This window comes from Mesorhizobium sp. Arg314 (assembly GCF_053714275.1).
Genome location: NZ_JBSKBP010000031.1, coordinates 1 through 56236, shown reverse-complemented (window position 1 = coordinate 56236; position 56236 = coordinate 1). Strand labels below are relative to the sequence as shown.

The 56236-nt window shown below is 64.5% G+C and carries 52 protein-coding genes and 1 tRNA gene (1 of these 53 cut by a window edge); 28 read left to right on the top strand and 25 right to left on the bottom strand.

The window, feature by feature from the left end; genetic code table 11:
* On the bottom strand, positions 1-69 hold the 5' end (the start) of the coding sequence (locus ACWGS9_RS25765) for a thioredoxin domain-containing protein (RefSeq protein ID WP_454507904.1). Its footprint begins 1944 nt before the window's first position; only the first 69 of its 2013 coding nucleotides appear in the window; its start codon is at positions 67-69; the stop codon falls past the left edge of the window.
* Between the two features lie 139 nt (positions 70-208).
* Between ACWGS9_RS25765 and mnmE the strand changes: the two genes are divergently transcribed.
* From mnmE to ACWGS9_RS25730, 7 genes are all read left to right on the top strand, one after another.
* Complete coding sequence (gene mnmE, locus ACWGS9_RS25760) at positions 209-1519, top strand: tRNA uridine-5-carboxymethylaminomethyl(34) synthesis GTPase MnmE (protein WP_454507903.1); 1311 nt, start codon at positions 209-211, stop codon at positions 1517-1519.
* 163 nt (positions 1520-1682) lie between these two features.
* A complete protein-coding gene (gene mnmG / locus ACWGS9_RS25755; RefSeq protein WP_454507902.1) occupies positions 1683-3557 on the top strand; it encodes a tRNA uridine-5-carboxymethylaminomethyl(34) synthesis enzyme MnmG in 1875 nt (624 codons plus the stop codon).
* Positions 3554-4189 carry a 16S rRNA (guanine(527)-N(7))-methyltransferase RsmG gene (rsmG, locus tag ACWGS9_RS25750; RefSeq protein WP_454507901.1) on the top strand — a complete coding sequence of 212 codons (636 nt, stop codon included), beginning with the start codon at positions 3554-3556 and terminating at the stop codon, positions 4187-4189. The genes mnmG and rsmG overlap by 4 nt, the downstream gene beginning before the upstream one ends.
* A gap of 17 nt (positions 4190-4206) precedes the next feature.
* On the top strand, positions 4207-5004 hold the full coding sequence (locus tag ACWGS9_RS25745; protein ID WP_454507900.1) for a ParA family protein: 798 nt from the start codon (positions 4207-4209) through the stop codon (positions 5002-5004).
* A gap of 65 nt (positions 5005-5069) precedes the next feature.
* Positions 5070-5963 carry a ParB/RepB/Spo0J family partition protein gene (locus ACWGS9_RS25740; protein WP_454507899.1) on the top strand — a complete coding sequence of 298 codons (894 nt, stop codon included), beginning with the start codon at positions 5070-5072 and terminating at the stop codon, positions 5961-5963.
* 684 nt (positions 5964-6647) lie between these two features.
* Entirely contained in the window at positions 6648-7274 is a 627-nt protein-coding gene (locus ACWGS9_RS25735) for a DUF1326 domain-containing protein (protein WP_454507898.1), read from the top strand.
* Between the two features lie 32 nt (positions 7275-7306).
* Positions 7307-8095: a DUF2182 domain-containing protein gene (locus tag ACWGS9_RS25730; RefSeq protein WP_454507897.1), complete on the top strand. Its 789-nt coding sequence runs from the start codon at positions 7307-7309 to the stop codon at positions 8093-8095.
* A 242-nt stretch (positions 8096-8337) separates the two neighbouring features.
* On the opposite strand, the gene holA is transcribed toward ACWGS9_RS25730, so the two are convergent.
* Positions 8338-9384, bottom strand: coding sequence for a DNA polymerase III subunit delta (holA, locus tag ACWGS9_RS25725; RefSeq protein ID WP_454507896.1), 1047 nt, complete (start codon positions 9382-9384; stop codon positions 8338-8340).
* A gap of 110 nt (positions 9385-9494) precedes the next feature.
* Here holA and ACWGS9_RS25720 point away from each other — a divergent pair, with 110 nt between their 5' ends.
* From ACWGS9_RS25720 to lpdA, 5 genes are all read left to right on the top strand, one after another.
* Positions 9495-9788, top strand: a complete 294-nt coding sequence (locus ACWGS9_RS25720) for a hypothetical protein (protein WP_454507895.1) — start codon at positions 9495-9497, stop codon at positions 9786-9788.
* A 55-nt stretch (positions 9789-9843) separates the two neighbouring features.
* Positions 9844-11076 (top strand): 3-methyl-2-oxobutanoate dehydrogenase (2-methylpropanoyl-transferring) subunit alpha, encoded by a 1233-nt coding sequence (locus ACWGS9_RS25715; RefSeq protein ID WP_454507894.1) that lies wholly within the window; start codon positions 9844-9846, stop codon positions 11074-11076.
* Between the two features lie 2 nt (positions 11077-11078).
* Positions 11079-12092, top strand: a complete 1014-nt coding sequence (locus ACWGS9_RS25710; protein WP_454507893.1) for an alpha-ketoacid dehydrogenase subunit beta — start codon at positions 11079-11081, stop codon at positions 12090-12092.
* Between the two features lie 16 nt (positions 12093-12108).
* The gene (locus ACWGS9_RS25705; RefSeq protein ID WP_454507892.1) at positions 12109-13419 is read left to right on the top strand and encodes a dihydrolipoamide acetyltransferase family protein; all 1311 of its coding nucleotides are present in this window, start codon (positions 12109-12111) and stop codon (positions 13417-13419) included.
* A gap of 256 nt (positions 13420-13675) precedes the next feature.
* Complete coding sequence (gene lpdA, locus ACWGS9_RS25700; protein ID WP_454507891.1) at positions 13676-15088, top strand: dihydrolipoyl dehydrogenase; 1413 nt, start codon at positions 13676-13678, stop codon at positions 15086-15088.
* 166 nt (positions 15089-15254) lie between these two features.
* On the opposite strand, the gene ACWGS9_RS25695 is transcribed toward lpdA, so the two are convergent.
* Complete coding sequence (locus ACWGS9_RS25695) at positions 15255-16364, bottom strand: saccharopine dehydrogenase family protein (RefSeq protein WP_454507890.1); 1110 nt, start codon at positions 16362-16364, stop codon at positions 15255-15257.
* 196 nt (positions 16365-16560) lie between these two features.
* Here ACWGS9_RS25695 and ACWGS9_RS25690 point away from each other — a divergent pair, with 196 nt between their 5' ends.
* Positions 16561-16989 (top strand): Lrp/AsnC family transcriptional regulator, encoded by a 429-nt coding sequence (locus ACWGS9_RS25690; RefSeq protein ID WP_454507889.1) that lies wholly within the window; start codon positions 16561-16563, stop codon positions 16987-16989.
* Between the two features lie 212 nt (positions 16990-17201).
* Here the strand turns inward: ACWGS9_RS25690 and ACWGS9_RS25685 are convergent, their stop codons facing one another.
* The 5 genes from ACWGS9_RS25685 to ACWGS9_RS25665 all read right to left on the bottom strand — a co-directional run bounded on the left by ACWGS9_RS25685 (position 17202) and on the right by ACWGS9_RS25665 (position 23570).
* On the bottom strand, positions 17202-19235 hold the full coding sequence (locus tag ACWGS9_RS25685; protein WP_454507888.1) for an aldo/keto reductase: 2034 nt from the start codon (positions 19233-19235) through the stop codon (positions 17202-17204).
* Positions 19236-19289: 54 nt separating this feature from the next.
* Positions 19290-20375 (bottom strand): ABC transporter ATP-binding protein, encoded by a 1086-nt coding sequence (locus ACWGS9_RS25680; RefSeq protein ID WP_454507887.1) that lies wholly within the window; start codon positions 20373-20375, stop codon positions 19290-19292.
* A gap of 10 nt (positions 20376-20385) precedes the next feature.
* Positions 20386-21222, bottom strand: a complete 837-nt coding sequence (locus ACWGS9_RS25675) for a carbohydrate ABC transporter permease (protein WP_454507886.1) — start codon at positions 21220-21222, stop codon at positions 20386-20388.
* Between the two features lie 28 nt (positions 21223-21250).
* The gene (locus ACWGS9_RS25670) at positions 21251-22111 is read right to left on the bottom strand and encodes a carbohydrate ABC transporter permease (protein ID WP_454507885.1); all 861 of its coding nucleotides are present in this window, start codon (positions 22109-22111) and stop codon (positions 21251-21253) included.
* A gap of 190 nt (positions 22112-22301) precedes the next feature.
* Complete coding sequence (locus ACWGS9_RS25665) at positions 22302-23570, bottom strand: ABC transporter substrate-binding protein (protein WP_454507884.1); 1269 nt, start codon at positions 23568-23570, stop codon at positions 22302-22304.
* A gap of 106 nt (positions 23571-23676) precedes the next feature.
* Between ACWGS9_RS25665 and ACWGS9_RS25660 the strand changes: the two genes are divergently transcribed.
* Positions 23677-24543: a helix-turn-helix domain-containing protein gene (locus tag ACWGS9_RS25660; protein WP_454507883.1), complete on the top strand. Its 867-nt coding sequence runs from the start codon at positions 23677-23679 to the stop codon at positions 24541-24543.
* A 139-nt stretch (positions 24544-24682) separates the two neighbouring features.
* On the opposite strand, the gene ACWGS9_RS25655 is transcribed toward ACWGS9_RS25660, so the two are convergent.
* From ACWGS9_RS25655 to ACWGS9_RS25615, 9 genes are all read right to left on the bottom strand, one after another.
* Positions 24683-24937: a DUF1344 domain-containing protein gene (locus ACWGS9_RS25655; protein ID WP_454507882.1), complete on the bottom strand. Its 255-nt coding sequence runs from the start codon at positions 24935-24937 to the stop codon at positions 24683-24685.
* A gap of 179 nt (positions 24938-25116) precedes the next feature.
* Positions 25117-27768: an ABC transporter permease gene (locus ACWGS9_RS25650; protein WP_454507881.1), complete on the bottom strand. Its 2652-nt coding sequence runs from the start codon at positions 27766-27768 to the stop codon at positions 25117-25119.
* Positions 27765-28433, bottom strand: a complete 669-nt coding sequence (locus ACWGS9_RS25645) for an ABC transporter ATP-binding protein (protein WP_454507880.1) — start codon at positions 28431-28433, stop codon at positions 27765-27767. The genes ACWGS9_RS25650 and ACWGS9_RS25645 overlap by 4 nt, the downstream gene beginning before the upstream one ends.
* On the bottom strand, positions 28426-29088 hold the full coding sequence (locus tag ACWGS9_RS25640) for an ABC transporter ATP-binding protein (RefSeq protein ID WP_454507879.1): 663 nt from the start codon (positions 29086-29088) through the stop codon (positions 28426-28428). The genes ACWGS9_RS25645 and ACWGS9_RS25640 overlap by 8 nt, the downstream gene beginning before the upstream one ends.
* Position 29089: 1 nt before the next feature.
* A complete protein-coding gene (locus ACWGS9_RS25635; protein ID WP_454507878.1) occupies positions 29090-29695 on the bottom strand; it encodes a hypothetical protein in 606 nt (201 codons plus the stop codon).
* Positions 29696-29796: 101 nt separating this feature from the next.
* The gene (locus tag ACWGS9_RS25630) at positions 29797-31176 is read right to left on the bottom strand and encodes a sensor histidine kinase (RefSeq protein WP_454507877.1); all 1380 of its coding nucleotides are present in this window, start codon (positions 31174-31176) and stop codon (positions 29797-29799) included.
* A 165-nt stretch (positions 31177-31341) separates the two neighbouring features.
* Positions 31342-32019, bottom strand: a complete 678-nt coding sequence (locus ACWGS9_RS25625) for a winged helix-turn-helix domain-containing protein (RefSeq protein ID WP_454507876.1) — start codon at positions 32017-32019, stop codon at positions 31342-31344.
* A gap of 336 nt (positions 32020-32355) precedes the next feature.
* Positions 32356-33111, bottom strand: a complete 756-nt coding sequence (locus ACWGS9_RS25620) for a COG4705 family protein (protein ID WP_454507875.1) — start codon at positions 33109-33111, stop codon at positions 32356-32358.
* 70 nt (positions 33112-33181) lie between these two features.
* A complete protein-coding gene (locus tag ACWGS9_RS25615) occupies positions 33182-33439 on the bottom strand; it encodes a hypothetical protein (RefSeq protein WP_454507874.1) in 258 nt (85 codons plus the stop codon).
* A gap of 223 nt (positions 33440-33662) precedes the next feature.
* Between ACWGS9_RS25615 and ACWGS9_RS25610 the strand changes: the two genes are divergently transcribed.
* Positions 33663-34295: a methyltransferase family protein gene (locus ACWGS9_RS25610; protein ID WP_454507873.1), complete on the top strand. Its 633-nt coding sequence runs from the start codon at positions 33663-33665 to the stop codon at positions 34293-34295.
* A 194-nt stretch (positions 34296-34489) separates the two neighbouring features.
* On the opposite strand, the gene ACWGS9_RS25605 is transcribed toward ACWGS9_RS25610, so the two are convergent.
* The gene (locus ACWGS9_RS25605; RefSeq protein WP_320217025.1) at positions 34490-34705 is read right to left on the bottom strand and encodes a hypothetical protein; all 216 of its coding nucleotides are present in this window, start codon (positions 34703-34705) and stop codon (positions 34490-34492) included.
* Entirely contained in the window at positions 34702-35457 is a 756-nt protein-coding gene (locus tag ACWGS9_RS25600; RefSeq protein WP_454507872.1) for a COG4280 domain-containing protein, read from the bottom strand. The genes ACWGS9_RS25605 and ACWGS9_RS25600 overlap by 4 nt, the downstream gene beginning before the upstream one ends.
* 254 nt (positions 35458-35711) lie before the next feature.
* Here ACWGS9_RS25600 and ACWGS9_RS25595 point away from each other — a divergent pair, with 254 nt between their 5' ends.
* The 5 genes from ACWGS9_RS25595 (at position 35712) to ACWGS9_RS25575 (ending at position 41824) form a co-directional block, all read left to right on the top strand.
* Positions 35712-36731 (top strand): LLM class flavin-dependent oxidoreductase, encoded by a 1020-nt coding sequence (locus ACWGS9_RS25595; protein ID WP_454507871.1) that lies wholly within the window; start codon positions 35712-35714, stop codon positions 36729-36731.
* A 409-nt stretch (positions 36732-37140) separates the two neighbouring features.
* Positions 37141-38112 carry a sugar ABC transporter substrate-binding protein gene (locus tag ACWGS9_RS25590; protein ID WP_454507870.1) on the top strand — a complete coding sequence of 324 codons (972 nt, stop codon included), beginning with the start codon at positions 37141-37143 and terminating at the stop codon, positions 38110-38112.
* Positions 38113-38247: 135 nt separating this feature from the next.
* Positions 38248-39750 (top strand): sugar ABC transporter ATP-binding protein, encoded by a 1503-nt coding sequence (locus ACWGS9_RS25585; RefSeq protein ID WP_454507869.1) that lies wholly within the window; start codon positions 38248-38250, stop codon positions 39748-39750.
* Positions 39747-40763, top strand: a complete 1017-nt coding sequence (locus ACWGS9_RS25580) for an ABC transporter permease (RefSeq protein ID WP_454507868.1) — start codon at positions 39747-39749, stop codon at positions 40761-40763. The genes ACWGS9_RS25585 and ACWGS9_RS25580 overlap by 4 nt, the downstream gene beginning before the upstream one ends.
* Positions 40764-40825: 62 nt before the next feature.
* Entirely contained in the window at positions 40826-41824 is a 999-nt protein-coding gene (locus ACWGS9_RS25575; protein ID WP_454507867.1) for a LacI family DNA-binding transcriptional regulator, read from the top strand.
* Positions 41825-41902: 78 nt separating this feature from the next.
* Here ACWGS9_RS25575 and ACWGS9_RS25570 read toward each other — a convergent pair whose 3' ends face one another.
* Complete coding sequence (locus tag ACWGS9_RS25570) at positions 41903-42961, bottom strand: ornithine cyclodeaminase (RefSeq protein ID WP_454507866.1); 1059 nt, start codon at positions 42959-42961, stop codon at positions 41903-41905.
* A gap of 2 nt (positions 42962-42963) precedes the next feature.
* Positions 42964-43896 (bottom strand): arginase, encoded by a 933-nt coding sequence (gene rocF, locus ACWGS9_RS25565; RefSeq protein ID WP_454507865.1) that lies wholly within the window; start codon positions 43894-43896, stop codon positions 42964-42966.
* Positions 43897-44026: 130 nt separating this feature from the next.
* On the opposite strand from rocF, the gene ACWGS9_RS25560 reads away from it, so the two are divergent.
* The 3 genes from ACWGS9_RS25560 to ACWGS9_RS25550 all read left to right on the top strand — a co-directional run bounded on the left by ACWGS9_RS25560 (position 44027) and on the right by ACWGS9_RS25550 (position 45562).
* A complete protein-coding gene (locus tag ACWGS9_RS25560; protein WP_095769871.1) occupies positions 44027-44467 on the top strand; it encodes an Lrp/AsnC family transcriptional regulator in 441 nt (146 codons plus the stop codon).
* A gap of 170 nt (positions 44468-44637) precedes the next feature.
* Positions 44638-44934, top strand: a complete 297-nt coding sequence (locus ACWGS9_RS25555) for an adenylate cyclase (RefSeq protein ID WP_454507864.1) — start codon at positions 44638-44640, stop codon at positions 44932-44934.
* Positions 44935-45319: 385 nt separating this feature from the next.
* On the top strand, positions 45320-45562 hold the full coding sequence (locus ACWGS9_RS25550; protein ID WP_454507863.1) for a hypothetical protein: 243 nt from the start codon (positions 45320-45322) through the stop codon (positions 45560-45562).
* 420 nt (positions 45563-45982) lie between these two features.
* Here ACWGS9_RS25550 and ACWGS9_RS25545 read toward each other — a convergent pair.
* A tRNA-Gly gene (locus tag ACWGS9_RS25545) sits at positions 45983-46057 on the bottom strand.
* 320 nt (positions 46058-46377) lie between these two features.
* Between ACWGS9_RS25545 and ACWGS9_RS25540 the strand changes: the two genes are divergently transcribed.
* The 4 genes from ACWGS9_RS25540 (at position 46378) to ACWGS9_RS25525 (ending at position 49240) form a co-directional block, all read left to right on the top strand.
* A complete protein-coding gene (locus ACWGS9_RS25540; protein WP_454507862.1) occupies positions 46378-46878 on the top strand; it encodes a prolyl-tRNA synthetase associated domain-containing protein in 501 nt (166 codons plus the stop codon).
* Positions 46879-46974: 96 nt separating this feature from the next.
* Positions 46975-47967: a thioredoxin gene (gene trxA / locus ACWGS9_RS25535; protein ID WP_454507861.1), complete on the top strand. Its 993-nt coding sequence runs from the start codon at positions 46975-46977 to the stop codon at positions 47965-47967.
* Positions 47968-48241: 274 nt separating this feature from the next.
* Positions 48242-48913 (top strand): LON peptidase substrate-binding domain-containing protein, encoded by a 672-nt coding sequence (locus tag ACWGS9_RS25530; RefSeq protein WP_454507860.1) that lies wholly within the window; start codon positions 48242-48244, stop codon positions 48911-48913.
* A 78-nt stretch (positions 48914-48991) separates the two neighbouring features.
* Positions 48992-49240 carry a Trm112 family protein gene (locus tag ACWGS9_RS25525; protein WP_454507859.1) on the top strand — a complete coding sequence of 83 codons (249 nt, stop codon included), beginning with the start codon at positions 48992-48994 and terminating at the stop codon, positions 49238-49240.
* A 247-nt stretch (positions 49241-49487) separates the two neighbouring features.
* On the opposite strand, the gene ACWGS9_RS25520 is transcribed toward ACWGS9_RS25525, so the two are convergent.
* From ACWGS9_RS25520 to ACWGS9_RS25510, 3 genes are read right to left on the bottom strand one after another with little or no spacing between them, the layout of a single operon-like run.
* A complete protein-coding gene (locus tag ACWGS9_RS25520; RefSeq protein WP_454507858.1) occupies positions 49488-52817 on the bottom strand; it encodes an error-prone DNA polymerase in 3330 nt (1109 codons plus the stop codon).
* Positions 52814-54304 (bottom strand): DUF6504 family protein, encoded by a 1491-nt coding sequence (locus ACWGS9_RS25515; protein ID WP_454507918.1) that lies wholly within the window; start codon positions 54302-54304, stop codon positions 52814-52816. Before ACWGS9_RS25515 ends, ACWGS9_RS25520 begins: the two co-directional genes overlap by 4 nt.
* The gene (locus tag ACWGS9_RS25510) at positions 54246-55316 is read right to left on the bottom strand and encodes an ImuA family protein (protein WP_454507857.1); all 1071 of its coding nucleotides are present in this window, start codon (positions 55314-55316) and stop codon (positions 54246-54248) included. Before ACWGS9_RS25510 ends, ACWGS9_RS25515 begins: the two co-directional genes overlap by 59 nt.
* A 183-nt stretch (positions 55317-55499) precedes the next feature.
* Here ACWGS9_RS25510 and ACWGS9_RS25505 point away from each other — a divergent pair, with 183 nt between their 5' ends.
* Positions 55500-55937 carry a metallopeptidase family protein gene (locus tag ACWGS9_RS25505; RefSeq protein WP_454507856.1) on the top strand — a complete coding sequence of 146 codons (438 nt, stop codon included), beginning with the start codon at positions 55500-55502 and terminating at the stop codon, positions 55935-55937.
* Positions 55938-56236: the final 299 nt, after the last annotated feature.

Genomic DNA, 56236 nt, shown 5'->3' with positions numbered 1-56236 from the left:
ATTGTCGCTGTGCTGCTGCAGATAGGGGCTGGCCTCTTCGGCAAGCAGGTTTTGTGCGGGCAAGGTCACGATGGGCGGCTCGGCATGTTGGGTTTGATGAGGTAAAGGCTAGAGCATGATGCCGAAAAGTGTGAAGCGGTTTTCGGGCGATATCATGCTCTGTTCTTTGAATTAGGCGGTTCGGCAGGTCCGGCAAATGGATTCCCCAATGGCGTCGAAGGATTCGATCGTTGCGCTATCGAGCGGCCGCCTACCCGCCGGCATTGCCGTCATCCGCATCTCCGGCCCCAGGACTCGATTCGTGGTCGAAACGATTACGGGCGCCGTTAAGGATCGGTTCACCAATTTGCGGAAGTTCAAGGCGGCCGACGGCTCGGTCATCGACCACGGCCTCGTCCTGTTCTTTCCGGGTCCTGGCAGCTTCACCGGCGAAGATGTTGCCGAATTCCAGGTCCATGGCAGCCGCGCGGTCGCGGCGAAAATGCTGGAAACCATCACTGGCTTCGAAGGCGTGAGGCATGCCGAGCCCGGCGAATTCACCCGGCGCGCCTTTCTCAACGGCAAGCTCGACCTTGTCGAGACCGAGGCGCTGGCGGATCTGGTCAATGCCGAGACGGAAGCGCAACGCCGCTTCGCCTTGCGCAATGCGGAAGGCGCGCAGAGCGCGCTTTATTCGAACTGGCGCCGCCGGCTGATCCATGCGCGGGCCATGATCGAAGCGGAGATCGACTTCGCCGACGAAGAAGATGTGCCGGGCTCCGTTTCGGAAGCGGTCTGGTCTGACGTGACGGCGATGATCAGGGAGATCGAGCTACATATCGAAGGGTTCAAGGCGGCGGAGATCATTCGCGATGGTTTTGAGGTCGTTATCCTCGGCGCTCCGAATGCCGGCAAGTCCAGCCTGTTCAACGCGTTGGCGCAGCGCGAGGCGGCGATCGTCACCGATGAACCGGGCACCACGCGCGATCTGCTCGAGGTTGTCATGGATATCAACGGACTGAGGGTGCGGATTGTCGACACCGCCGGCCTGCGTGAGGCTGCTGGCAAGGTCGAGGCGATCGGGATCGAGCGGGCGCGGGCCAAGGCGGGCGCGGCGGACCTGGTCTTGTTGCTGGAGGATATGGCCGACCCGGCCTCTGTCGGCGACGTCCCGAACGGGGCTCCGCTGCTCAAGATCGGGACGAAGGCGGATATCGCCAGCGCCGGTGTCGGTGATGGCTACGACCTCGTGATCTCTTCGAAGGCAGGCACCGGGCTGGAGCGCCTCATCAACGAGATCGGGGCCTGCGCGGCCGCGACAGTCGGTAACGCGGGCGACATCCTGCCGTCAAGGCTGCGCCACGTTGCGCTCCTCCGCGAGGCGGCGGATTTCCTGCGGGCTTCGCTGTCGGGGCGAAGCCAGGAACTACGTGCGGAAGAATTGCGGCTGGCGGCCGATCGCCTTGGCCGGATCATCGGGGCCGTCGATGTCGAGGATCTGCTCGACGTCATCTTTTCGCAGTTCTGCATTGGTAAGTGATTCACGTGAAACACGAGGCGGGGTGCCGCGCTGGCGATGACTCACGTGAAACACCGTGGGATGTGCCGCATCCATGTTTCACGTGAAACGTTGCTTCGTCCTTGACAGCACGAGGGCAGCGGGGACATGTGTCGGTCAATCTCTGAAACCGGATTCTTGGAAAATGACCAATCACTATGATGTGGTGGTGGTGGGCGGCGGCCATGCCGGCTGCGAGGCGGCGAGCGCTGCCGCGCGCGCCGGCGCCAGGACGGCACTGGTGACGCTGCGCTTCGACACGATCGGCGTCATGTCCTGCAATCCGGCGATCGGCGGTCTCGGCAAGGGGCATCTCGTGCGCGAGATCGACGCCATGGACGGGCTGATGGGCCGCATTGCGGATGCCGCCGGCATCCAGTTCCGGCTGCTGAATCGCCGCAAAGGTCCGGCTGTGCGCGGTCCGCGCACCCAGGCCGACCGCAAGCTCTATCGTCTCGCCATGCAGGCCGCGATCAGCGGGCAAGCCAATCTCGACGTGGTCGAGGGCGAGGTTCTCGATCTCGAAATCCAAGACGGCCGCGTGGCGGCGGTGCTGGTTTCGGGCGACCGGCGGCTGGCTTGCGGCGCGGTGGTGTTGACCACCGGCACCTTCCTGCGCGGCCTGATCCATATCGGCGAAAGGAAGATCGTTGCCGGGCGAATGAACGAGCAGGCAAGCCTGGGGCTGTCGGCGACCATGGGCCGCGCGGGCTTCAGGCTGGGGCGCTTGAAGACGGGTACGCCCCCTCGCCTCGACGGCCGCACCATCGACTGGGCGTCGCTGGAGAGCCAGGCGGCGGACGAGGATCCGGTGCCGTTCTCGCTGATGACGGACCGCATCGCAAACCCGCAAATCCATTGCGGCATCACCCGCACCTCGACGGCGACGCATGAGTTGATTCGCCTCAATTTGGATCGTTCGGCCATGTATTCCGGCTCGATCGAAGGTGTTGGTCCGCGCTACTGCCCTTCGATCGAAGATAAGATCGTCAAGTTCGGTGACCGCGAAGGCCACCAGATTTTCCTTGAGCCGGAAGGCCTCGACGACGACACCGTCTATCCGAACGGTATCTCGACCTCGCTGCCGGAGGATGTGCAGCTCGAGATCCTCAAGACGATTCCTGGACTGGAAAGGGCGAGAATGCTGCAGCCGGGCTATGCGATCGAGTACGATCATGTCGATCCGCGCGAGCTCAGGACAACGCTGGAGACCAAGCGCGTCGATGGGCTGTTCCTTGCCGGGCAGATCAATGGCACCACAGGCTATGAGGAGGCAGGCGCCCAAGGCCTGCTCGCAGGCATCAACGCGGCGCGCAAGGCTTCCGCCGGCGAGCCGGTCGTGCTCAGCCGCACCGAAGCCTATATCGGCGTGATGGTCGATGATCTGACCAGTCGAGGCATCGCCGAGCCCTATCGCATGTTTACGTCCCGCGCGGAGTTCCGGCTTTCGCTCCGGGCCGACAATGCCGATGAACGCCTGACGCCGCTGGCCCACAAGCTCGGCATCGTAACTTCGGAACGGATGCGGCGTTTCGGCGAGATGAGCGACAAGCTCGATCAGGCCCGCACCCTGGCAAAGTCGGTGACTTTGACGCCGAATGAGGCGGCGCGGCATGGGCTGGAGATCAACAAGGACGGCGTGCGCCGCTCGGCCTATGAGCTGTTGGCGCATCCTGCTGTCGACATGGCTTGGCTGAGCCGCGTCGAGCAACGCTTTGCCGAGCTCGACGCCAAGACTGCCGAGCGGCTTGAAACAGAAGCGAAATATTCCGTCTATCTCGACCGTCAGCAGGCTGACGTCGCGCAGATCAGGCATGAGGAATCGCGGCTCATACCCGAGACCGCCGACTTTTCGGATGTCCCCGGACTTTCGAACGAGTTGAAGCAGAAGATGAAAGCGCGTCAGCCGCGTTCGATCGCCGACGCGCAGCGCATGGAAGGTATGACGCCAGCGGCGCTTGCCATCATTGTCGCGCATGTCCGCAACGCCGAACTCGCCGCGCGAAGGGACGTGGCGTGAGCGCCTGGGAAGGTCTGCAGAAGGCGGCGGGTCCAGTTTCACGTGAAACATTCGAGCGGCTGCAAGCCTTCGAACAGCTGTTCCTGAAATGGAATCGCAGCATCAATCTGGCGGCGCCGTCGACGCTGGATGACGTCTGGCGCCGCCACATCCTGGACAGCGCCCAGCTCGCGCGAATCGCGCCCGCCGCAACACGCTGGGTCGACCTCGGTTCAGGCGGCGGTTTTCCCGGATTGGTGCTTGGCTTCCTGCTGACCGAGCGTCCCGGCGCGTCGATCGATCTGGTCGAAAGCAACCGCAAGAAAGCCTCGTTCCTGCAATCAGTCATCGGTCGGTTCAGCCTGCCGGCGCGAGTCGTGGCCAAGCGCATCGACGACAGCTATGCACTTGTTTCTGCACCGGAAATCGTCACCGCCAGGGCGCTTGCGGCGCTCCCGGATTTGCTCGCTCTATCGGCGCCCTGGCTGGCCAAAGGCGCGCGCGCGCTTTTCCACAAAGGCAGGGATTACCGCGCCGAACTGGAAGAAAGCACTCACCGCTGGACCTTCGATCTGGTAGAACATCCGAGCATGACCGACGCCTACGGCGTCATCCTGGAAATCAGCGACTTGCGCCCGGCGAAACCGCAATGAATCACTGGCATAAACCCATGAAAACTGGACCGCGTATCATCACAGTTGCCAACCAGAAGGGTGGCGTCGGCAAGACGACGACGGCCATCAACCTGGCCACGGCGCTGGCCGCCATCGGCGAGCGCGTGCTGATCGTCGATCTCGATCCGCAGGGCAATGCCAGCACCGGCCTCGGCATCGATCGCAAGGACCGCACCACCTCGTCATACGATGTTTTGACGGGCGAATTGGAGTTGGAGGCGGCTGCGGTGCCGACCGCGGTGCCGGGCCTATCGATCATTCCCTCGACGCTCGACCTGCTCGGCATCGAGATGGAGATCGCCTCCGCGCCCGACCGGGTGCTCAAGCTGCGCAATGCGCTGCGCGCCGCCGCCGAGCGATCGGCGCCGTTCGGCTATGTGCTGATCGACTGCCCGCCCTCGCTCAACCTTTTGACTTTGAATTCCATGGCGGCGGCCGATTCCGTTCTCGTGCCGCTGCAATGCGAATTCTTCGCGCTCGAAGGCCTCAGCCAGTTGCTCGAAACGGTCGAGCAGGTGCGCCGCACGATCAACCCGGACCTCACCATCCAGGGTATCGTGCTCACCATGTATGACGGCCGCAACAATCTCGCCAACCAGGTGGTGCAGGACGTGCGCACCCATATGGGCGACAAGGTCTATGAGACGATCATCCCGCGCAATGTGCGCGTCTCCGAAGCGCCGTCCTACGGCAAGCCGGCGATCCTTTACGATCTCAAATGCTCGGGCAGCCAGGCCTATCTGCAGCTCGCCTCCGAGGTGATCCGCCGCGAGCGCAAGCTGCGCGCCGCCTGAGCAGCAGGCGCTCCGACAGCTTGGTTAATTAGCCGATTCGATTCCGAAACGATCTGGACAAACCAATGAGCGAAGACCAATCAAGAAAAAGACTGGGCCGTGGCCTCGCGGCGCTGATCGGCGAAATCGACCGTCCGGCGGCGCCGGAAAAGCCGAGCGCCGTGGTGGCGGCCGACGGCAAGGTGCCGATCGAGTTCGTCAGCCCGAACCCGAAGAATCCGCGCCGGCATTTCGGCGAAGCCGAGCTCACCGACCTTGCCCAGTCGATCCGCGAGCATGGCGTGGTGCAGCCGGTGGTGGCGCGACCCTCGCCGGCGCAGCCCGGCCGCTACGAGATCATCGCCGGCGAGCGGCGCTGGCGGGCGGCGCAGCGCGCCGGCCTGACCGAGATCCCGCTGATCGTGCGCGACGTCAACGACCGCACGGCGCTCGAACTGGCGATCATCGAGAACGTGCAGCGCGCCGACCTCAATCCGGTCGAGGAGGCGCAAGGCTATCAGCAGCTGATCGACGAGCACGGTTACACGCAGGCCGATCTCGGCCAGGTCATCGGCAAGAGCCGCAGCCATGTCGCCAACACGCTCAGGCTGTTGAAGCTGCCCAATGTCATTCACGACATGCTGGTCGACGGCGACTTGTCGGCCGGCCACGCCCGCACGCTGGTCACCGCCGAAGATCCGGCCGGGCTCGCCAAGCGCATCGTCAAGGAAGGGCTTTCGGTGCGGCAGGCCGAAGCGCTGGCGCAGATGCCTGCCGGCCCGACACCGGCCAAGACGAAGTCGGCGGCGAGCGCGCCGGACAAGGACCCCGACACGCTGGCGCTGGAAAAGCTGATGACCGACACGATCGGCATGATTGTCAGCATCGAGCACAAGAGCAAGGGCGGCACGCTGCGGGTAAACTACAGCTCGCTGGAGCAGCTCGACGAGTTGTGCCGGCGGCTTAAGGATGAGCGGTAGGCGGTTGGGGCCTAGTGGTATTTGGCGGCATCTGAGGTTTTGGCTTAAGGTTGGATATGCCTGATATATCGGTGATAGACACAGCCCGTTACCCAGGTCGGTAACAGAAATATGCAGACATGGCACCGCTGTCAGCGGTGCGAACCATCAGGTTCTTAAGAGGGATCGTGCGCTTCTTTCCGCTTCGCCATGCGCCGGCGAATGGCGGGAACGACGAAGGTGCTATTTATAAGCAAGCCGAAAGCACCACCCCAAAAAATGCCCCACCAGTGCACTTTCGGATTTGGCGACGAGGTGTAGTAGACGACGGCCGTTGCGACGGCAGAGAAAAACAAACAACCCGCGCAAAATCCTACGCAGGTCGCTAGATTTCGAAGGGTAAGATACCCCATGGCAAGAGACTATCATCACCAAGGGTCGGCCACTATGCCAGCCTTTCTGTTGACGATTGACGAAAAGCAGCGAGGCAGGGGCGCGAAGAAGTGCCGGCCCGCGCAGCCGGTGCCGGGCGCTCGGCTTGACAGTGCCCGGCATCGGCGTAATTTGCATTAGACACAACTAAACTATATGCCCTGGCGTGCCGAGCAGTCGCGATGTCGGGCTATATGCCGTTTCTACGATCCAAGCGGCGCTACCTCGCCAAGCGATCCATGCCGACCCGCCTGACAGAGCCGGGAGGTTAAAATGGCAACGAGTTGGCAATTGTCTGGAAGCTATTTCGAAAATTGTAGCTGCGATGTCGTATGCCCTTGCCTGCTGTCCACCAACGCGCAGCTGACATCGAAACCGACGAGAGGCGCATGCGACGTCGCCTTCGTCTTTCATATCGACAAGGGCAGTTTCGGCGACGTTCGACTGGATGACCTCAGCGTCGCGATGGTTGCCCACACGCCAGGTCCGATGGCGGACGGCAATTGGACGGCTGCCGCCTATATCGACGAACGCGCCGATGACAGGCAAACAGGGGCGCTAGGCTCGATCTTCACCGGCGCGGCAGGTGGCCCGATGGCATTGCTGGCACCCATGATCGGCACGAACCTCGGAGCCAAGAAGGTTCCGATAAGCTATCGGATAGACGGCAAGAAACGGTCGGCGGAGATTGCGGGCATCATGAAGATGGCGGTCGAACCGCTGCCGACAATGCGCGAGGACGGGCAGATGTGGGCGGCCACCGGTCATCCCATCAATCCCGACTGGCTGGCTCTGGCGATGGGGGCGGAAGGCAGTACGTTCAGCGACCATGGCATGAGTTGGGACAATTCCCGCCGGAACGGACATTACGCTCCGATCAATTGGTCCGGCCAGCAATAGCACCTGGTCGCATGATCGGACCTCACTCGCCCATGGCGCCGACGTTGCAGCGAAACGTCATTCTCGCGCTGCTGATCGTTATCGCGGCGGCTGCGTGGGCCTTGCTCGTCTGGCAGCGGATCGGCAACGACGCGGACATGCGCATGGAAATGTACTCCCCCACCATGGGCATGAAGGCGCCGCTGTTTCTTGCCGTCTGGATGATCATGATGGTTGCGATGATGTTTCCGACGGCCGCGCCGATGATCCTGACGTTTCACCAAGTCCAGGCCGGCAAACAGGGCCGCGGCGAAACCTTTGTCTCGACCTGGGTGTTCGTCGCAGGGTACCTGCTGGTTTGGGGCGTGATGGGCATCCTCGCCTTTGCCGGCGCGGCCGGCTCGGAGATGCTTGCCGCGCAGCTGGGATTGGCCACGGCGACGGCCGCGCGCATCGGCGGCGCGCTGCTGATGATTGCGGGTGCCTACCAGCTCTCCCCGCTGAAAGATCTGTGCCTGGCCAAATGCCGTACGCCGGTCGGCTTCATCCTTACCTCATGGCGCGATGGGCAGTGGGGCGCGGTGCGCATGGGCCTGGAACATGGGCTGTTTTGCCTGGGCTGCTGCTGGCTTCTGTTTCTCGCTCTTTTTCCGCTGGGGATCATGAACGTCGCCGCAATGGCCGTGGTCACCTTGCTGGTCTTTGTGGAAAAGACGCGTCCCTCGGGAGCGAGGATAGCGAAAGTGTCGGGTGTCGCACTGCTCCTTTACGGCGCGGCGGTGCTGGTCTTTCCACCGGCGCTGCCAACCTTCCAGCCAACAGACGCCATGATAATGAACTGACCAACGGCAGGCAGCGTCTGGACGAAAGGATCGCCTTCCTACCGCTGCCCAAGCCTTGAAGGATGCGCGGGAGATAGGGAGTAACGGTATTTGGCCGGTATCTGAGGTTCTGGCTTAAGTTTGGATACGCCTGATATATCGGTGATGGACATAAGAAGGCCGGCGCCACACCGGCTCTTTTCGTTGGCGGTGGTGATTAGCGAACGGTTTGAAGCAGCTAATCTCCCTCATCGAGGGGGAGATTAGCTGCGCTGCCCCAATCTCGCGCTCTCGATGGCAATGCCGAGCAGCGCCTGTCTTGCCAGCGCCTCGGACAAGTCAGGCCGTTTGCGCGTCTGCAGCACCGCCGTCTGCAACCGGCCCAGCGCGCGGCCGAGCGCCTCGACATTCCAGCGTTCGAGCGTCTTTTCCACCAGCTTGCGGCGCGAGAAGAAGACCGGCGGCCGGGCGCCGGCGACGACCGAGGCAGCGTTGCGGCCTCCGGTTTCCATCTGGCCGCGCATCACCTGCATCGCCTGCAATTGGCGCATCGCCGAGGACAGCACCAGGAACGGGTGACCGCCGGACTGGCAATGCCGGTTGAAGGCTAAGTCGAAATCGCCGACCTTGCCATCCAGCACGGCGTCGACCGCGTCATCGAAGGAGGCGCCGGAGACATCGCCAGACAGCGCATTGACGTCGTCCACGTCGATTTCCTTGCGGCCGTGGGCGTAGAGCACCAGCTTCTCGATCTCGCCGCGCGAGGCGAGCCGGTCGCCGCCGAGATTGCGCCGCAGCGCCTGCCTGGCGTCCAGGGTCATCGACATACCGGCCTTGCGCAGTTCGTCGTCGATCACCGTGTCCAGGTCGCGGGCCTCGTCGGCATAGCAGGGCAAGGCGATGGCGTTGCCGGCGGCCTCGACGATGGCCCGCAAGCCGGTGCCTTTCTTCAGGTCGCCCGCCTCGATCAGAATGATGGCGTCCCGCGCCGGCTCGGCGGTGAGCGCCTTGATGTCGTCGGCCAGCGCCTTCTGGCCGCTGGCATTGCGCACCCAAAGCAGCCGGCGGTCGGAGAACATCGGCACGGTTCGCGCCTCGTCGAGCAGCCGGCCTTGGTCGCGGTCGACTTCGGCGCCGTCCAGCTTGACCACCGAGAACGGGTCGTCGAGCGGCAAGCCGGTCTTGATGGCGAAGGTTTTCGCCCGCTCGGCGACAAGGCCGCGGTCGGGGCCGTAAAGCAGGACGATCGCCATGGCCGGATCCGGCCTCGCGAGCCACGAATCGACCTCGTATCCCTTCTTCTGTGCCATGCGGGGTGAGTTAGCATGAGGCGGAGGTTGGGTGAACCGGAGATCGCGCGGCGGCGTCTTCTCCTTCTCCCCTTGTGGGAGAAGGTGTCGCCGAAGGCGACGGATGAGGGGTGTTCCAGGAAACACCGCCGCCTCACTCCGCTGGAACACCCCTCATCCGTCTCGGCGCTATCGCGCCGATCCACCTTCTCCCACAAGGGGAGAAGGAAGAACCGCGCCACGCCCTCGTGACCCCGCAATTGTCTTATCTGGCGACAACCGTCGCACAAACGTCCACCAAATTGCGCGGCGCCCAAGAACATCGACAAGAAATTTCGTCGCCATATCTGCATCTTGTCGGCAATGTGCCGCATCGACGCCACGAGGCCGATGACCGGGAGGACCGCCGCCATCTCGACCGATGAAATGGCGGCGCGGATGTGCAAATATCGCACCGGCAACATTGGAGGACGTGAGCTCATGGCCGATGCTGGAATCTTGCGCTTTCACGTGCCCGAGCCCGAGGTGCGCCCCGGCGGCACGCCCGACTTCTCGAATGTGACCATTCCCAAGGCGGGGTCGGTGCCGTGTCCGGAGATCGACGTCGATCCGCGCACGATCCGCGACATGGCCTTCTCCATCATCCGCGTGCTCAACCGCGCCGGCGAAGCCGTCGGGCCATGGGCTGGGCTGCTCACCGACGAGGAACTGCTCGAAGGCCTGCGCCACATGATGACGCTCAGGACCTTCGACGCGCGCATGCAGATGGCGCAGCGCCAGGGCAAGACCTCCTTCTACATGCAGCATCTCGGCGAAGAAGCGGTGAGCTGCGCCTTCCGCAAGGCGCTCACGCCCGGCGACATGAATTTTCCGACCTATCGGCAAGCCGGGCTGTTGATCGCCGACGGCTATCCGATGGTCACGATGATGAACCAGATCTATTCCAACGAGGCCGATCCACTAAAAGGCCGCCAACTGCCGATCATGTACTCCTCCAAGGAGCACGGCTTCTTCTCGATCTCCGGCAATCTGGCGACGCAGTACATCCAGGCGGTCGGCTGGGCGATGGCCTCGGCGATCTCCAACGACACGCGCATTGCCGCAGCCTGGATCGGCGACGGCTCGACGGCGGAGTCGGACTTTCACTCCGCACTGGTGTTTGCCTCGACCTACAAGGCTCCGGTCATCCTCAACGTCGTCAACAACCAATGGGCGATCTCGACCTTCCAGGGCATTGCGCGCGGCGGCTCCGGCACGTTTGCCGCGCGTGGGCTGGGCTTCGGCATTCCGGCGCTGCGTGTCGACGGCAATGACTATCTCGCCGTGCATGCCGTGGCGAAATGGGCTGCCGAGCGGGCGCGCGCCAATCTCGGGCCGACGCTGGTCGAATATGTCACCTACCGCGCCGGGGCGCATTCGAGCTCGGACGATCCATCGGCCTACAGGCCGAAGGCGGAATCGGACGCCTGGCCGCTCGGCGATCCGGTCATCCGCCTGAAGAACCATCTCATCCACAGGGGTGTCTGGTCGGAAGAGCGGCACACGCAGGCGGAAGCCGAGGTCCTGGAAACGGTGATCGCGGCGCAGAAGGAGGCCGAAAGCCACGGCACGCTGCATGCCGGCGGCAAGCCGTCGACCCGCGACATGTTCGAAGGGCTCTATGCCGAGATGCCGCCGCATCTGAGGCGTCAGCGCCAGCAGGCGGGAGTCTGACCATGCCCAGGAAGACCATGATCGAGGCGATCCGCGACGCGCTCGACGTCTCGATGGGGCGCGACGATCGCGTCATCGTCTATGGCGAGGATGTCGGTTTCTTCGGCGGCGTCTTTCGCGCCACGCAAGGCCTGCAGGCCAAGTATGGCAGGAGCCGCTGCTTCGACGCGCCGATCAACGAATCCGGCATCGTCGGCTCGGCCATCGGCATGGCCGCATACGGTTTGAAGCCCTGCGTCGAGATCCAGTTTGCCGACTACATGTACCCGGCCTACGACCAGCTGACGCAGGAAGCGGCGCGCCTGCGCTACCGTTCGAACGGCGACTTCACTTGCCCGATCGTGGTGCGCATGCCGACCGGTGGCGGCATCTTCGGCGGCCAGACGCACAGCCAGAGCCCGGAAGCCCTGTTCACCCACGTCTCCGGCCTGAAGACGGTGGTGCCGTCCAACCCGCATGATGCCAAGGGGCTGCTGATCGCGGCGATCGAGGATCCGGATCCGGTGATCTTCCTCGAGCCGAAGCGGCTCTACAACGGTCCCTTCGACGGCCACCACGACCGGCCGGTGACGCCATGGTCGAAGCACGAACTCGGCGAGGTCGCCGACGGCCATTACACGATCCCGCTCGGCAAGGCGGCGATCCGAAGGTCCGGCTCGGCGGTCACCGTGCTCGCCTATGGCACCATGGTCTATGTCGCGCAGGCCGCGGCCAAGGAGACCGGCATCGATGCCGAAATCATCGATCTGAGGACGCTTTTGCCGCTCGACCTCGACGCAATCGTCGCCTCGGTGAAGAAGACCGGGCGCTGCGTCGTCGTGCATGAGGCGACGCTCACCTCCGGCTTCGGCGCCGAGCTGGTCTCGCTGGTGCAGGAGAACTGCTTCTACCACCTGGAGGCGCCGGTGGCGCGGGTCGCCGGCTGGGACACGCCCTATCCGCATGCGCAGGAATGGGACTATTTCCCCGGACCGGCGCGGGTCGGCCGCGCGCTCGTCGAAACATTGGAAGCTTAGAGTGGGGGAGGCCTAGTTGGGCGAACACATCATCAAGCTGCCCGACGTCGGCGAAGGCGTCGCCGAGGCCGAGCTTGTCGAGTGGCATGTCAAGGTCGGCGACCTCGTGCGCGAGGACACCGTTCTCGCCGCCGTCATGACCGACAAGGCAACCGTCGAGATCCCGTCGCCGGTCGACGGCGAGATTCTTTGGCTCGGCGCCGAGATCGGCGACACGGTGGCGATCGGCTCGCCGATCGTGCGGCTGAAGGTGGCCGGCGAAGGCAATGTGAAGGCCGCCGAAGCCGCGCCAAAAGCTGAGACGCCGGCTAAGTCCGCCGAGGCCAAGCCCGAACCGGCGCCGAGTGCTCCGAGAGCCGTGCCCAAGCCGCCCGAAGCGCCGAAAGTCGCCGCCGCGTCGAAAGCTTCACGCCCGGCATCCGTTTCCGGCGCGCCACGGGCGGAGGGCGAAAAGCCGCTGGCGTCGCCCGCCGTTCGGCTGCGCGCCAGGGAGGCCGGCATCGATCTGCGCCAGGTTGCGGGCAGCGGTCCGGCCGGGCGCATCGGCCATGAGGATATCGACGCGTTTGTCGCGCGCGGTCCGCAGCTGGCCCGCGCCACCGGGCTTGCCCGAAAGGACGGCGTCGAGGACATCAAGGTGGTCGGTCTGCGGCGCAAGATCGCCGAAAAGATGTCGCTGGCCAAATCGCGCATCCCGCACATCACCTATGTCGAGGAGATCGACGTCACGGCGCTGGAGGAATTGCGCGCAACGCTGAACAAGGAGAAGCGCGGAGCCAAGGGGACGGAAAGGCCGAAGTTGACACTGCTGCCCTTCCTGATGCGCGCGATGGTCAAGGCGATCGCCGAGCAGCCCAACCTCAACGCCTTGTTCGACGACGATGCCGGCATCATCCACCAGCATGAAGGCATCCATATCGGCATCGCCGCCCAGACACCGAACGGGCTGGTGGTGCCGGTGGTCAAGCATGCCGAGGCACGCGACCTGTGGGATTGCGCGGCGGAAGTCAACCGGCTGGCCGACGCGGCGAAGACCGGCACGGCGACGCGCGAGGAGCTCTCCAGCTCGACCATCACCATCACTTCGCTGGGCGCCATGGGCGGTGTGGCGACGACGCCGGTCATCAACTATCCGGAAGTGGCGATCGTCGGCGTCAACAAGATGATGGTGCGGCCGGTCTGGGACGGCACGCAGTTCATCCCGCGCAAGATGATGAACCTGTCGTCCAGCTTCGACCACCGCGTCATCGACGGCTGGGATGCCGCGGTGTTCGTACAGCGGATCAAGGCGCTGCTGGAGACGCCGGCGCTGATTTTCGTGGATTGAGCGGGATGAGGGCGGTCTCGAGGCATGAGAAGGTTCGCCGGAAGTTGCCGGCGCTGGGATCTGGGCTCCCCCTTCTCCCCTTGTGGGAGAAGGTGTCGCCGCAGGCGACGGATGAGGGGTGCTCCAGGGAACGCCGACGTCTCACTTCGCTGGAACACCCCTCATCCGTCTCGGCGCTATCGCGCCGATCCACCTTCTCCCACAAGGGGAGAAGGGAAAGGCGCGCCGCGGCCTTCGCCAAAGGGAAGCAGTCGACATGAAAGAAATCTCCTGCAAGCTGCTTGTCATCGGCGCCGGTCCGGGCGGCTATGTCTGCGCCATCCGCGCCGGTCAGCTCGGCGTCGACACGGTGATCGTCGAGGCGGGGAAGCCGGGCGGCACCTGCCTCAATGTCGGCTGCATCCCCTCCAAGGCGCTGATCCATGCTGCGGAGGAGTTCGAGAGAATAGCGCATATGGCCGGCGGCAAGAGCCCGCTCGGCATCAAGGTCGCCGCGCCGACGCTCGATCTGGCGAGGACCGTCGGCTGGAAGGACGGGATCGTTAGCCGGCTTAACAGTGGCGTCGCCGGCCTGCTGAAGAAGGCCAAGGTCAAGACCGTGCAGGGCTGGGCGACGTTCCGCGACGGCAAGACGGTCGAGGTCGAGACCGAGACCGGCACGCAGGTGATCCGCGCCGAGACGGTCGTGATCGCCACCGGCTCGGCGCCGGTCGAGCTGCCGTTCCTGCCCTTTGGCGGTCCGGTCATCTCATCGACCGAGGCGCTGGCGCTGAGCGAGGTGCCGAAGAAACTCGCCGTCGTCGGCGGCGGCTATATCGGGCTCGAGCTCGGCATGGCCTTCGCCAAGATGGGTGCCAAGGTGACCGTGGTCGAAGCCTTGCCGCGCGTGCTGGCGCAATATGATGCCGAACTTACCCGACCTGTGCTCAAGCGGCTCGGCGAGCTTGGCGTCGAAGTGATGCTCGGTGCCAAAGCCAAGGGCCTGTCGACCCAGGGACAGGCGGGCAAGGGCGATGCGCTGCTGGTGGAGACGGCCGATGGCAAAAACGCCAAGCTCGCCGCCGACAGGATCCTGGTCACGGTCGGCCGCAAGCCGCTCACCGAAGGCTGGGGGCTGGAACAGATCGACCTCGACAGGGTGGGAAAGTTCATCCGCATCGACGACCAGTGCCGCACCTCGATGCGCGGCATCCATGCCATCGGCGACGTCACCGGCGAGCCGATGCTGGCGCATCGCGCGATGGCGCAGGGCGAGATGGTGGCCGAGATCGTCGCCGGTCACAAAAGAAGCTGGGACAAGCGCGCCATTCCCGCGATCTGCTTCACCGATCCGGAATTGGTCACCGCCGGCCTGTCACCGGAAGAGGCGAAGGCGCTCGCCGGCGAGATCAAGATCGGGCAGTTCCCGTTCGCCGCCAACGGCCGCGCGATGACGAAACAGGGCGAGGACGGCTTTGTGCGTGTCGTCGCCCGTGCCGACAACCATCTGGTGCTGGGCATCCAGGCGGTCGGGCAAGGCGTGTCGGAATTGTCGGCGGCGTTCGGTCTGGCGCTGGAAATGGGCGCCCGGCTGGAAGACGTTGCCGGGACGATCCATGCGCATCCGACGCAAGGCGAAGGCTTCCAGGAAGCGGCGCTGAAGGCGCTGGGCCACGCGCTGCATATTTGAGGCGATGGCTCCCTCTTCTCCCCTTGTGGGAGAAGGTGGATCGGCGCGATAGCGCCGAGACGGATGAGGGGTGTTCCAGCGAAGTGAGACGTCAGTGTTCCCTGGAACACCCCTCATCCGTCGCCTTCGGCCACACCTTCTCCCACAAGGGGAGAAGGGGAAGAGCTCACCCCGCCAGCCGGCTCACCATCTCGTGCTGCGCATAGGCGCGGCCGAAGCGGTTGGCTAGGAAGGCGTCGAGCGCGATGTCTTCCTGGCGCACGAAACCCTTCGCGGGCAGGCTGCCGTCGGCCAGCATGTCAAGCACGGCGCAGATGCCGGAAGCCGTCGTGATCTGGATGGCGCTGCGCACCAGGTTGCCGACGCGCTTGGAATAGATCTTGTTGGCGTAGGTCTCCTGCAGCAGGCGGCCGTTCTTGCGGCCCGACACGGTGACGAAGACGATGACCACATCCTGCAGCGTCGCCGGCAGCGCGCTTTCGAAGATGTCCTTCAGCACGTCGCGGCGGTGGCGCAGACCGAGATCGTTGAGCAGCGCCTTCATGATCGCGGCGTGGCCGGGATAGCGGATGGTGCGGTAGTTCAGCGTGCGCACCTTGCCCTTCAGCGTCTCGGCCAAAGTGCCGAGGCCGCCGGAGGTGTTGAAAGCCTCATAGGTGACGCCGTCGAGCGAGAACTCCTCGCGCTCCTCGAGCGGCGGCACTTCGATCAGCTCGCCCTCGACGATCGCCTCGCAGGGCTCGCAATATTCGTTGATGACGCCGTCGGTGCTCCAGGTGAGGTTGTAGTTCAGCGCGTTGGACGGATATTGCGGCAGCGCGCCGACGCGCATGCGCACGCTTTCCAGCGTGTCGAAGCGGCTGGCGAGATCGTTGGCGACGATCGAGATGAAGCCCGGCGCCAGGCCGCATTGCGGAATGAAGGCGCTCTTGGCGTCGCGCGCCAGCTCCTTCACCCGACGGGTCGAGACGACATCTTCGGTGAGGTCGAGATAGTGCACGCCGCTGGTGGCGGCGGCCTCGGCGATGCGCGTGGTGAGGTGGAAAGGGGCGGCGCTCAGCACGGCGAACTTGCCGGCAAGGACTTTCTCAAGCTCGCCCGCGGCGGCGATGTCGAGCTCCTGCGTCTCGACACCGGCCGGCAGTTCGGCGGCGGCAAGCTGGGCGGCCGAGCGGTCGACGAGGGTGACGCGGTAGTCGCCCGTGGCGCTCAGCATTTCAGCAATGGTCGAGCCGATCTTGCCAGCGCCGACGACAACGATGTTCTTCATGATCAATACCCCTGCCAATTTCCGAGTTGCTTTCGCAATTCCGGGTGGAAGGCTGCTGCGAAGCCGCCGGGCCCGACCGCTTCACATCTTTGCTGGAATTGCGAGTTGGTAGGAATCATCGCAGCTTGCCTGTCGAAAAGAAGCGTGAAATCTGGCAATATGGAGCTCAACTTTAAGCGATTTGCCGAAAGGTTTCGTCGAAATGATCACTGAAGCCGAACAAGCCCTGCTTTCCCTGCTGCGCGCCAACGCCCGCGCCTCGACGGCCGAGCTGGCGCGACAGCTCGGCGTGTCGCGCACCACGGTGCAGAGCCGCATCGAGCGGCTGGAGCAGCGCGGCATCATCGCCGGCTATGGGGCGCGGCTGTCGCCCGACTATGAGCAGGGGCTGGTCAAGGCACATGTGCTGCTCACCGTGACGCCGAAACTCGCCGACAAGGTGGTGCGCAGCCTGGAGGCGATGCCGCCGGTCCGCACGGTGCATTCGGTGAGCGGCAATTTCGACATGATCGTCATCGTCGACGCGCCGTCGATCCGGGACCTCGACGCGCTGCTCGACCGGATCGGCGCGATGGACGGGGTCGAACGGACGTCGTCGTCGATTATCTTGTCGACAAGGGTGGATCGGTGATTAGCCGATCTCCCCCCTTGCGGGGGAGATGGCCGGCAGGCCAGAGGGGGGTGTGAAGGAACGCCGACTTGGCCGATTTTCCTCAGGCCGCCGCAGATGTGATGGTTGCGAGAGGTCGGCGCGAGGCACCCCCCTCTGCCTTGCCAGGCATCTCCCCCGCAAGGGGGGAGATTGGACGTCGCGGCGGCCTTCGCAAATCTCCAGCGTCGACCCTACGCCCTCCTTCTTTCCGGTCCCTCGTCCAGCCACGCCACATCCTCCGGCGTCAGCTTGATATCCACCGCCTTCAGACTGTCCTCCAGCTCGTCCAGCGTGCGCGGGCCGATCAGCGGCACGGACGGGAAGGGCTGCGCCAGCACATAGGCGAGCGCAACGTGGATCGGGCTCTTGCCGAGCTTCCTAGCCAGTTCGATGGCGCGGTCGCGGCGGCCGAAGTTTTTTTCGGAATACCAGACCCGCACCAGCTCCTCGTTGTCGTGCCTGTCGCGGCCGGCGCGATCGGTGAAGAAGCCGCGGCCCTGGCTCGACCAGGCGAAGTTCGGCATCTGCCTTGCCGCCAGCCAGGCCTTCCAGGCATCGGTGGAGGAGGTGACGCAGCCGGCCCAGATCGGTTCCAGCATCTCGGCCAGCGAGAAATTGTTGGAGAGCGCGCCGGGCTTCTGCTTGCCGTTCTTCTCGGCATAGCGAATAGCCGCGTCCATGCGCTCCATCGTCCAGTTGGAGCCGCCGAACAGGCCGCGGATGCGGCCGGCTTTGGCCTCGCGGTCCATGGCGTCGACGAATTCGCCGACCGGCACGTCCGGATTGTCGCGATGCATGAAATAGATGTCGACATGGTCGGTCTGCAGCCGGTCGAGCGACTGTGCCAGCTGCTTGGCGATCACATCGGGATAGCAGAGCGGCGAATGCGCGCCCTTGGCGATGATGACCGACTGCTCGCGCACGCCGCGGTTGGCGAGCCACTGGCCGAGCAGCGTCTCGGTGTAGCCGGCGCCGTAGACATAGCCGGTGTCGAACAGGTTGCCGCCGGCCTCGAAATACGCGTCGAGCAGGATCGAGCCGGAGGAGAAGGTGCGGAAGTCCTCGAAGCCGAGCGCCAGAAGCGACATTGAGCGCGGCAGGCCCGGAATTTCGCGCTTGCCGATGGCGGTGCCGTTCGCGCGCAGCGGCCGGCCGGAGAGCGTGTTGACGCGCTTAGCCGGCTTCTCGATCTCATATTCGAGGCCGACCGCGGCGCGCCATTTGTCGAGCACGCGCAGCGTGCCGAGGCTGTCGGCCCAGCCCATGCCCGGCCAGGCGAGTTCCTGCCGTCCGGCGAGGATCGCCTCGCCGGCGGCATCGACCTCGAAGGAATAGAGGTGGCGGGTCTCGTTGAGGCTGATCACCTCGCGGGCGGCCCCGGACCGGATCACCTCGATCCGGCCCGGTCCGACATCGCGGTCGCCACCGGCGAACCAGAAATCAGGCACCTCGATCTGACCCTTGGTGCCGAGGATGCGCAGCACATTGTCCTGATTGAGCGAGATGCTGCAGGACACCTCGGCGACGATACCGCCAGGGAAATGGAGCAGCGCGGAAGCCCACTCGTCGACCCCGGACTGGCCGAGATGGGCCGCACCAACCACCTTGTCCGGCTCCTGGAAAGGCTGGCCTGCCGCCGCACCCGCGATCAGTCGCGCCATCGACACGGGATAGCCGCCGACATCGAGGATGCCGCCGCCGGCGAGCTCGTTGGCATAGAGCCGATGCTCAGGCATGAAACCCGGCATGGCGAAGCCGAAGCTCGACTTGATCATGCGGACCTCGCCGATCGCGCCCGACTTGATCAGCTCGACCAGCTGCCGGGTCTGCGGGTGCAGCCGGTACATGAAGGCCTCGCCCAGAAAAATACCGGCCTTGCGCGCCGCATGCATCATGGCGTCGGCTTCGAAGGCGGTCAGCGCCAGCGGCTTCTCGCACAGCACATGCTTGCCGGCCTCGGCGGCCTTGATCGCCCATTCGGCATGGCCGGGATGCGGGATAGAGATGTAGACGGCGTCGACGTCTTTATCGGCAAGCAGCGCGTCATAGCCGTCGAGGATGCGCGCGCCCGGGAACGCTTGCGCCAGGCCCGGCTTGGCCGGATTGCGGGCGCCGAGCGCCACCAGCTCGCCGGTACGCGATTGTGCCACGCCGCCGGCAAAGGATTTCGCGATGCTGCCGGGTCCGAGGATGCCCCAGCGGATTTTCCTGGATGAGGATGTCATGTCGAATTCTCCATGGGTCGCCGCCACGCTTTCGCGTTCGGGCGGGAAGGAAAGTCAGCGGATCCTCGCGCCCGTCTTGTCGAAGAGCAGCGAGCGGTCCGCCTTGATCGAGACCGTGAAATGGTCGCCGCTGGCGCGCTGCCGAGAGGCCTCGCGCTCGACGATCAGCTCCTCGGGTCCGGCGTTGGCGTAGACGTAGCTCACCGAGCCGAGATGCTCGGCGACGTCGGCTTTGACGGGAATGTCGCAATCGCCCTCGCCGGCCTCGAGGAAATGTTCCGGCCTGACGCCGAGCACGACCTCGGCGCCGACGGCCGGCAAAGCTTCGCACAGTGGCTTGCGCAACCGAGCGCCGCCATGATTGACGAGCGCGATGATCGCGGCGCTGTCGGATGTCTCGACGACCCTCGCGCCAAGGAAATTCATCTTTGGCGAACCGATGAAGCCGGCTACGAAACGGTTGGCCGGGTCGTCATAGAGGTCGAGCGGCGCGCCGATCTGCTCGACATTGCCGGCTTTCAGCACGACGATGCGGTCAGCCAGCGTCATCGCCTCGGTCTGGTCGTGCGTCACATAGATCATGGTGACGCCGAGCTCCTTGTGCAGGCGCGAAATCTCGACCCGCATCTGGACGCGGAGCTCGGCGTCGAGGTTCGACAGCGGCTCGTCGAACAGGAACACCTGCGGCTCGCGCACGATGGCGCGGCCGATGGCGACGCGCTGGCGCTGGCCGCCGGACAATTGCTTCGGGCGCCGCTGCATCAATTCGTCGATGCGCAGGATCTCGGCAGCTCGGCTAACCCGGCGATCGGTGTCGGCCTTCGGGTTGCCGTTCATGCGCAGCCCGAAGGAAAGGTTCTGCTCCACCGTCATATGCGGGTAGAGCGCGTAGGACTGGAACACCATGGCGATGCCGCGGTCGGCCGGCTCGACATCGTTCATCACCTTGCCGCCGATGGCGATGTGGCCGCCGCTTATGTCCTCCAGCCCGGCGATCATCCTGAGCAGAGTGGACTTGCCGCAGCCGGAGGGGCCGACGAAGACGACGAACTCGCCGTCGGCGATGTCGATGTTGGCGCCGTGGACGACCTCGAAGATGCCGAAGCGCTTGACGACATTGGTGAGCGTGACGGCGGCCATCGCGTCCTTTCTATTTGACGGCGCCGGCGGCGATGCCGGCGATGAAGTGGCGCTGCAAGAGCACGAAGACGATGAGCATCGGCACCGTCAGCATCACGGCGCCGGCCATGATGCCGCCCCACGACACCTTGGTGAGGCCGATCAGCGTGCCGAGCGCCACCGGCGCCGTCATGGCGCCGGGCTGGCTGTTGATGAGAAGCGGCCAGAGATAGTTGTTCCACGAGGCGAGGAAGAGGATGATCGCCAGGGCCGCCAGCATCGGGCGGGCCAGCGGCAGCGCCACGAACAGGAAGATGCGCCATTCCTTGACGCCCTCGACGCGCGCCGCGTCGAACAGCTCGGCCGGCATCATCGAGAAAGCCTGGCGCATGAACAGCACGCCCAGCGAATTGAACAGCGGCGGCACGATCAGCGCGATCCAGGTGTTGGCCAAGGCGAAGTCGCGCGCCACCATGATGAATTGCGGGATCAGCACCACCGCGTAGGGTAGCGTGATGGTGCCGAAGATGATCGCCACCACCGCGCCCTTGCCGTGGAATTCGTAGCGCGCCAGGGCCCAGCCGGCCATCGAGGTGAGCAGCACCGAAAGCACGGTGTAGGTCACCGCCACCGAGACCGAGATGCCGATGGCGCCGACGAAGTTGGTGTCGCGCTGCAGATTGTTGACATTGTCGAGGAAATTATCGCGCGGCAGAAGCTCGATGGTGGGGCTGAAGATGCCGTTGTCGGGCATGGTCGAGAACACCACCATCATCCACAGCGGGAACAGCCAGATCAGCGCCAGCGGCGTCAGGAAAAGATGCAGCGCAATGCTGCGGCCGAGCCTACCTTGAGAGCGCGAGGTCATTTCGGCTCCCCCGTCTTTCGGTTCCCCCTCATTTCGGCTCCCTCGTCAGCCACAGCTGTACCAGCGTGATGGCGATCGCCAGGCCCGCCATAGTGTAGGCGATGGCCGAGGCGTAGCCGAAATTGAGCGAGCGGAAGCCCTGGCGGTAGAGCAGCAGCCCAAGCGTCTCGGTGCCGCCGCCCGGGCCGCCGCGTTCGGTGATCAGGAACGGCTCGGTGAAGAGCTGCATGGTGCCGATGATCGACAGCACGGCGCAAAAGACGATCACCGGCTTCAAGAGCGGCAAGGTGATGTAGAAGAACTGCTTGACCCGGGAGACGCGGTCGAGCGTCGCCGCCTCGTAGACGTCTTCGGGAATCGACTGCAGGCCGGCGAGGATGATGATGGCGTTGTAGCCGGCCCAGCGCCAGGTCACCGCGATCATGATCAGCGCCATGGCCGGCGTGACGTTGGAGAACCAGTCGACCTTGGGCAGGCCGATGCTGTTCAAAAGCTTGTTGATGATGCCGAAATCGAGGCTGAACATCAGGCGGAAGACGGCCGAATAGGCGACCTCGCCGACCACGACCGGAGCGAAGAAGGCGAAGCGGTAGAGGCCACGCGCCTTCAACAGCGGCGAATTCAGAAGCACCGCCATGACGATCGCCAGCGAGATCATCACCGGCACCTGGATGACGAGGATCAGCAGCGTGTTCTTCAGCGCATTGTAGAAGGCCGGGTCGCCGATCAGGCGGCCCCAGTTGAAGGCCGGCGCGAAGCGCCACGGCACGGTGCGCGTCGCCTGGAAGGAAATCAGGAACGAAGAGATGATCGGCCAGATCCAGAAAACGGCGAAGATCAGGAGGTAAGGCGTGAGGAAGCGGTACGCCGTGGCGTTCTGGGTGCGCATTGGCTTCCTCCTTTTCTCTGTCTTCCCCTTCTCCCCCTGCGGGAGAAGGTGGCCGCGAAGCGGCCGGATGAGGGGTGAGGGGTGTTCCAGGGAAAGCCGACGTCTCACTCCGCTGGAGCACCCCTCATCCGTCTTGGCGCTATCGCGCCGATCCACCTTCTCCCACAAGGGGAGAAGGGGAAAGCGGCGCCTACTTCACCGGCAGGCCGGTCGCGGCGGCGATCTGCTTGGCGGCATCGTCGAGCGCGGCCTTGGCGCCGGGATAGCCATTGGCCAGATATTTGGTCTGCACGGCGCGCAGGATGATCTCTGCGTCGCTCTGGAACTGCGTGCCGCGGCTAGGCACCACCTTGGGCAGGGTGGTGAGGATGTCCTTCCACACCGCCTGGTCGCCCCAATAGGGCTGCCCCTGGGCGACATAAGGATCGTCGAGCGCCGAGATCAGCGACGGCACCAGGCCGAAATCCTTCAGCATGGTGATCTGACCCTCATTCGTCCCCAGCGTGTATTTCAGATAGGCGTAGGCGGCCTCCTTGTTCTTCGAGGCCGAGGTGATGGCTAAAGACGAGCCGCCGAGATTGGCGGCGCGCGGGCCGTCGGCGGTGAGGCTCGGCATCAGATAGACGCCCCATTTGCCGCTCTCCTTCGGCGATTCGGTGCGGATCGTGCCTTCATACCAGCCGCCATAGACCTGGCTGGCGACGGTGCCGGCGGTGTTGTTGGTGATCTTGGTCGACCAGTCGGCCGACGACACGATGCCGGCGTCCTTCATCTCCTTGACCTTGGTCAGGGCGTCGACGCATTTCGGTTCGGCCACGGTGATCGACTGGCCGTCCTCGGCGAAATAGCCGCAGCCCTGCTCGTTGGAGATCATACGGAAGAATTCGGTGTCGCCGTTGAAGTCGGCATTGGTCATGGTGACGCCGGGATTGGTCTCCTGGATCTTCTTGCCCGCGGCGATGAAATCGTCCCAGGTCTTGATCGAGGCCGGGTCGACGCCGGCCTTCTCATAGAAGTCGCGGCGGTAGAAGACGGCCACGGGGCCGGAATCCCAGGGCATCGCATAGGCCTTGTCGCCGACTTCCAGCTCGGTGCGCTTGAAATCGGGGAATTTCTTCTGGTCTTCCGCCGTGTAGCCCAGCGTGTGCAGGTCGACGAAGCAGTCCGGGAACTGGCTCCAGTAGTTTTCCGCCTCGCCGTTCTCGATCGAGACGATGTCGGGCAGGCCGACGCCGCCGGCGGCGCAGCCGGCGATCGATTTGTCATAGGTCGGCTGGTTGCCGAGGTCCTGAACCGTGACCTTGATGTCGGGATATTTCTTGTTGAACCCCTCGACGGTCGACTTCAGCGACGAAGCCGCGATGTTCCAGCTCCAGATGGTGATCTCGCCGGACTGCGCCAGCGCCGGGCCTGAACCCAGGGCAAGCAAAAGCGCGGCGCAGGTCAGTGTAGTGCGCATTGAAATCCTCCCATTTCATTTGCTCTCTCGCTGTGAGCGTGGCTAGACTATGCGGCGCGGAAGGCTTGTCCCCGTCAGAGGGAATAAGAAGTTGGCGGAAAGTAAGATGTCCGAGCGTCCGTTCTACCAGCCCGGAGCGAGCAGCGTCGAAGGCCTGCCGCTGGCTTTGCAGATGTTCCACAACCACCCGCTGGTGATGCTGAAGCCGCACTGGCACGCCCAGGTCGAGGTGAACTTCATCGTGCAGGGCCGCGTGCATTACCGCATGGCCGAGCACGAGATTTCGCTGTCGGCCGGCGAGATGTGCCTGTTCTGGGGCGGCCTGCCGCACCAGATGGACGACCTTTCCGACGACGCCGTCTATGCCGGCGCGCATCTGCCGCTGGTGCATTTCTTCCGCCTGCATCTGCCGGCCGCCATACGCCATCGGCTGATGACCGGCGCGACCCTGGTGACCAACGCGACCGACCAGTCGGACAACGACAATTTCAAGCGCTGGAACGAATATGCGTGCTCGGGCGATCCAGCCAGGGCCGAGCACGCCGTGAGCGAGCTGCTGCTTCGGCTCGAGCGGGTGCGCTTCGAGCCCTACCGCCTTGTGCCGGGAGCCGCGGCCGGGCAAGGGGCCGGCAATCCCTTCGACCAGCAATCCTCGCGCAATGTCGGGCGCATGTGCGATTTCATCGCCGAGAATTTCCTCTACGACATCGACTGCGTGAGCATTGCCTCGGCCGCCGACATCCATCCCAAATACGCCATGAGCCTGTTCAAGAAATCGACCGGCATGACGCTGAACGAATATGTCAACCTCCTGCGCCTGAGCTACGCGCAGGCGCTGTTGATGCATGAGAATGCCAATGTGCTGAGGGTCGCCATGGAATCGGGCTTCGGCTCGCTCAGCGCCTTCAACAAGTCGTTCCGCAAGCTCGCCGGCATGTCGCCTTCCGATTTCCGCCGGTCGGGTTTCAGATAGGCAAAATTTCGCCGGCGCATGGACCCCGGCATTGCGTCGCGTGTGATGCGATGCCCCTTGGGAGATCGGGTTCCGTAGTGTGGTTTGTCGGCGGGGTCGATGATGACCGACCCCGCCTCGGGTCCCTGGGCCGGAGGGCTTACTTGGCCGGCTGGATGCTCGAGGCCGCCAGTTTGCCGGCCTTCGTCGAGTAGGTGACCACCACCTTCTCGCCGACTTTCAGCGTCTCGGCTTCAATGCCTTCCGGCAGGGAGAATGTCTTGCCGTCGGAGAGCGTGATCGAATCGCCTTTCTTGTCGATGCTGGCGATCGTGCCGGTCGTCGCCTTCGCGTAGGCGGCGTTGGCGGATGCGATTGCGATTACCATTGCGGCCGTGATGACAGACTTTTTCATCGTTGGTTTCCTTTCTCTCATCTGCCGAGGGCGGTTGCCCAGGGCGGCTTCAATCCGGAACGGCCCAGCCCTGCCGGATCACGAACCCCGGAGCCAGGATGAAGCGAAGCGAAACTTAGGGCCGGAAGTTGTCAACGGCTTGGCCGCAGCCTTACAAAAGCGTAAGCGCGGCGCGATCGTCACAGGGCACGCAATTGCTCGGCGACCAGCCCGGAGGACTGCCTGGCGGACCGGACGGCGGCGGCAACGGATGCGACAACGAGGCCGAGCACGATCGCGAGATAGAGCCATGGCACCGAAAGCGCTTCCGGCGGCGGATCGAAGACGCCGGTCAGCAGCTTCACCAGCATCCATGCTGTCAGTGTTCCCGAGATGAGGCCGAAAACCAGGCCACCGACAATGATGACGAGGCCTTCGCCCCACAGAAACGCGGCCAGTTGCGACGGCCTGGCACCTATCGCGCCGAGGATCGCGAAAGGGCGGCGCCGCTCGGCGAATCCCAAGGCAAGCATCAGCCCGGCAGCGGCCGCCGCCATCAGCACGGAGAATCCGAGTTCGATCCTTGTCAGCCCGTCAAGGTCGATGGCGGTCAGGCTCGACCCGATGAGATGCGCGGCCTGGCCGATATCGGTGATCTTCAGCGCGGGGTCGACGGCAAGCACCGAAGAGACCTGCCGGGCAAGTGCGGCAGGATCGCCCCGCGCCCGCATCAGAACATATTCGGACGCGTCCGACCCGGTCATGCGAGCGACATAGGCGGCATTGGCGACAAGAAAGGAATCCTTCGGCGCGGTCGGAAATTCGCGCGCGACGCCGATGAATTTGAAGGCCACCGGATGATACTGATGATCCCTTGCATCAAGGAGCCGCAGATTGATCGTATCGCCCTGCTGCAGCTGAAAGTCCTGCACTGTTTCCTGCGAAACCAGGACACCGTCGGGCGTGGTGGCCAACTGGCCGAGCGTGCCGGCCGCGCCGCCGGCGCTGAAATAGGCGTCGGAAAGGGTCGTGGCGCGCCCGATGCGTCCGGGATCGATCCCGTAGAGGTCCTGCAGATCCGCGCCCACATAGGCAAAACGATGCTGCATCGGCTCGACCGCGACCGCATCCGTCAGCGCGGTCAATGCCGCCAGATGCGCGCCGGCCGGCTTGTCCGGCGTTCCGAAGATCGTGACGTCGGACCCGTTGGTGAGCTCGGCGTCGACGCGCGCCTGGGCGTTGTAGGTGGTGTTGAAAATGGCTGTCGAAGCGGCGAAGGAAACGGCCAGGGCGGTCATGGCGATGGCGGCCGTCAGGCGCTCCGACTGCCGCGACAGCGCGGCCGATACGATCGGCGTCAAGGGGCCCGCGACCGGGACCAGGACCGCCCGCAACAATGTACCATTGCGTGCGATGATCGTGTCCGACAGCCGCATGATCAGCAGCACCGTGCCGATCCAGAGCAAGGCGGGAGCTATGAAAGCCTTGTAATCGACCGAGGTCGCCGCGACGCCCTCCGGCGCCAGCACGATCTGGTATCCGGTGCTGGCCGACAACCAGAAGAAGAGACCGGCGCCGGCAAGCAACAGCAAATCCAGCCAAAGGCGCCGCCAGAGTGGCGCCGCCGCGCGGGTGACCGTATGACGTGCGATGTCGACCGTGGTCCAGCGCGCGTCGCGCCACGCTGGAAGCAGGAAGGCGGCGAACCCCAGCAGCAGGCCGAACAGCGCAACAACAAAGAGAATCGGCTCGATCGAGGTCGAGTACCAGTCCAGGACGGGAACGCGGCCGAAAAGCAAGGCTGCGCCGATGCCGAGTAACGTTCCCGCAATGGCGGCGACCGCTGCCTCGGCGACCGAAAGCGACAGGATCGTGCGCGTCGTGGCGCCACGGATGCGGAGCAGCGCATGCTCCATGCGTCGGCGTTGTCCGCCGGACGAGGTCACCGCATAGGTGAGCGCCGTGGCCAGCGCCGCGCCAGGCAGCCCTAGGAACAGGAACAGCACGGAAGCGTAGAGCGCGCCCTCGCGAACGGCCGCGAGGCGGGAGCCGAGGTTGTCCGCAACCAGAGCCTGGCCGGCGGTACTCGCCTCGAAATTGCGCTCGGCGCCGGTGACGAAGATATCGGCCTGGACAGGATCGGATGGCAGGGCTCCATGGGCCAGCCGCGCGTGCCATTGCAGCCGGACCGTGTCCGGGCGCAGTTTCGCCTGCGGACCGAAAAGCCGCTGCCAATCCTGCCAGGAGAGCACGACCACGTTGTCCGGCGGCGCCTGCGGCGCGGCCTGGGCAGGCAAGCCAACGGCCTGAAACAGCGAATCCGCATCGGGAAGATCGACCACCCCTGCGATCCTGACCTCAGCTACGGGCAGGCCGATCCGTCGGATCGATACGGTGTCGCCGGGGCCGACATGGAGGTTGGCCGCCGTCTGCTGAGCGACGAGAACGCCGCCGATGCTGCCGGAAAGCAAGCGGACTTCCGCCGGAAAATCCCTGGAATAGCCGTCGTCCAGGGCAATAACCTGCCCGGGGCCGGTGGTCTGGGTGGTGCCGCCTGCCAGGGCTTCGAAACCCGCGACATCGGCGTAGCGGACACCGCGGACGGCCTTGACCGGCGCTGCCTCGGCGACCGCCTTGCCGACCGCCTCGGGATCGGCTCCGGAAATCACCTGTACTTGCCAGTCGATCGGCACCCCGCTTATGGCGTGGGCCGTCATCGAAGCGCCGGCATGGGCGAGGAAAAGCGCCATGCTTGCCAGGAGCGCGACTGTGAGCGCAATGCCCGCCGCGGCGCCGGCTACCCGCGGGAGCCGTCGGGCGAGGATACCGCGCATCCACAGCAGAAGCATCATGCAGCGTCCTGCCTTGGCCATTCAGAGACCAGCCGGCCGTGGTCCATCGTCCATCTAGTAGCCATCCGGGCGGCCACTGCCTCGTCATGTGTCGCTACGACCAAGGCGATGCCGGTGCCCTCCAGCTGTTCCATGACGGTGTCGAAAAAGAACTGCGCCGTTATGCTGTCGAGTTGTCCGGTCGGCTCGTCGGCCAGGACCAGCTTCGGCCTCATGACCAGGGCTCGGGCCATCGCAATCCGTTGCGATTGTCCGCCGGACAATTCCTCCGGAAGCTTGTCGCGAAGCTCGCCGAGGCCAAACAAATCCAGCAAAGCCGCGGCGGCCGCCCCGGCGGAGGCGGGGTCGCCGGCCAATACCAGCGGCAGCCCAACATTCTGAGCGACGGTGAGCGCCGGGAACAGGCTGGGTGTCTGGAACACGAGGCCGACATGGCGCGGCCTCAACTCCTCGAATGGGCCGAGCCCGGGCCATTCGACGGTGCCGGACGTCGGCTTGTCCAGCCCGCCGAGTATATGCAGCAAAGTCGTCTTGCCGCTGCCGGACGGCCCGACCACAGCGATCCGCGCGTCGGAAGCGATCCTGCAATTGACATCGCGAAGCGCGGCAACTCCGCGCTGGAAGTTGCGGCCGAGACGCTTGCCGACGACAAGCGTGTCACTCATCGTCTATCCTCCCGTCCTTCAGGCCGATGATGCGGTCCGCCTTGTGCGCAAGCGCCCGGCTGTGGGTGGCGAGCAACGTCGCCAGACCGGCCCGGCGTCGCGCCTCGAAATGCTCGATCAGACGGAGTTCGGTGTCGCGGTCGACTTCGGCGGTCGGCTCATCGGCAACCAGGATCGGCGGATCCGCCGCAAGCGCCACGGCAAGGCCGGCTCTCGCCGCTTCGCCGCCGGAAAGTTCCATTGGCAATGCCCGCGCGCGATGCAGAAGATCGACGCTTTCCAGGAGCGCGCCAATTCGCCCTTCATCCGGCTTTCCCGCCAATAGCATCTGCATCTGCAGGTTCTGTACCACGCTGAGGTGGCCAAACAGGTTTCCCGATTGCGGGAGAATGCCGAAATTGGCGGCGCGGATGCGGGTCCGCTCGGCTTCCGGTCTGCGAGTCAAGCGAATGCCGCCTACCTCGACATGGCCACCATCCGGCTCGTCCAGCCCGGTCACGCAGGACAAAAGCGTGGATTTGCCGCTGCCGGACGGTCCCACCAGGGCAACGATCTCGCCGGCCGACAGATGAAGGCTGACGCCACGCAGCGCGGCTGTCTCGTCGTCGCCTGTGTGGAAGAACCGGTAGAGCTCGTGCGCTTCCAGCGCGTACATTTCATTTCCACTGGAACGAGTTGGACATCAGCTGCCATTGATCGACATTGTCGGCACCCTTGGGCGCGTAAAGCTCCAATGTCACCAGCTTGCCGTCCTTGAAATAGAGATAGCGCTCGTCTTCCAGCCGCACCTGCTTGTTGGTCACGGGGTTTGGTTCGGAATTGGAGGTGTAGACAATGCGGATCGCCGGGCCGGCGGGCAGCTTGACCTGCTTGACGGCAGTTACCCGCGCTGCGCGACTGCCGGCTTCGAGTTTAGGAACATAGTCCGTCTTGGCAACGTCGACACTCGGCAAGGCGTCAGCCTTGGCCACCGATACAATGACGCCATCGAGCTTGTCGACGAAGCTTGCCCCGTCGGCGCGGTCGGACCTTGCCCACCCTTCCGGCACCTTCAGTGTAAAACCTTGCGGCGAGACATAGTCGATGAAGACCTGGCTGTCGGGAATATCGCCGGGCGGGTTCTTTTCGGCCGGAACCGCCTTTTCGCCAGCGCGTGCCGCTTCGATGCCAAGTTCTGGTATGTGAACACCGACGTAGCCGAGGCATATTGCAAGCGTCAAACCCGGCAGTCGCCTGATGATCCTCCGATCAAATACGGTCATTTTGCGCGACCTTTCGAATGAGTGATCCCCGATTATACCACTCTAAGCTTACGGACAGGTCGCCTCGGTCATACGAATTGGTAAGCATTGAAAATGCCGCCTCATCCCCCTGGCGACCTTACCCCCGGAAGGCTGACGGTCACGCCCAGACCGGGATTGCGATCCTCGAGCGTTATGGCGGCGCCGTGCAGGTCGGCCACCGCCTTGACGAGGCTCAAGCCCAGGCCGCTGCCCGGCGTGGTACGGCTCGCGTCCAGCCGGTAGAGCCGGCGGAACACGCTTTCTCGCTCCTCGGCCGGTATGCCCGGGCCGTTGTCGCGGACATGAATGAGGACGTGGCTGCCTCCTCGGGTTACCGCGAGCTCGATCGCGGTGCCCGGCGGGCAATGCCTGAGCGCGTTCTCGACCAGATTGGCGAGCATCTGCATAAGCAGGTCCCGGTCACCGTGAATATACCATTTCGTATCCGGAACAATCTTGGTGGACAGTGCCTTTCCATCGTCTTCGGCGACGTCGGCATAGACCTCGCCTATGGTTCCCACTACAGCACCGACGTCGAGGTCAACGAAGCGCGCCTTGCGGGCGCCGGCCTCGATCTGGGCAATGCGCAGCAAAGCGTCGAACGTGCTGTTGATCTGCTGGCTTTCGGCGCGGGCGTCGGTCAGCTCGACGGAGATATCCTCGCCGGACGCCGTCTTGTCGGCGGCCGATTCCAGGATCATCTGCAGCCGGTTGAGCGGCGTCTTGAGATCATGGGCGATGTTCGCGCTCACTTCGCGCATACCGTCGACCAGGGCCGACAGGCGGTCGAGCGCGGCATTCACCTGGCCTGAGACGGCGTCGATGTCGTCGCCATTGCCGATCAGAGGAATGCGCGCATCGAGCCGCCCATGCGAGACGTCGACCATGGTGCTGGCAATGCCGTCGAAGCGCCGCTGGACGCGTGAGGCAAGCACAGCGCCGCCGGCGACGGCAAGGCCGGTGATGAAGAGCGTCGCCCATCCGAAGCTCATCAACACGATGGTTTCGAGATCCTCGGTTTCCGAGAGCGAGAAGGCGACCGTCAGGTGGTTGCCGCCGACCATGCCTGAATAGGCGCGATACTCGGTATCGGGCGGCACACCCGGCAAGTTGGCGGCGAACATGGAAAAGCCGTCCGGCAGGCTAGAGGCGGCAAAATCCCCGGCCAAACGGTTGCCGTCCCGATCGGTGAGGGAAAAGATCTGGTCCTTATCCTGACTAAACTGGGCATGGTCCCTGACGGTAGCGATGAGATCCTCCTCGTCGCTCTCGGCATAGGTCGCGGAGATCAGGGAGTAGGTCTCCTTGATCGATTGATCGAGCTGCCTGGCGAGCGAGGCGCTCATCAATTGATAGACGATCGCGCCAGACAGGATGAAAGCCAGCAGGAACAGGAAGGCGAAGGTCAGCGCCAACCTGAACGGTGTGCTGCGCAGCAGGCGGGAGCGTGTCTCGCTCATCCCGAACCCATGACCGGCGACGCGCCGGTCCCGGGACGGGCGCCGCGCATGCGTTCAAACCCCCTAGAGCAATTCCAGGAAAAGTGCATAGCGGTTTTCCGTCCGGAATTGCGTAAAAAAAGAGAGTTAGAGCAGGTCGGCGATTCCATCAAACGCTGAATTGCTCTAGGCCGGAACATGCAGGCTGTAGCCGGTGTTGCGCACGGTGTGGATCAGCGGCACGTCGAACGGCCTGTCGACCTTGGCCCTCAGCCGGCTGATATGCGTCTCGACGACGCTGGTCTTGGGGTCGAAATGAAAATCCCAGACGCGCTCCAGGAGCATGGTGCGGGTGATGACGCGGCCTTCGCCGCGCATCAGCACTTCAAGCAGACTGAATTCGCGCGGCTGCAGGTCGATCGGTTGGCCCTGCCTGGTCACGCGGCGCTGGATCAGGTCCATTTCGAGGTCGGCGACGCGCAAGGCAGTCTTCTGCTCCTGCGCCGCCGGCCGACGGCCGAGCGCATGGATGCGGGCAAGCAGCTCGGAAAAGACGAAGGGCTTGACAAGATAGTCGTCGCCGCCTGCTTCCAGGCCCTCGACGCGGTCGTCGACGCCGCCGATCGAGGTCAGGAAAATGGCCGGCGTGTGGATGCCGGCGGCGCGCACCGCCTTGATCATCGACAGGCCGTCAAGGCCGGGAACCATGCGGTCGGCGACGATCACGTCATAGGCGTTGCGGGTCGCGGCGAACAGACCGTCATGACCGTCGCGCAGCAGATCGCAGACATGGCCGGCCTCGGTCAGTCCCCTGACGATATAGTCGGCGGTTCTTGGATCGTCTTCAACAAGCAGAAGTCGCATCGCCCCGGGCTGTCCTTACCGCCTCAACCTCGCCGGCACGGTAGCACCGGCTGCGGCTATTTTCCTGGCTGGTTGCATTTCTTCGTTTTGACGCAATTCGGACCGACATCGCTCTAACCATCTGTTTTACGCGCCTCCCGACCGAAAACCGCTTCACATTTTTGCGAGAGCCGCTTTGCGATAGAACATGGTGTCGTCCGAAAGCCGCTTCACGCTCTTTCGGCATCATGCCCTAAAGCGCGTCGCGCTGAACCGGATTCAGGCGACGCGCTTTAAGTCTTTGTTTTGATGCGTGTCGTTGTCCCAGAAGCGCTGCACACTTCTGGGCGACATGCATTAGTCGAGCAGGGCCTGTTCGTCTTCGTCGATCAGGTTCCTCAGCGACATATAGAGAACGATGACCACGATGCAGCCGAGGAAGGTCAGGCTGGTGACGGTGGTGCCGAAGCCCATGCCGCCATATTCGATCGGCTGCGACAGCAGGTCGCCAAAGGAGGCGCCGAGCGGCCGGGTCAGGATATAGGCAAGCCAGAAGGCGAGGATGCCGTTCAGGCCGAGGAAGAAATAGGCAAGCGTGATCGCGGCGATCACGCCGCCAAAGATGAGGCCGGTGGTGAGATAGCCCATGTCGAAGCGCTCGGCGACCAGATCGCCGGCGGCCGTGCCGAGCGAGAAGGTGAAGAGGATCGCCAGCCAGTAGAAGATCTCGCGCCTGGTGGTGAAGATGGTGTGGATCGACAGCGTCTTTTCGCTGGCGTACCAGAGCATGAACGTCAGTGCCAGCGAGACCGAGAAGACGATCGTCGTCGTCTCCAGCCGCACGCCGAAATTGTCGACCAGGTTGTCGGTGACCAAAGTGCCGACAATGCTGATCAGGACGACGGCGAGCCAGTAGGCCCAGGGCACGTAGCGCTTTTGCGCGAATTGCAGGACAAGCGCGACAATGAGGATGCCGCTCATGATCAAGGATGTGACGGTGAGGCCGAGGCCGAGATTGACGGCCAGATAGTCGGCCGCCGTCTCGCCCATGGTCACCGCCATGATCTTGATCAGCCAGAAATCGATGGTGACTTCCGGAACCCGGTTCAACATGGGCTCAGCTCGTCCGATGGCTAGCGAGGTCATGGCGGTATCCTGTCTTTTGGATTTTTTAGGGGATGATTTACTTGCCGAGGACCTTCATGGCCTGGGCGAAGAAGTCGTCGGCGCGCTTGTCGTCGTCGGCGTTGCAGCGCTCGATGCCCTTCGTCTCCAGTTCGGAAACCTTGTTCTTGTCGGCATCGTTGGGCGTCGCTTTGGTTTCGGCCGCGCGCAGATCCTTCAGCGCGGTCTCGCAAGGCGTCGGGGCGGCAACGGCCGAGGCAAGCGGAGTGGCGATCGCGACAGCGGCAAAGGCGAAAGCAAGGGCAAATTTGTTCATAATTCGATCCTGACGTTTTGGGGGCCGGCATTCGGCGCCTGTTCAAGCCGCCTCAAAAACGGTGCGGCGATCGTCAGGCTAGGCAGGCGAATTCACCGCAGCCTGTCCGCGCGCTTACAAATTCGTAAGGTCGGCCGAAAATATCCGCCGGCCCTCGTCATCTTCCGGCAGAAGGGTTAGAGAAGCCTGGGCGTGCCCCGTCGGCGCCGGAGCGATAAGAAGAATGGCCTACACGTCCCTCAAATCGGCGCCGAAAGCGTTCGACCAGCACAAGCGCCTGATCGTCGTGCAGGTGGCCGCCGTGCTCGCCGTCATCCTGCTTCTGTTCAGCAAGCCGGCACTGGCCGAAGGCTCGAACGGGCACGAAGTCGTCGAGACGATCGGCTTTGTGATGGCGCTGATCTGCTTCCTTGGCCGGCTGTGGAGCATCCTCTTCGTCGGCGGCAGGAAGAACGACGAGCTGGTCGTGTCCGGCCCGTTCTCGATGACCCAGAATCCGCTCTATTTCTTCTCGACCGTCGGCGCGGTCGGTATCGGGCTGATGTTCGGCTCGGCGGTTGCGGCCGCGATGCTCGGCCTTGCCAGCTTCCTCGTCTTCCGGTTCACCGCGCGCAAGGAGGCAGAATTCCTGTCCGGTAAGTTCGGCGCCGTCCATACGGCCTATGCCGAACGCACGCCGCGTTTCTGGCCGAATCCGCTGCTTTACCGCGACGAGGACCAGTGGCTGTTTTCGACGCGCGCGCTGCGGAGAACGTTCCGCGACGGGCTCTATTTCCTGGCGCTGTTTCCGGTCATCGAGACGGTCGAGTATTTCCGCCTCAGCGGGCACCTGCCGACGCTTTTCACGGTTTATTAGTTTCTCGGCTCAGAATGACCGACGGCTATGTTTGCCCGGCAGGCGGCATACGTTGGAGATTGGCCGAAACGCCCATCGCGATCGTCATCCTCGGGTCTGCGCTCCGCTTCGCGTCGCTCCGCCCGTGGATGACGAGGTTGGGAGGCTTCCGCCAGTCTCCAGCGTTCGCGCTGATTCACCGGGATGAACGCTGATCAGCGCACTCTCCCGCGCGCGGCACGGCGCGCGCTCTCCAGAAGAATTGCCAGGCAGCCGGCGAGAAGCAGGAAGCCGCCGATGAGCGGCGGCAGCCCCAAGAACTTCACCGCAGCGGTGATCAGCGCAATCAGGATCAGCGCCAGCAGCGCAAGATTGCCATCGTCGACGAACATGCCGACGAGCTCCTTGAAGACAAGACGGATCATGGTCATCGGGCAACTCCCTCGGCGGCTGCTGGGTAAGCGCTGCGCAGCCAGCGCACGATGGCGAAGGATGCCGCGGCAATGATGGCGAAGATGGCGAGCAAGGCGAGATCGGCGCCCGGCCACTCGGCGCCGAGGCCTTCGCCGGTCCAGAACACGCCGAAGCTGGTCAGCATCAGCCCGACGACGAATTTCAGCGAATTCTCGGGCACGCGCGCCAAAGGCCGATGCACGGCGAGCCCGATCAGCATCACCAGCACGAAGGCGGCCAGCGCGCCGAGGCTGGCATAGAGCGTCTGTCCGTGCGCGGCGCCGACGGCAATGACGATGAACACCACCTCGACACCCTCGAGCAGCACCGCCTTGAACGACGCGACGGCCGCCAGATAGTCGGCGCGGCGGTCGTTGGCCTGCCGCTGCAAGGCCGCGGTCTCCTTGGAAAAGGCCTGCTCTTCGTCATGCAGCGCGATCACGCCGACGCTGCGCAGGATCGCTTTCCTCAGCCAGCGCATGCCGAACAGAATCAAGAGCACGCCGACCACGAATTGCAGGACGGTGATGGGAACGAGCGCCAGCAGCGGTCCGAAAATCAGCACCAGCGCCGCCAGCAAGATAAGCGCCAGGGCAGCACCCGTCAGCGCCGGGCGCCAGCTGCGCGTCACGCCGACGGCAAGCACGATGGTGAAGGCCTCGACGACTTCGACGAAGGACGCCAGGAAAGAGGCCGTCACGGTGGAAAGTATGGGTGTCAGGCCATGCATGAAGGCATCCTGTGTTCGGGAATCATCAGTTGGTCAGAACGATACAGCGCTCTGGCGGTGGCGAGAATGCGGAGATGAGCTTATCTGGTTTCGCATGGCGCGGGGACGGCGCCGGAGCCGGGGCATCTCGAAGAACTCATTGACGGTCTGTATCCGTTCTGTGTCCGTTGAATCGCGGCACTGCTCTGGCTATTTGCTGGAGCAACACAGAATTTGAGTGGTTCAATGGACCGCGCCGAGCTGGAACGGAGCACATGAAGAAGATCGGGTTTCTATCCTTCGGGCATTGGTCGCCCGCGCCGCAGTCGGGCACGCGCTCGGGCGCGGACGCGCTTCTGCAGTCGATCGATCTCGCTGTCGCGGCGGAGGAGCTCGGCGCTGACGGCGCCTATTACCGGGTCCACCATTTCGCCCGGCAGCTCGGCTCGCCCTTCCCGCTGCTGGCGGCGGCCGGCGCCAAGACCAAGCATATCGAGCTCGGCACCGCCGTCATCGACATGCGTTACGAGAACCCACTCTACATGGCCGAGGATGCCGGCGCCGCCGACCTGATTGCCGGCGGACGTTTGCAATTGGGGATCAGCCGCGGCTCGCCCGAGCAGGTGATCGATGGCTGGCGCCATTTCGGCTACGTGCCGGAAGAGGGCAAGAGCGACGCCGACATGGCGCGCCGCCACGCCGAGATCTTCCTCGACCTGTTGCGTGGCGAAGGCTTTGCCCAGCCCAATCCCCGGCCGATGTTTCCCAATCCGCCCGGCCTGCTCAGGCTCGAGCCGTTCTCGGCCGGCTTGCGCGAGCGCATCTGGTGGGGCGCGGCCACCAACGCCACCGCCGTATGGGCGGCCAAGCTCGGCATGAACCTGCAGAGCTCGACGCTGAAATTCGACGAAGGCGGCCAGCCGCTGCATATACAGCAGGCCGAGCAAATCCGCGCCTACCGCGCCGCCTGGAAGGAGGCCGGCCACGCCAGGGAGCCGCGCGTGTCGGTGAGCCGCAGCATTTTTGCCATCGTCAACGACATGGACCGCGCCTATTTCGGCGGCAGCGAGGGCGAGGATCATTTCGGCTATATCGAGCCGGAAAAGCGCGCCGTGTTCGGCCGCACCTACGCCGCGGAGCCTGACGTGCTCATCGAGCAGCTCAAGGAAGATCAGGCGATCGCCGAGGCCGACACGCTGCTGCTCACCGTGCCCAACCAGCTCGGCGTCGACTACAACGCCCATGTCATCGAAGCGATCCTGAAGCACGTCGCGCCGGCGCTGGGGTGGCGATGACGGCGTGTTTGAGCGGCGATGATCCGCCGCCGGGGGATCGCTTAACTCCATGACCGCTCTTGGCTTGTAGGCCACTTGCCGACGCCGTCGCCGCCCCTCATCTGCCTGCCGGCATCTTCTCCCCGTTGAACGGGGAGAAGGGGCTGGTCGCAACGCTGGCGCTCGTCCTCGCAACTTGGACAACTGGCGAAATCGTTGATGAATGCGACTTTCTCCCCGTTCTACGGGGAGAAGATGCCGGCAGGGCAATGAGGGCGGCGCCGGCCTCTCAAGCAGTGCCGCAGGCAGCAACCTCAAATGATCCGCACGGTCGCTCGCGCGCGATATTGACATCTGATAAAATAGCAACCTAGTTTGTTGCGTAATCGGTTACGTAACCGATTACGGCTCAATCAAGTGGAGGAGACTAATGAGCAAGATTTCGAATACGCACGGCCTCGATCTGGGTTCGTTCTCACGTCGCCAATTCCTGAAGACCAGCGCGCTGGCCGCCGGGGCGCTGGCGCTGCCGCTCGGCCCGGTTCTCGCCGCCGACAAGCCGAAGGTCGGCCTGGTGATGAAGTCGCTGGCCAACGAGTTCTTCAAGCAGATGCAGGCGGGTGCCGAGGACTATGCGGCCAAGAACAAGGACAAGTTCGACTTCGCCGCCGTCGGCATGAAGGACGAGCGCGACTTCGCCGCCCAGGTCGACGCGATCGAGAACTTCATCACCCAGAACTACAACATCATCGTCGTGGCGCCGGCCGACTCGAAGGCCATGGTCACGCCGATCGCCAAGGCGCTGAAGGCCGGCATCAAGGTCATCAACATCGACGTCGCGCTCGATGAGAAAGCCAAGAAGAAGGCCGGCGTCGACCTCGCCTTCTTCGGTCCGGACAACCGTGCGGGCGCCAAGCTCGCCGGCGACGCGCTCGGCAAGGCGCTGGGCAAGGGCGGCAAGGTCGTCATCCTCGAGGGCAATCCCGAGGCCGACAATGCCAAGCAGCGCAAGCTCGGCTTCGACGATTCGGTGAAGGAGTATAAGCTGAAGCTGCTCGACTCCAAGACCGCGCATTGGGAGACCGAGGAAGCCAACACGCTGATGACCAACTTCCTCACCCAGCATCCCGACATCCAGGGCGTGATGGCAGCCAACGACTCGATGGCGCTTGGCGTCGTCAAGGCCATCGACGCGGCCGGCAAGTCCGGCCAGATCAAGGTCGTCGGTTTCGACAACATCCCGGCGGTCGGTCAGTTGCTCAAGGAAGGCAAGATGCTCGCCACCGTCGAGCAGTATGGCGCGAAGATGGCGGCGATGGGCATCGACTACGGCCTGCGCGAGCTTGCCGGCGAGAAATTCTCCGGCTGGGTCAAGACCGACGTCAAGCTGATCACCGCCTGAGGCGGGCCAGCGCGCCGGCACTCCCTTTCGGCGTTGGCTTGTCTCATCATATCGCCGCCGGCAAGTGCCGGCGGCGATGACGGCGCGCTCATACCGCCCGCGGGGCAGAAGAGCGCAATTCGGGATTCCGCTCAAATGGACGATGCTATCCTTTCCCTTGAAGAGGTCGGAAAGATCTTTCCCGGCGCCGTCGCGCTGAGCGACGTGTCGCTGTCGATCGCGCGCGGCGAGACGCACATCATCCTGGGCGAGAACGGCGCCGGCAAGTCGACGCTGATCAAGCTGCTCGCCGGCATCTACCAGCCGGACTCAGGCACGATCGCCTTCAACGGCCAGCCCTACCGGCCGAAAACGCCGCATGACGCGCAGCAGAGCGGCATCCGCATCGTGCATCAGGAACTCAACCTTCTGCCCTATCTCAGCATCGCCGAGAATCTGATGCTGGAAAGCCTGCCGCGGCGCGCCTTCGGCATCGTCGACCGCAAGGCGCTCAACAGCCGCGCCGTGGCGTTGCTGGACGAAGTCGGGCTCGACATCGATCCGCGCACGCGGGCCGAGGCGCTCGGCGTCGCGCAGATGCAGCTGGTCGAGATCGCCAAGGCGCTGAGTTACGACAGCAAGCTCTTGGTGCTCGACGAGCCGACGGCAACGCTGACGCCGCCGGAGATCGAACGCCTCTTCGCCATCATTAAACGGCTGAAGGCCAGGGGCGTCACCATCATCTACATCTCGCACAGGCTGCATGAAGTGTTCGGGATCGGCGACCGGGTGACCGTCTTGCGCAACGGCCGGCTGGTCGCGACCCGCGATCTCAAGGGCCTCACCGTGCCCGACCTGGTGCGCATGATGATCGGCCGCGACATCGCCGACGAATATGGCTTCGACGCCTCGATCGTGCCCGGCAAGGTCGCGCTCAGCGTAGCCAACCTGAAGCGCGACGCTTCCACCCCGGAAATTTCCTTCGCCGTGCGCCATGGCGAGATCCTCGGCGTCGCCGGCCTGGTCGGCAGCGGGCGGACCGAGGCCATGCGGGCCCTGTTCGGCGCCGATCCCAAGCTCGACGGCGTCGTCGAGATCGACGGCAAGCCGGTGGCGATCGCCGCGCCAAAGGACGCGGTGCGGCATGGGCTGAGCCTCCTCACCGAGGACCGCAAGGGCCAGGGCCTGCTGCTCGACCTGGCCGTCGACAAGAACATCACCATCACGGACCTCGGCAAGGTTTCGCGCAACGGGCTGCTCAACCGCCGCGCCGAGAGTGCGGCAGCGAACGATCTCGTCGGCCAGCTGCGCGTCAAGGCGAGCTCGATCGAGCAGGCGGTGCGCAACCTCTCCGGCGGCAACCAGCAGAAGGTGGTGTTGGCCAAGTGGCTGTTCCGCGGCACCTCGACGCTGATCCTCGACGAGCCGACGCGCGGTGTCGATATCGGCGCGCGGCGCGAGATCTACCAATTGCTCTGGATGCTGGCGGCGCAGCAGAAGGGCATCATCATGGTATCGTCCGACCTGCCCGAGCTGATGGGCATGTGCCATCGCATCATCGTCTTTTCCAGGAACAAAATCGTCGGCGAGGTGCCGCGCGCCGAATTCGACCAGGAGCGCATCCTGTCGCTCGCCTATCAGGAGTATGTACGACCATGAGCGAGACGTCCGGAGCGATCGTTTCCGCGCCTGTTTCCCCGGGCAGGGCGAAGTTCCTGCGTTTCCTCGTGCGCGATGCGGGCGTGCTGCTGGCGCTGGTGCTGATCACGCTGTTCTTCTCGGTCAGCGCGCCTTACTTCGCGACGTCCGGCAATGCGCTGAAGATCTTCGTGCAGATCGCCATCAACACGGTGCTCGCGGCAGGCATGACCTTCGTCATCCTCACCGGCGGCATCGACCTTTCCGTCGGTTCGGTGCTGGCGCTGTGCACCGTGGTCGGCGCCACCGTCATGATCAATGAGAGCCTGTCGCCCGCCGCGGCAATCACGCTCGCGCTGCTCGCCTGCATGGCGACCGGTGCCGTCTGCGGCTTCCTCAACGGCTGGATCTCGACGCGCTGGAAGATCCCTTCCTTCATCGTCACGCTCGGCATGCTCAACATGGCCGCGGGTGCCGCCCGCGTCGTCAGCGACAATTCGACCATAACCGGCCTGCCGCAAAGCTTCGTCGATTTCGGCAACCTCATCATCGGCGGCTTTCTGCCCTCGATCTTCCTGGTGGCGGTGGTGGTGATCGCGGCCGGCTGGTTCGTGCTGCGCTTCACCGTTTTCGGCCGCATGATCTTCGCCGTCGGCACCAATGACGAGGCGGTGCGGCTGTCGGGCCACAATCCGGATTTCTACAAGGTCGCCGCCTTCACCATCAGCGGGCTGACCGCCGGCATCGCGGCCATGGTCTATCTCTTGCGCCTCAACATCGGCAGCCCGATCGCCGGCGTCGGCTACGAGCTCAACGCCATCGCCGCCGTCATCATCGGCGGCACCAGCCTCAGCGGCGGCAAGGGCTCGATCATCGGCACGCTGGTCGGCGCCTGCATCCTGCAGGTGTTGAGCACCGGATTGCAGCTGCTCGGCGTCGGCGACAATTTCAAACCCATCGTAATCGGCCTTGTCATCGTGCTCGCGGTCATCCTAGACGCGTACCGGGAGAGGCTGTTGCGGAAGATTCGCTGAGCCATTGCGGGAAAACGCCCGGCGTTGCGAGGAAAATGTAGGAGCAGTCGGGGACCAGGACCATGACGACGATTGCCGATGTCGCGCGCTATGCCGGGGTGTCCGTCGCTACCGTCTCGCATGTGATGAACCATACGCGCCATGTCGAGCCGGAAACGGCCGAGCGCGTGCGCGTCGCAATCACCGCGCTGCGCTACAGCCCGAACTCGGTGGCGCGGAGTCTCAGGCGCGGCGAGACCAAGACCATCGGCCTGCTGCTGCCCGACAACTCCAACCCGTTCTTCGCCAGCGTCGCGCGGCAGATCGAGGATGCCGGCTTCGTCTCCGGTTACACGGTGATCCTGTGCAACTCCGACGGCAGCGCCGAGAAGGAGGAGCGCTATCTCTCGGTGCTGATGGCCAAGCAGATCGACGGGCTGATCTTCGCCGGCTCGTCCGACCATGCGCGGGTTTTCGCCCGCCTTTTGCCCAGCGTGCCGGCGGTGCTGCTCGACCGCGAGATCCAGTCGGTCAATGTCGATTCGGTGCTGGTCGACCACGACCATGGCGGCTATCTCGCCGGCAAATACCTGGTCGGGCTCGGGCATCGAAAGATAGGCGTCATCGGCGGCCCGCGCGATTCGAGCTCCAGCCCGGCGCGCCTGCGCGGCTTCGCGCGCGCGCTCGCGGAAGCGGGCATTGAGCTGCCGGCTTCATCGATCGTCGATTCCGACTATCATTTCGCCGGTGGCCGCCTGGCGATGGAGCAGCTGATGGCCCAGGCGCCGGGCATCACCGCGCTGTTTGCCTGCAACGATTTGATGGCGATGGGCGCGCTGACGTTGCTGCGCTCGCGGGGCATGCACGTTCCCGACGACATGTCGATGATCGGCTTCGACGACATCCCCTATGCCGTCACCACCTGGCCGCCCCTGACGACGATCGCGCAGCCGGTGGAAAAGATCGGGACCCGGGCGGTGAGCCTGCTGCTTGAGCGCCTCGGCGAGCCGGACGCACCGTCAAGGCGCGAGGTGCTGGCGCCGGTTCTGGTCGAGAGAGAAAGCTGCGCGGCTTTACGTTAGCCGTGTTTGTCGACGCTGGCGCTGCCCCTCATCTGCCTGCCGGCATCTTCTCCCCGTGAACGGGGAGAAGGGAAGGCTCTACGCCGCCGGCTGCATGGCGGCCCTGAGCAGCATGCCAAACAGGTCGCGCGGCTCGTCGGGGTCGGCGAGCAGGTCGAGCTCCTCGTAGAGGCCGGTGGCCTGGAGCTGGTCGCGGACGTAGCGCAGCGCCGAAAAATCTTCCGTTGCGAAGCCGACGGAATCGAACAGCGTGATCTGTTCCGGGGTTTTGCGGCCCTCGGCCTCACCGGTCATCACCTGCCACAGCTCGGTCACGGGATGGTCGGCGTCGAGCTGCTGGATCTCGCCCTCGATGCGCGTCTGCGGCGGGAACTCGACGAAGATGTCGGAGCGCAACAGGATGTCGCGATGCAGTTCGGTCTTGCCGGGGCAATCGCCGCCGACGGCGTTGATGTGGACACCGGAGCCGACCATGTTGTCGGTCAGGATGGTCGCGTACTGCTTGTCGGCCGTCACCGTGGTGACGATGTCGACGCCTTCCACCGCATCCTGCCCGGTCGCGCAGATGGTGATGTCGAAACCCTTGGCCGCCAGGTTGCGGGCGCATTTTTCCGAAGCCGAACGGTCGATGTCGTAAAGCCGCAGCCGGTCGATGCCGAGCAGCGCCTTGAAGGCGATGGCCTGGAATTCGGACTGGGCGCCGTTGCCGATGATGGCCATGGCGCGCGAGCCCTTGGGCGCCAGGTATTTTGCCGCGACGGCGGAGGTGGCGGCGGTGCGCAGCGCCGTCAGGATGGTCATTTCGGTCAACAGCATCGGATAGCCCGAGCCGACATCGGCCAGCACGCCGAAGGCGGTGACCGTCTGGCGGCCCTCGCGCATGTTCTTCGGATGGCCGTTGACATATTTGAAGCCGTACATTTTGCCGTCGCTGGTCGGCATCAGCTCGATGACGCCGTCATGGCTGTGCGAGGCGATGCGCGGTGTCTTGTCGAACAGCTCCCAGCGGCGGAAATCCTCCTCGACATAGGCGGCGAGCTCGGTGAGGAAGCGCTCGATGCCGATGGTCAGCACCAGCTTCATCATGCGGTCGACGCTGACGAAGGGGACGATGGCAAGGCGCGAAGGCTGGGTCATGGTCAGATGCTCCCGGAATGGCTGCGGGTCGGGCGGTCCATGATGCGGCGGCCCATCAGGCTGGCGGTGAGGTCGACCATCAAGGTTGCGGTGCGGCCGCGCTCGTCGAGGAACGGGTTCAGCTCGACAAGGTCGAGGCTGGAAACCAGGCCGCTGTCGGACAGCATCTCCATCACCAGATGCGCTTCACGGAAAGTGGCGCCCCCGGGCACGGTGGTGCCGACGGCAGGCGCGATCGAAGGGTCGAGGAAATCGACATCGAGGCTGACATGGAGCAGCCCGTTCTCCTTCTCGACGCGGGCCAGGAAGGCGCGCAGCAAGGGCGCGATGCCGTGCTCGTCGATGGCGCGCATGTCGTGGACGGTAACGCCCGCTTCTGTGAGCGCGCGGCGCTCGGCCGGGTCGACGCTGCGCAGGCCGATGGCGCAGACGCGGGCCGGGTCGACGGCTTCAGGCAGATCCGGGAAATAGCCACTGAAGCCCGCCTGACCGCTGGCATAGGCGAGCGGCACGCCATGCAGGTTGCCGCTGGTGGTGGTGTCGAGCGTGTGGAAATCGGGATGCGCGTCGAGCCACAGCACGAAGAGCGGCCGGCGGCGCTCGGCGGCGCGACGCGCCACGCCGGAGACGGTTCCGGCGGAGATCGAATGGTCGCCGCCGAGGAAGATCGGCATGGCGTCCCGCGAAGCCGAATAGGCGGTCTCCGCGATCGCCGCCGTCCAGGCGGCAATCTCGGGCAGCGCCTTCAGCGCGAGGTTGCCATGCACCACCGGGCGCGCCACGGCCTTTTCGACCGCGCCCCAGTCCTCGACCTCATGGCCGAGCTCGGCCAGCACCGAGACCAGCCCCGCCGTGCGCAGCGCGCTCGGCCCCATTTCACATCCCATCCTGCCCGCGCCGTCCTGTACCGGCGCGCCGACGATCCTGCAGCGCATGATTCTTTTGGCCCTAATGAATATTGCGGGATTGGATCATCGGCGGCTGGCGGTTTGAACAGCGAAAATTGGCATTTCGAGAAGGCTGATCTATCATATTGAACAGATGATTTGATCGAAATGGTCAGAGATGGACGCTCTTGACGAGAAGCTGGTGACGCTGTTGAGGCATGATGCGCGGCGCAGCGTATCCGATCTCGCCATCGATCTGGGCGTGTCACGCGCCACGGTAAGGTCGCGCATGGAGCGGCTGGAGAAATCCGGCGAGATCATCGGCTACACGGTGGTGCTGCGCGCCGACGCGGTCGATCAGAAGATACGCGGCGTCATGACGATCGAGATCGAAGGCCATGCCGCCGACCGCGTCGTCAAAGCGCTTGGCGGCCTCGCCGAGGTCTCGACCATCCACACCACCAACGGCCGCTGGGACCTGGTGGTGGAGCTCGGCACCGCCACGCTCACCGATTTCGACGCAGTGCTGCGGCGCATAAGGCTGATCCCGGGTATAACGGGGAGCGAAACCAGCCTTTTGCTGGCGACGCCGCGGACGACGAGAGCACGACTGGCGTAGTTGCACGACCAGCCTGCGCTGGCCGGCCAGCCCGGTGTGGCATCACAGCTTCGTGAGGCTCGGGACGATCGGCGGACCGAAAAGCGTTTGTAGCTGCATGATGTCCGACTTGCCGGGTGCTCCAAAGACCCGAGCGCCCTCCTGAAACCCAGTGCTTTTAGGAGAACACGATGAAACATCTCCTCACGCCGATAATGGCCGGCTTGTTCATAGCCTCCACCGGCATGGCCTTGGCCGCCAACGTCCACTCCGTGACCGGCATGAAAGGTCAGCCGAGCCAAACCATCGGTACCCCCGAGACGGGGTCTGCCACGCCGGGCCACGCCGCCTCCGCTCCGGGTTCGGCCTTCAACCCGGATGGAAACGCGGGAACCCATTACGCAGGCACGCAGCCGCAGAACTCGAAGAATCCGAAGAGCGTATCGCAGTACGACGTTGCCGGCTTCCAGCAGTCCCACAATCACTAATGCATGTCGCCCAGAAGTGTGCGCGGTTCTGGGACAACGACATGCATAAAAACAAGGGCTTAAAGCGCGTCGCCTGAATCCGTTTCAGAGCGACGCGCTTTAGGTGGCGGGGTTGCGCAGGGCGAAGAAAGCGAAGACCCGCAAAGAGCGCAGCTCGCATGACGGATGCCAGCGTTCGCCGCCGCGGCAGCGGGAATGGGCGCCGGTGTGAGGCCAAGAAGGCTTGATCACACCGGCAGCCGCTTTATGAAGAGCGCGTATCCGTCAGCCTCCGTCGCAGCCGTCGCCCATGTAGGTTCCCTGGCCGGCGGCACGCTGAAGCCGCTGATCCAGTTCATTGATCTGTCCCAGGATCGAACGGCCTGAAGTCGACGCGGTGTGCTGGATGGTATCCGCCGGCTGCATCGCAGCGGGTGAGGCGATCCGGCCCGCCGGATTGGCGTCTTCAGGCGACGGCGGCGAACGGGACCGACGAATTGATGGCCTGCCCGACAATTCCTGCATTGGCCTGGTCGGCAAGTTGCTCGGCTTCCCGTCGCGTGAGCCCAATCAGCAGCCGGCCTTCTATTTCCGCCGGAAGGTCGGAAACCAAATCACAGACAAGCCAGCTATCGCCTGGATCCTGTAAGGCTGCGTACCCCATGACCGATGTTCTTTGATCTGGTTATGCCCCAACGTAACGACTTGCGGGAAACGCTCCCGGCTAAACTGCCCGGCTGGATTTTCTCCAGCACTTTCACCGAACAGTACAGTTGTCGGACGCCAGGCAAAAGAGGCTCTACAGTCCCTTTGGCATGCGACCCAAGTCTGATGAGCCGCCGACACTTTCCAGACGATGGCCGCTACCTGCCAGGAGAAGGTAGCGCGCGGCTTGCGCCGTCGATCTCTTCTGCACGAAATCCGTTGCGGAAATACGCGATCGACGGCCCCCTCTCCGACAGTCCGAGCGCAATCCTGGGATTGGCAGCCGGGCTCTTCGCAAGTACCCAAACGCGAAAAAGCCGCGGAGAACCGCGGCTTTTCGTTTGCTTGATCCCCTGGGGGAAACTGGAGCGGGTGAAGCGATTCGAACGCTCGACCCCAACCTTGGCAAGGTTGTGCTCTACCCCTGAGCTACACCCGCTCGCGCGGCCTTGGGCCGCAAGCCGCGCCTATATGGCCGAAGAGCGCGGCGATTGCAACAGGGAAATGACGGTCTTTTTGGAGCGAGCTCCTTCCGCGACGAGGTTCGCTTCGAAAGCGTGGAAGCGGGGCGGCCCGAAACCGGGCCGATCGCAATTCCGCACGGAAAACCGCGATGCACTTCCTGGAACTGCGCTCCTGCTTGCCGCAATTCTTGCACGGAAAGCTGCTGCGCATTTTCCTGGAATTGCTCAGGCAGCCTTGCCCCGAAGGCACCATTGGCCGTAAACGGCATGACCCTGCCGGACGATGCGAGGACCGATGCCGAAAACCGAAGCCGAGCTCAACGCCTTTCTTGCCGATCTCGGCATTGCCGTCTCGACCGTGCGGCATCCACCCTTGTTCACGGTCGCCGATTCGCAGGCGCTGCGCGGCGAAATCCATGGCGGCCACACCAAGAACCTGTTCCTCAAGGACAAGAAGGACAGTTATTTCCTCGTCACCGTCGGCGAGGAGGCCGTGGTCGATCTGAAGCAGATCCATCACCTGATCGGCGCCGCCGGCCGGGTGTCGTTCGGCAAGCCCGAGATGCTGATGGAGCTGCTCGGCGTCATCCCCGGAGCGGTCACCGTCTTCGGCCTGATCAACGACACCGAAGGGAAGGTCAAGGTGGTGCTCGACCAGGAGTTGATGAGCCACGACGTCATCAACGGCCATCCGCTGACCAATGAGGCGACGACCTCGATCGCCGCCGCCGATCTGATCAGATTCGTCGAGGCAACCGGCCACGATCCTGTTATCTTGAAAGTCCCATTATCTTGAAAAGCAGGGGCTGATCGCCACATGGAGGGCGATTCCGAAATCCGACAATGACGCGCCGGGCGCCGACGCCGGGAGCGCGACCGAAAGGGCGAGACGATGAGTGACAACAATCCGTACAGCAGCTCGTTTGGCGGCAATGGCGGCCAATACGCCCAGACGGTGCAGTATGGCGGCGGCGACCGCGCCAAGGTTTCGCTGGGCGACGCGCCGGCCGCGGCCGACCTGATCAAGGACACCACGACCGCCAGCTTCGCCGCCGACGTCATCCAGGAATCGCGCCGGCAGCCGGTGCTGGTCGACTTCTGGGCGCCATGGTGCGGACCCTGCAAGCAGCTGACGCCGCAGCTCGAAAAGGCGGTGAACGCCGCCGGCGGCAAGGTCAAGCTGGTCAAGATGAACATCGACGACCATCCCTCGATCGCCGGCCAGCTCGGCATCCAGTCCATCCCCGCGGTCATCGCCTTCAAGGACGGCCAGCCGGTCGACGGTTTCATGGGCGCGGTCCCGGAAAGCCAGATCGCCCAGTTCATCCAGAAGGTCGGCGGCAAGGGCGGCGGCGCGCCGCAGATCGCGGAGGCGCTTGCCGCGGCGACCGAGGCGCGTACCGCCGGCGACGTGCAGACCGCGGCCGACATCTATGACGCGATCCTGGAGCAGGCGCCGGAGACGATCGAGGCGGTCGCGGGCCTGGGCGAGATCCTGTTCGATGCCGGGGACGCGGAAGGCGCCGAAGCCGTTCTGGCCCGGGCGCCCGAGGACAAGAAGGACGCGCCGGCGCTGGCCGCGCTGCGCACCAAGATGACGCTTGCGGCGGAAGCCGCGGCGCTCGGCAATCCGGCCGAGTTCGAGCGCCGGCTCGCCGCCAATCCGGCCGACCATCAGGCGCGCTTCGACCTGGCGATGATCCAGAACGCGCGCGGCGAGCGCAATGAGGCGGCCGACAATCTGCTGGCGATCGTCAAGGCCGACCGGACCTGGAACGACGACGGCGCGCGGGCGCAGCTGTTGAAGCTCTTCGAGGCCTGGGGAATGACCGACGAGGCGACGCTTGGCGCGCGGCGCAAGCTGTCGTCGCTGCTGTTCTCGTAGAGCGGTTCAGCGTTTCACAGAATCGCCGAACCGCTCTAAGTTTTGCTTCTGCGCAATTCCGGAGGGAAGGCTACGCCGAAGGCGCCGAGCCCAACCGCTACGTGGCTTTCCTGGAATTGCTCTGAAGTTTTTTGCCGGCTGTCGTGGCCGGCGGGCTTGAGCAGCGGGGCTTCAGCGCCAGATAAGGGCAGGTCCGGCGGTCAAGACGAGTTTGCCGGTGCGAGAGGAGATTGCAGGTTGATGCGCTTGCCGGCGTTGCTTTGGGAGGGTTGCGGTGCGCGTCGGTAACGCACTCTACCGGCTTGCCAAGGATCTGCCGCCGGCGATCCCGGTGTTCCCGCTTGCCGGAGCGCTGCTTCTGCCGGGCGGCCGCATGCCGCTCAACGTCTTCGAGCCGCGCTACCTGCAGATGATAGACCAGGCGATGGCGGGCTCGCGGCTGATCGGCATGATCCAGCCGAGCCTTGACGGCGCCTTGCGCGATGACGGCGAGCCGGAGCTGTGCAGCGTCGGCTGCGCCGGACGCATCATTTCGCTCGCCGAGACGGGCGACGGCCGTTACCTGATCTCGCTGCAGGGCGTGTGCCGGTTTCGCATCACGCAGGAGCTCGCGGCAAAGGCGCCTTTCCGGCAATGCCGGATCGCGCCGTTTCTCGCCGATCTCGTGGAAGACCAGGCCGGCGCCGAGGTCGACCGGCCAGCGCTGCTCAAGGCTTTTCGCGCCTATCTGCAGGCCAACGATCTCGAGGCCGACTGGGAGAGCGTCAGCCGCGCCGAAAACGGCATGCTGGTCAACGCGCTGTCGATGATGGCGCCTTACGGGCCGGCCGAGAAGCAGGCGCTGCTGGAAGCGGCGGACCTGAAGACGCGCGCCGACACGTTGATCGCCATCACCGAAATGGCGCTGGCGCGCGAGGATGACGATTTTGGCTCCAGCATCCAGTAAGTGTATTGATATTCAGGTGAGGTCGGCCTGATCTGAATCTCATTACACTTAAGCCTGTGCAGCGGATGGAAAATTGCCATGGCAGCGGATGGACGCGAGGGGCGCAGGGCCGAGGTCGACCCGAGGCTTCTGGAATTGCTGGCCTGCCCGCTGACCAAGGGGCCGCTGACCTGGGACGCCGAGCGCGGCGAGCTGGTTTCGCGCGCGGCGAAGCTTGCCTATCCGGTGCGCGACGGCATCCCGATCATGCTGCCTTCGGAGGCGCGCACGATTTCGGCCGAGGACATGCTGGCGCCGCCGCCGCCGCGGCTCAGCGGGCCTTCGTAATCGGGTTTGCGCTGTCATGCGGCCTTCGAGATTGGCGGGACGTCCCTTACGTCGTCATCCCAGGGCGGAGCAGCCGCGAAGCGGCGTCGCCGAGACCCTGGGATCCATGCCGTTACCTTGATCATAGAGTACAGCGGAGCAGAATTCGGCACCGAGGTGGCGTTCCGAGGTCACGGCATGGATCCTCGGGTCGACGCCGCGTCGCTACGCTCCTTGCTCCGCCCGTGGATGACGAAGGCCCTTGTACCTACTGAAAATTCCGCCCCTTGGGCATGACCTGCTGTGCCGTACCTGACAGCGTTGCGACGTCGTGGCGCACCGGCAGGCCGCGATTTGCTGGCTCTGGCCGATCCGGAGACTCAGCGGGCTGATGCTCGATGACGGGTGCTTCGTGCAGCAGCACGCTCAGCCAGGAGGTCAGGTCCTCGATCCTGTCGGCGACGATGTGGATGACGTCCGATTCATGCTGCAGCTTGCCGGTGACGCGGATGAAGCGTGCGCCCATGACCACCGAGCGGAAGCGGTCGAAGACCCGCGGCCAGATGATGACGTTGGCGATCGAATTTTCGTCCTCCAGCGTGAGGAAGATCGCATTGCCCTTGCCCGGACGCTGGCGCACCAGCACCAGCCCGGCGACGGAGACGCGGCGGCCGTCGCGCACCGACGGCAGGCGGGCATTGGGGGTGACGCCGGCTCGAGTTAGCCGCTCACGCAGGAAGGCTACGGGATGCTCCTTCAGCGACAGGCCGAGCGAGCGGTAATCATGGACGACATGCTCGCCGAGCGGCATCTTCGGCAGCTTCGTTTCCGGCTCCAGCTCGCGCAGGCTGAGCGACGGCTGGTCGAACAGCGGCAGTTTCTCGGCGGCGCTCTTGCCGTCAAGGGCGCGGACTTCCCAGAGCGCGGCGCGACGGTCGAGACCGATCGAGCGGAAAGCGTCGGCCTGCGCCAGCTTTTCGATCTCGCCGACATCGAGGCCGGAGCGCAGCCAGACATCCCTGACCGACCGATAGCCCTCGCCGCGCCGGGCGACGACGGCATCCATGCGCTCCTCGGACAGACCCTTGATCTGTCGGAAGCCAAGCCTCACGGCGTGCGCGGTCTCGATGACGCCGCGCATCGAGGCATGGCGTTCGAGAATGCGGGACGGATCGAAGGCGGTGGTCTCCAGCGTGCAGTCCCAGACGGAGTGATTGATGTCGACCTCGCGCACCTCGATGCCATGGTCGCGCGCGTCGCGCACGAGCTGGGCCGGCTGGTAGAAACCCATCGGCTGCGCGTTCAGGATCGCGGCGCAGAAGACGTCGGGATAGAAGGTCTTGAACCAGCAGGAGGCATAGACCAGCAACGCGAAGGACGCGGCATGGCTTTCGGGAAAGCCATATTCGCCAAAGCCCTCGATCTGCTTGAAGCAGCGCTCGGCGAACTCTCTAGGGTAGCCCTTCTTGACCATTCCTTCGACCATTCGCGTTTCATAATTTCCGATCGTGCCGGTGCGCTTGAAGGTCGCCATGGCGCGGCGCAACTCATCGGCCTCGCCCGGCTTGAAGCCGCCAGCGACGATGGCGATCTTCATTGCCTGTTCCTGAAACAAAGGCACGCCTAGCGTCTTGCCGAGAATCTCTTCCAGCTCGGGCTTGGGGTATTCGGCCTTCTCCTTGCCCTGCCGTCGGCGCAGATAGGGGTGCACCATGTCGCCCTGGATCGGGCCCGGACGCACGATCGCCACCTCGATGACGAGGTCGTAGAAATTTTGCGGTCTGAGGCGCGGCAGCATCGACATCTGCGCGCGCGATTCGATCTGGAAGACGCCGAGCGTGTCGGCCCTATCGATCATGGCGTAGACGCGCCTGTCCTCTTCCGGGAGGGTGGCGAGCACATAGGGCTGTCCAAACGGATCCCGTGCCCCTGGATAATGATGCGTGAGCAAGGTGAAGGCGCGCTTCAGGCAGGTCAGCATGCCGAGCGCCAGCACGTCCACCTTGAGGATCTTGACCGCGTCGAGATCGTCCTTGTCCCACTCGACCATCTTGCGCTCTTCCATCGCCGTCTTGACGATGGGCACGACCTCGTCGAGCCGGTCTCGGGTGATGACGAAGCCGCCGACATGCTGGGAAAGATGGCGGGGAAAGCCCATGATCTCATTGGCGCGCTCCAGCACCTGCCGCGACAGCGGATCGGTGCTGTCGAGCCCGCCGGCATTGGTTTCCCTTTCGCCGAGCTCGGAGGTCGACCAGCCCCAGATGGTGCTGGACAGCGCGCTGCGCACATCCTCCGACAGGCCCATGGCCTTGGCCACCTCGCGCAGGGCCGAGCGGCCGCGATAGCTGATGACGGCAGCCGCGAGCGCGGTGCGCTTGGCGCTGTACTTCTCGTAGATATAGGCGATGACCTCGTCGCGCCGCTCATGCTCGAAGTCGACATCGATGTCGGGCGGCTCGTTGCGTTCCTCCGAGATGAAACGCTCGAACAAGGTGTCGATGCGTTCGGGCCCGACCTCGGTGATGCCGATGCAGAAGCAGATGATCGAATTGGCGGCCGAACCTCGGCCCTGGCAAAGAATGTCCTTGCTGCGGGCGAATTTGACGATGTCATGGACGGTCAGGAAATAGCGCGCATAGTTCAGGCGCTCGATCAGGGCGAGCTCGCTGTCGATGCGTTTCAGCACACCCTCGGGAACACCGGCCGGATAGCGAACGACCGCGCCTTCGCGCGCCAGGCGTTCGAGCTCGGCCTGCGGGCCGAGGCCGGATTCGGTCGGCTCGTCCGGATAATTGTATTCGAGATCGCTGAGCGAAAAGGCGAGTTCATCGGCAAAGCGCAGCGTTTCGGCCAGCGCCTCGGGGTGGCGGCGGAAAAGCCGCGCCATCTCCAGCGGCGGCTTCAAATGGCGCTCGGCATTGGCGGTCAGCTCAAGCCCGACCTCGGAGACAGGCGTGTTGAGGCGGATCGCGGTGAGCACGTCCTGCAGCGGCCGGCGGTCGGCGGCATGGTAGAGCACGTCGTTGGTCGCCATCAGCGGGACGCGCGCGTGCTCGGCCATAGCCGCCGCCTGCTCGATGCGGAAACGGTCGTTGCCGGCATAATCCGGCGCCACGGCGAGCCGGAGCGCCGAGCCGAAGCGATCTTTAAGCCGGCTAATGAGCCGCAGACTGTCTTCCGCGCTGCCGGACAGATCGGGCAGCACCGCCAGCGACATCAGATCGCCCCATTCGAGCAGGTCGTCGAGCCCGAGCAGCGTCGCGCCCTTCTCGTTCTCGTCGCGCAGATTGGCCTGGGTCAGCAGGCGGCAGAGATGTCCCCAGCCCTGGCGGTCGCGGGGATAGGCGAGGATGTCCGGCGTGCCGTCGCCAAAAACCAGGCGGCAGCCGGGATGATAGGCAAGCTTCTCGACCCTGGCCTGCTGCCAGGCGCGCACGACGCCGGCCACGGTGTTGCGGTCGGCGAGCCCGATCGAGGCAAAGCCATAGAACTTCGCCGTGACCACCAGTTCCTCGGGCTTGGAGGCGCCGCGCAGGAAGGAGAAGTTCGACCGGATGCCGAACTCGGCAAAGGGGATGACGGTCAGCGCGTTCATGCGAACACCCCATGCATGAACCAGCGAGGCGGCGCGGCTTGCGAGGCGGTGCTGTAGAGGCCCTGGCGGTAGAGCCAGTAGCGGCGCCCTTCGCTGTCCTCGATGCGGTAATAGTCGCGGGTCGGCGCCTCGTCCTCGCCGGGAAGCCGCCGCCACCATTCGGCGGCGATGCGTTCCGGCCCCTCGGCGCGGGCGACGCGGTAAAGCGCGCGCCGCCAGCGGAAATTCATCGGCGGACCTTCCGGGATCTCGGTCGCCGGCACCTCGATCGGCTCGGGCGAGCGGAACAGCCGCACCGGCCGCTCCGGCGGGTAGATGGTCATCGGCGGCGCTGTTCGGGGCGGCGCGGCCCGGTCGGTCGCCGGCGCCCGTCTTTGCGGAGCTTCCGCGAAAGGCACGATTGCGACGGCGCGCTCCGGCAGATGGCTCTCGACGACGACCGGCTTCAGCACGGCGGCCTCGCCGAGGCGGGCGCGGACGCGGTCGGCAAAGAGCGCGATGTCGGCGTCGTCATCGTCCGCCTCGCCGGTGAGGTCGCCCTGGGCCAAGTCGAAAGCGGCGACCGACAGCACGGATAGCCGCACAAGGTCGAAACCGAAGCCGGCGTCGATGTTCTGCTCCAACGCGGTGAGCCGCTCATGGAACAGTTTTTGGATCAGCCGAGGCTCGCGCATCGGGCGCGAGGTGCCGACCGCGATGCGGCTGACGGCGCCGTCGACGCGGAAGAGAAGCAGCGCCAGCGTCCTTGCGCCTTCGCCGCGCCGTTCGAGGTCGGTCTTCAAGGCGATCGCCAGCCGGCTCACCAGCCGCTCGATATCGTTGGTGAGCATGACCGGCTCGGCAAGGTGGCGCTCGACCGAGAGCGGCGCGACGGGAAGGCGCGGCGACACGGCCTCGTCGAGGCGGCCGAGCGCCTGGTCGAGGCGCAAAAGCAAAGTGACGCCGAAGCGGCGCGCGAGCGGCGCGCGCGGTGCGGCCATCACCGCGCCGGCGGTGCGCAGGCCGACGCTCTCCAGGCCGGCGCGGGTTTCCGGGGCGATGCGCAGCGCCGACAGCGGAAGCGGCGCCAGAAGCGCCTCCTCCTCGCCGCCGGCAACGATACGGTCGCCATGGAAGCGCGCCGCCGCCCAGGCGGTGCCCGGCGTCGAGGCGAGGCCGGCGCGGACATCGAAACCCTGCTGGAAGAAGCGGGTGAGGATCTCGTCCTGCATGGCGCGCTCGCCGCCGAACAGATGCGTGCAGCCGGTGACGTCGAGGAACAACCCGTCCTCGGCGTCGATCGCCACCAGCGGCGTGTAACGGTCGCACCAGTCGGCGAGGCCTTCGAGCAGGCGGCGGTCGGCTTCCGCGTCGGCCTCCACCACATCGATCGAGGGGTGCATGGCGCGGGCATCGGCAATGCCCATGCCGCGCTTCAATTTGAGCGCCTCAGCCCGCTCGTCGAGGGCTGCGATGCGTTGGGTGTTGTTGTCGCGATGACTGATCACCAGTGGCAGGTGATGCGAGGGCCGGGAACGCCAGGACCGCCCCAGACGCTGGCGCAGGATCCGCTCCGCGGCCAGATGCGGGAACCACAGCGACAGAATTCTCTGTTCTTTCTGCAAAAGCGTGCTCATTTGGGTTCCACTCCAGTGTGAATTGTCCGGGCAGGGCCGTGCGGCTCTTGCCGATATCGACTTTGAAGGCGGGACGGCCGATCGAGCCGGCGAGCGGACCGGCGACCGTTTCGCGGCTCGCCGCCGGTGCGGCCGAAACGATGAGGCGCACGGGCGCGGCGGTGGGGTCGGCCTCGCCGGCCTGGCGCAACAACAGCACCGGCCGGCCGGCGCTCTGGGCGCGGGCGTGCAGGCGGCGCGTGGCAGTGAGGTCGAGCCGTTGCGGACTGCCGCGGATCTCGAGAATGACGGCGGCGAAGGCCGTCATGCGGGCGGCTTCCTCGGCGATCCATAGCGCGTCCAGCAGCTTCGGCGCTTCGGAAAACAGCAATTGCTCCGGCTCGATGCCGAACAGGGCGTGAAGCCCCCTGGCATAGGGAAGGCCAGCCTCATGAAAGATTTCCGCCGTGCCGACCCAAAGGATCGGCAGGCCCTGCTTCTGCTTGAGGATCAGGCTTACGAGCGAGAGCGCGAAGCCGGCGACCGCGCCGGCATCGCGGGTCTCCAGGCCATGGATTTCGCTGAGCGCCGCCTTGGGCAGACCGCCGCCAAGGGCGGTGTCGAGGCGTTCGATGCCGGTGTGCAGGAAGGCGTCCGCCGAGGCCACGGCAAGGCCGCGCCGGACAAGCGTCATATCCGGCGTCATATCCGATCCGCCCGCATCGTCAGAGCGGTTCAGCTTTTCGGCAATTCCGGACGGAAAACCGCCTCGCACTTTTCCTGGAATTGCTCCAGACACGCCAGGCGCCGGGGCTTGCAGGCGCTCGGGCAGCGTTCCTTCGATCTTCGCGATCTGGCGGCGCAGGGCAAAAACAGTGTCCCGCGCCACGGCGTTCATCGCCATGACGTTCACTTCCGGCAGAAATTGTTCCTGTTATGTTCCTATAGATTCCAGAGGCGCCCGGAAGAGTCAAGCAGAGTCACAAGGAATTTATTCCTTCGCCTTTTACCCTGAAAGCGAACGGCCAGCCGGCTCATTTGCCTCGACCGGCGCGAAAGCCTATATGCCGGGGTCAAAGGACATTTCATGGCCCGTATCTACAAGACACGCACCTGGCACGACCAGCTCTCGCCGTCGATCGACGAGCTGGAGCTTCTGGCGCTGGAGACCTATGCCCATCTGCCGGAAGAGTTCCGCAAGCTCACCGGCGAGATCATCATCCAGATCGCCGATTTCCCGACCGACGAGATCATGGACGACCTGTCGCTGGAGACGCCCTTCGACCTGCTCGGCCTGTTCGAGGGGCGCGGCATCGCCGAGCGCTGGAACCCGCAGACCGGCGAGGGCCCGAACCGCATCACGCTCTACCGTCGCGCCATACTCGACTATTGGGCCGAGAACGAAGAGACGATGGGCGACATCGTCACCCATGTGCTGATCCACGAGATCGGCCACCATTTCGGCCTGTCGGACGACGACATGGAGCGGATCGAGGAAGCCGCCGAGCAGGTGGCGCCGGGGTGAGCGCACCTCGTCATCCTAGGGCGTAGCAAGGAGCGAAGCGACGCGCGCAGACCCTAGGATCCATGCCGTTCCATCAACACCAAACCAGCGGTGCAGAACGGAACGCTTGCCGCCTGACACACACTGCAAATCGTCCACGATATTCTGATCCGCCGCGCCCTCCGGCAGAGGTCACGGCATGGATCCTAGGGTCTGCGCTCCGCTCCGCGTCGCTACGCCCTAGGATTGTTTGAGAAGGATCGGGTAGTTTGGCGGCCGGGACTGCGGCCCATCACAGCCGGCAGTCCCGGCGGCAGGCG

What these genes read in the sequence shown, in the direction of transcription:
- ACWGS9_RS25640 (WP_454507879.1), bottom strand. Translation starts at nt 29,088, where the DNA reads ATGTACGCGCTGGAAGCGCACGAGCTCTACCGGTTCTTCCACACAGGC.
- ACWGS9_RS25685 (WP_454507888.1), bottom strand. Translation starts at nt 19,235, where the DNA reads ATGACATCCTCATCCAGGAAAATCCGCTGGGGCATCCTCGGACCCGGC.
- ACWGS9_RS25715 (WP_454507894.1), top strand. Translation starts at nt 9,844, where the DNA reads ATGGCCGATGCTGGAATCTTGCGCTTTCACGTGCCCGAGCCCGAGGTG.
- ACWGS9_RS25735 (WP_454507898.1), top strand. Translation starts at nt 6,648, where the DNA reads ATGGCAACGAGTTGGCAATTGTCTGGAAGCTATTTCGAAAATTGTAGC.
- ACWGS9_RS25550 (WP_454507863.1), top strand. Translation starts at nt 45,320, where the DNA reads ATGGTATCCGCCGGCTGCATCGCAGCGGGTGAGGCGATCCGGCCCGCC.
- ACWGS9_RS25625 (WP_454507876.1), bottom strand. Translation starts at nt 32,019, where the DNA reads ATGCGACTTCTGCTTGTTGAAGACGATCCAAGAACCGCCGACTATATC.
- ACWGS9_RS25620 (WP_454507875.1), bottom strand. Translation starts at nt 33,111, where the DNA reads ATGTTGAACCGGGTTCCGGAAGTCACCATCGATTTCTGGCTGATCAAG.
- ACWGS9_RS25670 (WP_454507885.1), bottom strand. Translation starts at nt 22,111, where the DNA reads ATGCGCACCCAGAACGCCACGGCGTACCGCTTCCTCACGCCTTACCTC.
- ACWGS9_RS25660 (WP_454507883.1), top strand. Translation starts at nt 23,677, where the DNA reads ATGTCCGAGCGTCCGTTCTACCAGCCCGGAGCGAGCAGCGTCGAAGGC.
- ACWGS9_RS25585 (WP_454507869.1), top strand. Translation starts at nt 38,248, where the DNA reads ATGGACGATGCTATCCTTTCCCTTGAAGAGGTCGGAAAGATCTTTCCC.
- ACWGS9_RS25610 (WP_454507873.1), top strand. Translation starts at nt 33,663, where the DNA reads ATGGCCTACACGTCCCTCAAATCGGCGCCGAAAGCGTTCGACCAGCAC.
- ACWGS9_RS25655 (WP_454507882.1), bottom strand. Translation starts at nt 24,937, where the DNA reads ATGAAAAAGTCTGTCATCACGGCCGCAATGGTAATCGCAATCGCATCC.
- mnmG (WP_454507902.1), top strand. Translation starts at nt 1,683, where the DNA reads ATGACCAATCACTATGATGTGGTGGTGGTGGGCGGCGGCCATGCCGGC.
- ACWGS9_RS25745 (WP_454507900.1), top strand. Translation starts at nt 4,207, where the DNA reads ATGAAAACTGGACCGCGTATCATCACAGTTGCCAACCAGAAGGGTGGC.
- holA (WP_454507896.1), bottom strand. Translation starts at nt 9,384, where the DNA reads ATGGCACAGAAGAAGGGATACGAGGTCGATTCGTGGCTCGCGAGGCCG.
- ACWGS9_RS25635 (WP_454507878.1), bottom strand. Translation starts at nt 29,695, where the DNA reads ATGACCGTATTTGATCGGAGGATCATCAGGCGACTGCCGGGTTTGACG.
- rocF (WP_454507865.1), bottom strand. Translation starts at nt 43,896, where the DNA reads ATGCGCTGCAGGATCGTCGGCGCGCCGGTACAGGACGGCGCGGGCAGG.
- lpdA (WP_454507891.1), top strand. Translation starts at nt 13,676, where the DNA reads ATGAAAGAAATCTCCTGCAAGCTGCTTGTCATCGGCGCCGGTCCGGGC.
- ACWGS9_RS25690 (WP_454507889.1), top strand. Translation starts at nt 16,561, where the DNA reads ATGATCACTGAAGCCGAACAAGCCCTGCTTTCCCTGCTGCGCGCCAAC.
- ACWGS9_RS25730 (WP_454507897.1), top strand. Translation starts at nt 7,307, where the DNA reads ATGGCGCCGACGTTGCAGCGAAACGTCATTCTCGCGCTGCTGATCGTT.
- ACWGS9_RS25510 (WP_454507857.1), bottom strand. Translation starts at nt 55,316, where the DNA reads ATGGCGATGAACGCCGTGGCGCGGGACACTGTTTTTGCCCTGCGCCGC.
- ACWGS9_RS25675 (WP_454507886.1), bottom strand. Translation starts at nt 21,222, where the DNA reads ATGACCTCGCGCTCTCAAGGTAGGCTCGGCCGCAGCATTGCGCTGCAT.
- ACWGS9_RS25740 (WP_454507899.1), top strand. Translation starts at nt 5,070, where the DNA reads ATGAGCGAAGACCAATCAAGAAAAAGACTGGGCCGTGGCCTCGCGGCG.
- trxA (WP_454507861.1), top strand. Translation starts at nt 46,975, where the DNA reads ATGAGTGACAACAATCCGTACAGCAGCTCGTTTGGCGGCAATGGCGGC.
- ACWGS9_RS25520 (WP_454507858.1), bottom strand. Translation starts at nt 52,817, where the DNA reads ATGAACGCGCTGACCGTCATCCCCTTTGCCGAGTTCGGCATCCGGTCG.
- ACWGS9_RS25595 (WP_454507871.1), top strand. Translation starts at nt 35,712, where the DNA reads ATGAAGAAGATCGGGTTTCTATCCTTCGGGCATTGGTCGCCCGCGCCG.
- ACWGS9_RS25680 (WP_454507887.1), bottom strand. Translation starts at nt 20,375, where the DNA reads ATGGCCGCCGTCACGCTCACCAATGTCGTCAAGCGCTTCGGCATCTTC.
- ACWGS9_RS25600 (WP_454507872.1), bottom strand. Translation starts at nt 35,457, where the DNA reads ATGCATGGCCTGACACCCATACTTTCCACCGTGACGGCCTCTTTCCTG.
- ACWGS9_RS25505 (WP_454507856.1), top strand. Translation starts at nt 55,500, where the DNA reads ATGGCCCGTATCTACAAGACACGCACCTGGCACGACCAGCTCTCGCCG.
- ACWGS9_RS25575 (WP_454507867.1), top strand. Translation starts at nt 40,826, where the DNA reads ATGACGACGATTGCCGATGTCGCGCGCTATGCCGGGGTGTCCGTCGCT.
- ACWGS9_RS25615 (WP_454507874.1), bottom strand. Translation starts at nt 33,439, where the DNA reads ATGAACAAATTTGCCCTTGCTTTCGCCTTTGCCGCTGTCGCGATCGCC.
- ACWGS9_RS25525 (WP_454507859.1), top strand. Translation starts at nt 48,992, where the DNA reads ATGGCAGCGGATGGACGCGAGGGGCGCAGGGCCGAGGTCGACCCGAGG.
- ACWGS9_RS25645 (WP_454507880.1), bottom strand. Translation starts at nt 28,433, where the DNA reads ATGAGTGACACGCTTGTCGTCGGCAAGCGTCTCGGCCGCAACTTCCAG.
- ACWGS9_RS25650 (WP_454507881.1), bottom strand. Translation starts at nt 27,768, where the DNA reads ATGATGCTTCTGCTGTGGATGCGCGGTATCCTCGCCCGACGGCTCCCG.
- ACWGS9_RS25630 (WP_454507877.1), bottom strand. Translation starts at nt 31,176, where the DNA reads ATGAGCGAGACACGCTCCCGCCTGCTGCGCAGCACACCGTTCAGGTTG.
- ACWGS9_RS25540 (WP_454507862.1), top strand. Translation starts at nt 46,378, where the DNA reads ATGCCGAAAACCGAAGCCGAGCTCAACGCCTTTCTTGCCGATCTCGGC.
- ACWGS9_RS25605 (WP_320217025.1), bottom strand. Translation starts at nt 34,705, where the DNA reads ATGACCATGATCCGTCTTGTCTTCAAGGAGCTCGTCGGCATGTTCGTC.
- ACWGS9_RS25555 (WP_454507864.1), top strand. Translation starts at nt 44,638, where the DNA reads ATGAAACATCTCCTCACGCCGATAATGGCCGGCTTGTTCATAGCCTCC.
- mnmE (WP_454507903.1), top strand. Translation starts at nt 209, where the DNA reads ATGGCGTCGAAGGATTCGATCGTTGCGCTATCGAGCGGCCGCCTACCC.
- ACWGS9_RS25570 (WP_454507866.1), bottom strand. Translation starts at nt 42,961, where the DNA reads ATGACCCAGCCTTCGCGCCTTGCCATCGTCCCCTTCGTCAGCGTCGAC.
- ACWGS9_RS25710 (WP_454507893.1), top strand. Translation starts at nt 11,079, where the DNA reads ATGCCCAGGAAGACCATGATCGAGGCGATCCGCGACGCGCTCGACGTC.
- ACWGS9_RS25580 (WP_454507868.1), top strand. Translation starts at nt 39,747, where the DNA reads ATGAGCGAGACGTCCGGAGCGATCGTTTCCGCGCCTGTTTCCCCGGGC.
- ACWGS9_RS25665 (WP_454507884.1), bottom strand. Translation starts at nt 23,570, where the DNA reads ATGCGCACTACACTGACCTGCGCCGCGCTTTTGCTTGCCCTGGGTTCA.
- ACWGS9_RS25560 (WP_095769871.1), top strand. Translation starts at nt 44,027, where the DNA reads ATGGACGCTCTTGACGAGAAGCTGGTGACGCTGTTGAGGCATGATGCG.
- ACWGS9_RS25590 (WP_454507870.1), top strand. Translation starts at nt 37,141, where the DNA reads ATGAGCAAGATTTCGAATACGCACGGCCTCGATCTGGGTTCGTTCTCA.